Raw genomic sequence first — 57,671 nt, forward strand, 5'->3', positions numbered from 1 at the left:
TGGCTTACCTGACCGAAGCGCATCTCCGGCCTGCTTGGCGAAAGCCTTGAAATCAAACTCTTCTTTGTCTTCTTTCATAGTCAAAATTTAATGGTTTAAATTTTGACACAGTTATTTGAACAGTCTCAAATAGAAATAGCTTTAGCCTTTCCCTTCTCTAGAGCCTTTGCTGCTAAAACAACAACATACCTTCTAGCAGTCTGAAGACTGCATACAAAAAGGTTCAAGTCTGAAGACTTGAACCAATTAGGTCAGAGGCTTTCCGGTTACAAATCTGTAAAAGCCGGAAATACTAGTTTCAACCAAAAGCAATCTGAAGACTGCCTAGTGGGTCTAATCACCCAATCACTTCTTGCAGCAGCAATGCTGTGCTGATATTGGCCATCAGAAATCGAACCTCAGGATCTAAATTTCTTGCAAAATGGACTTGGCCTCTTTCGGAGATGTTTACAGCTGCCAAGGGTCGTCCCGAGGAATTTCTAATTTCAAAACCAATCGACCCAAAGGGCATGGACATGATTTTTCCTTCGGAATTCTGTAGGGTTGAAACCGGGAAAATCGTGTAGTATTCCCCCGAACTTTTGGCTATCGTTCCTGCGCATTCCTTCGGAAACCGCTGCGCACGATCATTATTAAGAACAAGCTGCCAAGGTTCTTCCGAGTCCGGATTGTAGATCTGAGCAAAAAATAAGTTCGAGAAATTTCCGCTTTTATATTCCAAAAGATCGATTCCAATGGAAAGGAGTCCACGATTATTGCCCAGAAGGAGATTGGAGGCCTGAAATTGGGAAACGGCAAAAACTGTAGAACCTCTGTTACCTCCATCCGATAAATCAAATCGAATGGTTTGTTTTCGGTCAATGTATTCTCTACCGATAAGGTTAACGTACTGACCTGTCCCGAATGTGCCAAATCCAAGTCCTGAATACCCATTACTTCCTCTGGTCCAAGACCGCTTGACAACCATGGTCTCGTACTCTGCAAACCTTATTTTTTGTTTGATCAGGAGGCCCATGCGTCCAGTCACATCATGGGTTTCATGACCCAACCAAGCATTGCCTAGGAGACCAAGTTGGAAAGGACTACAAGAAACCAAACTTGCCAAAAGGATAACAGCCAAAAGAGTCACAGGAACTCTTGTCATTGTTTTATTCATGAGGTCTTGGATAATGTGATTTTTGGACATGATGCCAGTCGAAGGGGCATTGTCAGAGCGTGATGTCTAGTTGTTTGAATCGGATATCTCTGGGGATGATTTCTCCTTTTGCCTCAGACCAAACCGTATTGTCTCGGTCTCGGAATTGGAGGCTTTGGGAGATCCGAAGCACCTCGTTCGGGTTGACATTTCTCTTAATATCTTTTTGAAAAACCAAAGGGGTATTCGGGGCGGGAAACTCCCGGATGGAGCGCATGCTGAAGGTGGTGTCCCAGATGACAGTATTCCTTCCATTGCCAAGATCTTCGAGGGAAAGGGTTAAAGTCAGGGAGGCCCGCGTTTGATCATAAATGGGCTCGCTATATTCCTTGGCTCTGGCTATTCGGTAGTTGATGGAGTGCTCGATTCGATGTTGAACGGTTGCTGAGAAAGCGTCTCCTCCCAAGTTGCAACCCGACAATAGGGCAAAGGACAACAGGGAGACTAATTGCAATCCAAGCGTTCTAATTCTTGGTGAGTTGAAAAGGGTGGTGGGGTGAAGTACGCCTAGATGTTGAATCGAAAAAGCAGGTTTCATAAACTTGATCTTATTTCTTTTTAGAATCTGAGTTTAAAAACGGATTTTTTTCTGGAGTTGCTACAAAATTTACTTTATGCTGAAATTCAGCGCATTATTTTTTTTACCCCAGAAGAGCTTGTTCAGATTTGGACAAAAAAACAAGTCCTCCGGTCAGAGGACTTGAAAGAGTACACTAAATTTTGAAAGAGTTGGAAGGATCCGATTACTTCAGATTCGCTTTGAAAAACGCGATCGTCTTTTCCCAAGCGGCCTTTGCAGCAGCTTCGTCGTAGCGAGGCGTCGTATTGTTGTGGAAACCGTGATTTACCCCCGGATAGTTGATCATTTCATACTTCTTGCCATGGGCTTTTAGTGCTTCTTCGTAGGCTGGCCAACCTGCGTTCACACGCTCGTCGAGTTCGGCGTAGATGACCAATAGTGGAGCTTTGATTTTCGGCACATCTTCTACTGCGGGCTGTCCGCCATAAAAAGGTACCGCGGCTTTCAGGTCGGGAATTCTTACCGCCATGGCATTGGAGATCCAGCCTCCGAAGCAGAAACCCACCACTCCCACTTTGCCATTGCAATCCGGGTGATTTTTCAGGTATTCATAGGCAGCGATAAAGTCCTCGAGCATTTCATCACGATTTCGCTTGGCCTGCATGGTACGGCCTTCATCATCATTTCCAGGATAGCCCCCAAGCGGGGTCAATGCATCTGGAGCGATGGAAATAAAGCCATCCACTGCACATCTTCTTCCTACGTCTTCGATGTAAGGATTGAGCCCACGGTTTTCATGAACGACCACGATTCCCGGGAATTTTCCCTTACCGGCAGGCTTGGAGAGCAAGCCTTTGATCTGTCCTCCGCCTTTGGGTGAGTCGTACATCACGTAGTCCGAACTCTGCATGCGTTCGTCGGTAGGTTCGATGGTGCGGGTATTGACATAGTCGGGCATCATGCTGCTCATGAGCGCCGTGACGGTGATGCCTCCGACGGCATAGGCTGATAATTTTTCCACAAAAGTCCTGCGGTCGAGCTTGTTGTGGCAGTAGTAGTCGTAGAGGTCAAAAGCTTCCTGAGGAATATCCTCTTTGCGTAGTTTTTCCATGATGTGGTTTTGGTTAAGTGTCTATAAGTTATTCAAAATCAAGGAAGCGGAAAGCCAAAAATCAAATATTGGTCAAAAAACTAGGAGAGTGGATTGAATTGCTTTATCAAAACCGGAGATAACCTTTTCCAAAGTATCAAACTTTGGAAAAGGTGGGCTAGAGAATTCGTTTTCGTTTAAACCACAGGTAGATAATCAGCGAAATGGCAGCCATGATGCCAAGTGTGAAAAAATAACCCATCTCCCATTTGAGTTCGGGCATGTGCTCAAAGTTCATCCCGTAGATCCCTACCACAAAGGTCAAGGGCAAAAAGAAGGCTGAAAATATGGTCAGCAGCTTCATGACGTCATTGCTCTTTTGGGAGTTGACCGAGAGGTAGGTGTGGAGCAAGTTGTTGGCGTTTTCCAAGACTTCGTCGTAATTCAAAATCAAGCTTACCAGCTGGTCTTTGATGTCCTGCAAGGCTGTTTTGGATGGCTCGCTTACTTCGATTTGCTGGATTACCTGTTGGAAAAGGTGGAGGAGTTTTTTGGTGATTCGTGCCTGTGATTTCAAAAAGTAGAGGTCCTTCAGGGATACTCTCGTGTAGTCTTTCAGGAAAATGGTTTTCTCTATTTCGGTAATTTTCTCGTCCAAGACTTGTTGCGGCTGTTCATAGGTCTGCACCATTTTATGAATCAGATGCAGCAGGATCTCCTCCGGGTTTTGGTACGCTTTGTTGATCGCTTCTAAAAAGTCGAATTGCTTTCGATGGATGGTGATCAGCTTCTGGTCGTTATAAAAGAAAGCAATCTTGTTGGACAGCTCATTGATGGTGGTGGCTCCTTGATGAATGGTGGATGTAAATGCCCTTAAAATAAGGAAGTTGTAGGTAGGTTGCTTTTCAAACTTGGGCAAGTGTCCAGGCTCCAAACTGTCCTTGATTTGGAAGAAGTCCAGTTGATTTTCGGCTGCGATTTGATCTAGGCTGGCCTTGCTCGGGTGGCAGATGTCGATCCAGACAAAGCTGTCGTACTGAACTTTATGCTGATGGCTAGTGGTCATTTTTAGTGTTTAGTAATCTCTCGGTTTGGAGCTCCACCAAATTTAACTTTTCCAAAGTTCTAAACTTTGGAAAAGTTGGCTTGAAACACTAATGGTAAGTAATTGCAGTCTACAGCCCGCCTCCCGGAGGACAGGAATGCATACAGGTTAGTCCAAGCCTGCCTGTTGCCGGCAGGTCTTAAGACTTGAACCAATCGGTTCGGATAGGCGCGTGGGCCGACACAGCAGCGGGCCAGCGTCCGGCCTTGTGCGGCTGGAGCTTTGCTGTGTCTTGACCTTTTGGTTCTTTTGGGTCAAGCCAAAAGAATGAAGAAAAAAATACTTCCAAGGCAGTTGTTGAAATTGAATTTTCAAATTCCCGGATAGGGCTTCCCGATTGCAAATCGGGAAGAGCATGGGAAATACTAGTTTCAAATACAAGCAGTCTGAAGACTGCATACAGGTGGTCCAAGTCTGAAGACTTGAACCATTCGGTGACTTACCGTCTTGGCGAGAGATCAATTTCATCTAAAGTTGAATTACTAATCCCCAGGATAGGGCTTCCCGATTGCAAATCGGGAAGAGCGGGATAATCTTGGTCGGGATAGAGTTGCCAGTGAGAAAAAACATGGCAGCTCAAATCAAAGAGAAATCCAAGGTGAATTTGATTCTAATCACGCTATTTGGAAAAGGAAAAGAGGGGAAACGCGCCTGCCTCAATGATCATCCCTCCAAATATGAGCGGCTAAACTTGCTTGATTAAGGAAAAATCAGTTGCACCAGTGAAACCTTAACGTCCCGATCAGTCGGTATTGTCGGTAAACAAGTCATTGAAAGCCTTTCTAAATTCATCCATATCATGGTTGAATTCGCGGCTGAAGGCTTGGTTTTTCTTGTAGACATTGGAGTCAAAGTGATGCATGTCATCCTCAAATTCCTGGGATCTTTTATTGAGTTTTTCTTTAAGTACAGCAATGTCAATTTTAGCTTTGGCATAGTCGGCCTGCAGCAGCTGTTTGGTTTTACCTTCTTTTTTACTCCTGGCCTCGAGTCGGATCAAGTCCTCTTCCATAACGGCTAGGGTGCTGTCAGCTTCATGTTTAAACGCCCTCCATTCAGCCAGATTTTTGGCTTTGGCGGCTTCATTTTCTTTTTCCTGCGCTATTTTAAGGTCGCTTTCCGCTTCGGCCAGAGTTTTCTCGGCGTTCTTTACTTCTTTGGTGGGAGAGGGAGTACACCCGGATAGAATAGCTGTCACGAGGAGAGCTACTAGAATGGGATTTTTCATGTTAAAGTTGTTTAGTTCGTGTAAGTGTTGAACTGTCAAATCCCATGGTTTCTACCCGGGAAATGAGTTTTTGATAAAGTAAATCGTCCAGTTCCGGTGTTCTGGAAAGGATCCAGAGGTACTTTCTGTTGGGATGCCCTACTACCGCATAGCTGTAATCGTCAGCCAAATCAAGTATCCAGTATTTTCCTCTGAAGGGCCAAAAAAATTGTATGCGGAGTTTTGCGTTTCCGCTGTTTTTCACAACAAATGCTTTGCCTTTGATGTAGGATTGTTTTCCGGTGGGACCATCCTTTTGGCATCTGTTTTCGACCAGAAGGTAACCCTTCTTGGTCATTGTATATTCCGCCGTGGTGCACTCGCAGCCTTTTTGAAATCGCTGTGGAAATGAGGCAATTTCATACCATTTTCCTGCGTATCGGTCTAGGTCTACATAGGGGACGGATTGTACAGTTTGCCCCATGCTGAGGGTAGGGCATAGTGGGAAAATCAAACTTAAAAGCACTGAATTTCTCAGCGCTTTTAAGTAGTTCCTGTTCAGCTTAAAGTTGCGGAGCATGCTGCTTCATATCCTCTTTTTGTGCCTTATAAGCGAGACCGGAGTATTCATTCGCTTTTTTAGCACTTTCCCCTGCTTTATCATGATGTCCATTTTCATGGTGTTTTGCAGCCTCATGATGATGCTTGGCTGCAGCTTCATAGTGTCTGGCTGCTAGTTTGTGGTTTTCGATCCCTTTTTGGATTTCTTCCTTGGGAGTACCTACGATTTGATTTTTGGGATTGGTTTCTGACGTATTCATAATCATTGTGTTTAAGTGGTAAATAATATGTAATGGAATAGTTGGATTCTTCAATTAAGTGAAGGCGTATTCATTGTCTACAGCCAATTCATTTTTCACCTGCCAAATACCCGGCATAGTTGATGCAATGCGGCCGGCTTCTTCTTTTTGATACCAGGAGTTGACTGTACCGGTCAAGGTAACGGTGGTGCCTGATACGGTTACGATAATGTCGCTAGTGTCTATGGACAAGCTTCTGCCAAGTGCTGCCTCTATGTCCCTTCTTTTGTCGGCATTCTCCAATCGCAATTTTATTTTGAGGGCTTTGGTGACACCTTTTCGACCAGATAGATAGTGTGGCCGCTGTTTGGCAGATTCTTTTTGATAAATCACGCGAAATTCGCCTTTCAGGGAGCCCCAAACTTTTTCTGCTTTAACAGTCACTTCGTCTTTTGAGACTGATGAGTTGTTTTTCGAGGTTTTTAGGCCTTGATTGGCAATCTCTGCATCCGTTTTTCTCAACAAGCTGTGAAACTTCACCTCAGTTTTTTCGACCAAATCGTTCTCCCCAATTGCTTTTTGGGCCGCATGTTCAGTTGGCGGCCTCCTTGCATAGGAGTCCTCCACACCGGTCAGTGAAACGTTACCGTCTTTAGCTGTGAAACCAATTTCAGAAGCAGGCAGCAGCTGCTCAGTTTGGATGGCGTTTTTCCCGGCTCTCTGCAATTTTTGATTGGTTTTCATGGGGAAGTTATCCTTGCTGTGAAGGAGGTTTCACAACGACATAAAGTTGAAAAACATTGATTTCTAATGTGTTATACAATTCGAACGAATTGTTGTATAATTAGAGAAGATGCTCACCAAAAAAAATTACAAATCCTCGAGGTTCTTCCGCTTTTTGATGGCTAGTGATTTGAAATAGGAGGGAGTCAGCCCGGTGACCTGTTTAAATTGGCGGGAAAGATGGGCTACACTCGTGTAGTGCATTTTATTGGATATCTCCGTCAGATTGAGGTTGCCATAGATGATGAATTCCTTGATTTTTTCCACTTTATGCAGGATGATAAAATGCTCGATTGTAATGCCTTTGGTCTTGGAAAATACCTTGGCCAGTTTGTGATAGTCTTGACCGATTTTGTCACTGAGGTAAAGGGAAAAATTGACGTGCGGCACATCTTCCTTGTAATGGATCATTTCTACAATGATGTTGGTGATCTTTTCGATCAACATTGTCTTTTCGTCCACCATCAGTTCCAAGCCCCACTCGTGCAACTCAGCCTGGAGCAAGCTTCTGTTGGATTCGGACAGCGGAGTGGTCAGCTGTACCTCGCCAAGCTCGATGGAGTTGAAACCTATACCTAATTTTTCCAACTGAGCCTTGACTACCATTTTGCACCGCTGACTTACCATATTTTGAATAAGTAGTTTCATCTTTTCAGTCTGAGCGTGGTGTCCCGGGATTGGGATTTATACAATTTACCTAAAAAGGCGGGGAAATGTGTCAATTCTCAGGATTTTTGACGCTGCAGGGGCTTCGAAGCTTGGTTGGGGTTATTTATGTAAGCACTCGTTGACCAACCGAGCAGAATTAGCAGCGCTTAAGGGTGGAATTACAAATTCCCAGCTAGGGCTTCCCGATTGCAAAATGGGAAGAACACGGGAAAAACTAGTTTCAATTAAAAGCAGTCGGAAGCCCGCCTCCCGGAGGGCAGGACTGCATTCAAGTGGTCCAAGCCTGCCTGCTGCAGGCAGGTCTGAAGACTTGAACCATTCGGTTTTATCCGCGTCCCTGCGGTGAATTTTAGACCTAAACCACCTCAGTTCTTTTGAAAAAGTTTGGGCAGATTTTCAAACTTTTTGCCTCGGGGATTGTCCTTAGGACATGGAAAAAAATTATCCCGATTGGATGGCAACCTGCCTCCGACTGGCAGCAGTTTACAATATACTTTGGGGTGCATGGGTGGTGATTTGGCCCCATACGTTTTTCGAATGGACAGGAATGGCTCCACTCCAGCATCCCACCATTTGGCAAGGCACCGGAATGATCGTAGGCGTGTACGGTCTCGGCTACTGGTGGGCAAGCTATAATCCGCTGAAGCACTGGCCAATCGTAGCGGTCGGTTTTCTGGGAAAAATCTTCGGTCCAATTGGTTTCTTATTCAATTACCTGGTCCTGCAGGAAATCCCCTTTCAGTTCAGCTATACCCTCTATACCAACGACCTGATTTGGTGGGTTCCTTTTTTCCTGATCCTCAAGCGAGTGCATACCGAGACCCAGTGGCAGCTCCGGTAATATATTCCTTTGTTTAGGCTATTCTGTCTGCAAACTTCTGTTTCTCTAAAATTGGGCAGGATGCTTCGACTTACTTCGACAAGTTCAGTACTAGTTGCTCAGCACAGGCGACCGATGACCGAAGACCGAAGATTTCCAAAAGCAGGGCCTTTAATTGCTCTTTTAACCATTTGAAATGCTAGCAGCTGGATACTTTAACCCCTGATTTGAGGAAATTGATGGAAGCAAGTTTCAAAGTTTGGGCAAGGAGCGAGGAATTTCTAACTAAAAAATAGAACTATGGATGCAATTCGTCTTTCGGTGGATACCGGGCTGTTTATTTTGGTGTGGTTGGTGCAGGTGATTATCTATCCTTCTTTTGCCCAGATCGCCGAGGAAAAACTCAAATCTTGGCACCGACTGTACACCCAAAAGATCCTCTACTTCGTGGGGCCAATGATGTTTTTACAGACGGGCCTGATCGCTTGGCAGATTCTGGGTGATCCGCTCGCTTACCTTACGGACGGATTGCTGCTGGCAGGGATTTGGGTCAATACGTTTTTGATTGCGATTCCCATCCACGAGAAGATCGATCGGGAGGGAATCCTGGCCGGCCATCTCCCCAACCTCCTTCGAGTCAACCGCTGGCGCAGCTGGTTGTGGACGGGGTTGTTTTTGATTTCGGTGGGGAGGGTGATAGTACTTTAGGAAAGAGGATTAAATTTTTACTGACTTTTCGTTCGCTTCAAATTCTTTGAGCGTTTTTCCATCTTTTGTTTTCCACTCGGTCAGCCCGTTTGCACTTCTTCCCATAACCATGATTGCTGCGGTAGATGGACTGCCGAAAATGTAATCATCCACAAATTCAAGGTATTCGCGTTTATCAGCAAGAACTCCTTCATCGATAAGCTTCTGTCTCAATTTCATGAAACTTGGACTCATGGAGTTAACTACAGTTGCGGCGGCTTTTGAGCCTTTGAATACTACAAATCCATCTGAACTTTGCTCTCCTTGGCCGTCTGCACCTCGCGCAGCTTTTATGAAAAATGTAGCCTGTTTTTGCTTTGCTTTAAACTCTCTTTTCTCATCAAATACTTTGTGGCCCAGAGTGTTTACCAGAAGCTTGATGTATTCAATGAATTCTTCCATTTCTGCTCGGTCAGATTCGGAAATGGAGGATTGGGTTGGAACAATCGAGTTGTCGATCTTGTAGCGATTAGCTGCTTTCGCAATGTCGTGTAGCCTGTTTTCAAGGTATTTGATGTGTGCCTTATTCAGGTTTTCATCTTTACTGATGAAAACAATGGCTTCATTCCAAAAGTCTTTGGATGTCAATTGTTGATTAAGTCTTTTGAGGATTGATTCTGCTTCACCTATGTAAACCTGATCTTTCCCATCATCATCCTTTCCAAACAAAAGGTAAACTCCTGTACTGGTTAAATCTTCTCGGTCTGAACAATCTTTTATTTTAATTCTAGGGATTTTGTATGCCTTTCCAGACCAGTTGGAAAGCTCACAACTCATCCGCCCATTTGGCTCACCATCAATTAGAAATATCTTAATTGTCTTTCCGAATTTCATGATTTGGTTTTTGGATAATCGGGTAGTTTGTTGATGGTGAAGATACTATTCTTAGCCTAATGGCGAATTACAAATTCGTTAGAATAGGAGGGTGAAGTTACAAACTTCACCCAGCACTTATCTGAACTTCAATGTTTGAGAGGAGAAACTACGCTCAGTGGGGGCACCCAGCACTTATCTAAACTTCAATAATTGAGAGGATAAACTACGCTCAGTGGGGAGTAGTTATCTCTTTTCTTCATCAATATTTTTTATGTTTCTTGGTGGTAGTACATTATTAGGAACTTTAGAAACGGTGTTTATACCGGGTCTTGGACTTCCTTCTTTATGTTTAATCCAGCAAGCTTTTATTAAATACTCTGTGTCTTTTAACTCTGAGGAAGTTAGAAAGCCTGTCGAATAATTTGCTCTAAGATTAGTATATAAATTACCGAGATAGAAAGAATTCTTTCCAATACCTTCAATGTAATTTAAAATTGATTCTTTCCATCCTACTGGTCTAGCATAACACTCCATTAATGCCAAAATGTGCTTAACAGTTAGGTCAGTCTCTTTTGACCTAAACTCACGGAAAAGTATTCTTAGTTTATCGGAAAACAAATCATCCTTAAACCAAAAATGTAAATTAAATGGCATCGCAAATATTATACTTTTCAAACATTCATTAAACTCTTTCGGGAAATCTTCAGTTAATTGAAACCTTGCACCACCTACACCACCAAAGCCATTTTTTGCAAGTACAGGGGAAATTAGATAAAGTGCACGCATTAAGGCTTTCCAAGCAATTGAAATGTTCTTTAACAATTCCTCTCTTAAGTTGGGATTTACAAATTCACTATTTCTTAATGCTCTTGAAGATGATTTAATCAAATCTATTAAGTTTTTTACATCATACTCTTCGAAGTAGTTTGAAATAGTTTGTGTATAAGGCTTTACGCTATCATAGTTTTTATCAGCAACAATATCTTTAATTTCCACAGGAACCCCAGAATCCTTAATATTTTGCTCTAATTGCTCCTGAGTCATTCCTTTAACGGTTTCATTTAATGCCCACTTAATGTCTTTATATGGGTTTATGTCTCCTGATACATTTAGTTTAGAATATACTTTGTTTGAAAGAGCATCAAGGTCAACAATTAACATTTTTACTATGTCCTCAGCTCTTCCATCTATACCAGTATAAAATTCTATAATCTCAGGGTAATATAGCGAATGTTTGTCTTTGAGCATGTAAGATTTAAAATCCTCTGAATCTTTCATTCTCAATGCTGCGAAATAATAAATCCAATAGGAGAATCGAAAACGTAGATATCCGTTGAAGTTTACAACTATTTGGTTATTCTTTAGGATTTGTAATAAGTCATTTACATTAGTAGTATTGTGATGTTTTTCACAGAAAAAATGAGTTTTACTCAAAAAATCAGATTCTGTAAATGTTTCTTCATTTCTACCAAGAAGAAGTTCGCAATAATAACCAACAATAAAACCACAGTTTTCTTCATCAATTGTATCTCCGTAGAATAGGTTTCCTGGATTATCGAAAATTACTTTCAAAATATTTTTAAATACTTTTGAACGATTTATTGGCCTGTCTTCAAAATCATTTATAAATGCAATTAATAACTGAATACAATTAATCGGAGTACGATGAATGTTTAAATCAATTAAATCAACATCAAGCCGATGTAAGACAAGATTCTCTTCCGCTATTTGATGAATGCTATTAAAATTTTGAACAATATTCCTTAATCCTTTTCTATTTAATTCGCATAAGTATATTTGACTAAAACCTTCATGACTCTCTTCTGAGTCTAATCCTTCAAGAACTATATTGTCATGATAGTTTGAAAATATGAAAATTGGAACCTTGGGAAAATTTTTACGAATGTTTTCAATTATCTTCTTAGAATCTTTAGCATTGTTTCTCCAATGATCAAGCAAAATTCCACTAACCGAATTTTGTTGAATGTTTAAATCAGCTATTGCTTCTTCTAAGTCTGTATGGTACTTTCCAAAAGTCCAATTATGTGCATCCAAGTATATCCAACACTCTTTTTTAATTTCCCAGGCTTTAAGAGCCAAATAATGAGCATAACTGGTTAATCCGAATTGTGGAGCTGCTATTATATGATAGTTTTTAGGATCATTAATAAGATTTATGTAATCTATTTTTTTTATATCTGTTTTCTTAGGGTTATTTGGTGAATTAGTCGTAAAATATCTTTCAACCCAATTAGGAGTTTGTGAATATGACTTCATTGCTTTATTAAAGTTAGATTTTAATTTCATGGAAATAAAATCATCACTTGTAATTTCGTTTCTTTTAAAACTCCAAATTCCATCCTCAGTTCCAGAAAAATTTTGTCCTTTCATGAATTTTCTTTGCCTTGGAATCCATTCTCTATAGTTTATTGTATCAATTTTTTTATCAATAAATGTCAAAATGGAATAGCCATTGAGGTCAGGTTTGTTTGAAAATAATTGAGGTGAACCTAGTTTAATGATTCCTCCATTATCCGAAACATAGGAATGGCTTATTTCTTGGTCATGAATATGACCAGAAATGAGTATATCAATTCCATTTTTAAGCATGGAATTAAGTTCTCTTTTGGCATAAGAAGTTAAATATTCAATTGGATGGTGCATAACTAAGATTTTTAATCTGCCTTGGTTGTTATTTATCCATTCATTTATTCCTGATGTCTCAATTCTTAGCCTACCCTTATCGTCAATGCCATTTAAGCCCCCATAGCTCATTAAGGAACAGTTAAGAAAATAGAGCGTAATTTCAGGAACAATCACTTCAGAAAATCCATTTAGGTTAAAATTTGAAGATTGAAGTTTTTCAGTATAAAAAAGTTTGTAAAATTTAAATTTCTTATGCAAAATGTTATCCTTTTCTCTAAGGAAATCGTTAAACTCAGTTTCTTTATATATTTGGTTAAAAATCTTTTCATGTTCCTGAAGGTTACTTTCGATTTCATTTCTATTTAGGTCGTGATTACCAGGAGTACAAAAAATATTTTGAATAGGTACTCTTTTTACTAGTTTTACAATAAAGTTGTCATAAAAATCTTTGTAAATTTTTTCCGAGTTACCTTTGTTAACAAGGTCTCCAGATATAATACAATATGTATTTTCTTTGTTTGTTTGGTCAAGTTGAGACTCTAAATCTTTGAAAAAAGAACTTAGTATTAACCCTTGATTTTCAGGTTCATTATATTCATAGTGAATATCTGAAATGTGTAGAATAGTTATTTTATCCATCTGTCTCTATTAAATTTGTCATATTGAACTTTTGTGGTGTAATTTTCTCCAATTGCTTCATCATTGAAACTATCGGACCCATACACCCCCAATCCTAGCCCCCTTCGTGCACCTAGTGGCTTTTTAAGATTTTGGTATTCTAATTAAATTTCCTGTGTTGGTTTTGAAAAATCTCCGGATTTACCGGTTGTGGCCTTTGGGCAGGTTGAGCAAGTTGGCTCGGTAGTTTTCGATGCATCGTTTGATAAAAGTTAGAAGGAAAAATTGTCGCAGGGTTCGTTCCCTGACTGCGATTTGAAAATAAAAAGTAATTTTTAGATAATTAAATGTTAGGTGGATTTTGGGTGAAAAATTTAGGGATTTTTTTGATTGCACCGCAGAGACGCAGAGAACGCGGAGGAAATGGAGTTTTTAAGGCTCACCGCAGACCTGCCTGCAGTAGGCAAGGGCGCCAAGAACGCGGAGGGAAAAGAAAGTTCCAATTGAAATATTCACTAAATCGGTCCTAAGAAAGATCTTCTCTGCGTCCTCTGCGACTCCGCGGTGATTTTTTTGATTGCACCGCAGAGACGCAGAGAACGCGGAGGAAATGGATTTTTTAAGGCTCACCGCAGACCTTCCTGTAGTAGGCAGAGGCGCAAAGAACGCGTAGGGTAAAGAATGTTCCTATTGAAATAGTCACTAAATCGGTCCTAAGAAAGATCTTCTCTGCGTCCTCTGCGACTCCGCGGTGATTTTTTTGTTTGCACCGCAGTGACGCAGAGAACGCTGAGGAAATGGAGTTTTTAAGGCTCACCGCAGACCTGCCTGCAGTAGGCAGGGGCGCCAAGAACGCGGAGGGAAAAGAAAGTTCCTATTGAAATATTCACTAAATCGGTCCTAAGAAAGATCTTCTCTGCGTCCTCTGCGACTCCGCGGTGATTTTTTTGATTGCACCGCAGAGACGCAGAGAACGCGGAGGAATTGGAGTTTTTAATGAGCAGTCTGAAGACTGTATACAGGTAAGTCCAAGCCTGCCTGCTGCAGGCAGGTCTGAAGACTTGAACTATCTAAGTTGACTTCTCTGCGCCCTCTGCGTCTTTGCGGTGAAAAATTAGTCTGCGGTGAATTTAGATTATACTACCCACGGGATTGGCGTTCGACGGCTACTGCTTTTTGGCCGAGCTTTTCTACCAGGGAAGGAGACATTCTACCGATCAGCCAAGCCACCCGTGCACGGCCCGGTAGGACGATGGTACCCTTGTTTTTTTCTACGGCATCCAGTGCCTCGCTGGCGCATTGGTCCACGGGGTAGGGAGGACCGGCCAGAGCAGTCAGGAAGCGACGGAGGTTGGGTGACCACTTGATTCTGAATTGACTGGGGTTTTCACTGTCCAAGATGGGAGTTTCGATGGCGGCAGGACATAGGGCACTGACCTTTACCCCACGCGGGGCGGCTTCCATCCGCAGGCTGGTACTCAGTCCTACCACGGCATGCTTGGTCAGGGCATAGGGCGCCAAGAGTGGGGCAGGCCCCAATCCGGCGAGGGAGGCGACGTTGACGATGTGCCCGAAGCCCTGCTTGACCATGATGGGATAGGCTGCCAGTACGCCATGGAGTACGCCGTAGACATTGATGTCCACGATGTGTTGCCAGGCGGCGAGCGGGATCTCATCCGTCTCACCCCCGATGCCGATGCCGGCATTGTTGAAGAGGTAGTCGAGCCGGCCCATTTCCCAGGTAAAGGAATCGATGCAATCCTTCACGGCTGCGGCATCCCTTACGTCCAGTTTTATGGCGCGGGCCTTGGGTCCGCAGGCTTCGGCGACTTGTTGCGCTGCTTCCAGGTGGAGGTCTGCCACACAGACTTTGGCTCCTCTCGAGGCCAGCTCGATCGCCAAGGCTCTTCCGATCCCTGACCCACCGCCGGTCACTACTGCCGTTTTGTTGGAAAATGTGCTCATTAGGTTCGATTTATCACGGGTTAAGTACTTGAATAGATGTGTTTTAATGGGTTTCTGCTGATTATTTCTTACTGAAAAACAGCCCTAAGGTCAGTGTGGACAGGCCTTGCACGGGGATCAGGATGCTGTCGTAGCTTTTGAAGGATTTGATCAGGGGGATTTGCTCGGTCACGATGAGATTGGCATTGGACTGCAGGTGCATGAAGGGTACCAGAAAAGCGGACAGAAAGATCAGCGCTAGAAAGAAATAGGACATGCCCAAGGCGAGGCGGAAGAAAAAGGCATCGATCTCCTGGGTGGCAGGTGGCTGGGTCACAGTGACGATCAGCACGCCGATCATCAGGGACAGGGGAGGCAGGATAAACTGAAACAGCCAAGACCAGACTTCCCCCTCGCTGGGGCCGAAGCGTCCCATGCGCGCTACCACAAAGTAGGTCACAAAAATGACCAGGGAGGCCACGATCCAGTGGGTGAGGAGTTTCTTTCTTGACTGGTAAAAATCTACTTTTTTCATGCTCAGTTGGCGGTTAGGTTGCGAAGGCTAGGGGTTTTTTCGAGGTGTTGGTTCACGGTGAGTCGCTTGCTTTGATCGAGAACAGGGACCTGTCCAATGTCACTTTGGAAAAAATGGTAGACGAGGATGGTGAGGGTTTTGTCTTTCAGTTTCATGTTTCGCAGGTCTTTGGGCAGGGTAGAGTAGCTGTTTTCCAGTAGTCTGGTGAAAAAGCCAAAGGAACCTTGCTCACTTCCCGTGCGGGCTTCTGCGGCGGAGACCAGGCAGGCAATGATGCGGAAGTCGCTCTCAGTAGCGAAGAATATCGAGCGAAACACTTGGTAGAGGGAGAAGCTGCCGCTGGGATTGCCTCTCAGGTCCCATCGGGTGTCTTCGGGACTTACCGGGGAACCGTCTTTTTGGATGCGTTCGATGGCTGTGGTGACGGCAAAGCCGGGTTCGTGCAGGTAGAAGTAGTGCAGCCTACCCTGATAGCCGGCGGCTTCAAAGCTTTTGCGGATATGGGTGTCTACATCACCGAGTCGCTCAGTGGCAGGTAGGAAATCGGGGATGGCGATTTTGGAGGAGGGAAAAGGAGCGACTTTGGGGAAGTAGAATTTTTCAACAGCGGGTTTGGGTTCAAGACCCATGCCTGCATTTTGAGATAAATCCAAGCGTAGGGTCTCTCCCGGTCTGAGTGGAAACTTTTTATTCAGCTTTTTACTCAGGTCATCGATATTTTTGGCTGAAAATTCGGTCCTGAAAAATTCATCTTTTGGAATATCCTGTCTATATAATCCAAACAGGTCGTTGAAGTTTAAAGAATCTTCAGGGTTGAATTGTACTCTCAATTTCGCCATTGAATTATGTAATTCTGGCCTCGAATCAACATGTTTAGCTTTTTTGGCGATGTAATCCAGCTGAAGATATTGGTTGATAAGGGCAATCCCTTGGGCCAATTCGTATCGCAATGTTCCTTTGGGATTATTCTTAGATGGGATTTTTTCTCTAGGAAAGTCGCTGTTTTCCAGTATTTCAAAATTGAGAGACATCCCATAAATCCCCACTAAATATTGAAGCGAGTCGAATTGGTAGTCTCCTTGGTTTTTGGCTTTGAAGTAAAGGCGCTTAAAATCCGGGTAGAGGTCCAGATTGACTTGCTTATTGAGGGAATCTTTCAACGAGGAAATGCCTTTCGTGAGCAGTTCGAAGTTCTCTTTGGTGACCCCAATGAGTTGGTAATATTCATTCCCCTTCCAATCCGAGGGATGGGAGGATTTCCAAATTTCATTCACAAGAGAATTCGCCGAATCCAACTGTGCTTTCCAATGGAGAAGTTGGGTGCGGGTGAGGGATTTTCGATTGACGAAGGAGTGTTTCGTTTCCAAAAATTGGAGTTGGGCCTCGCTGAGGAGGAGTAGGACCTCATTTTCTTGCCGAAATTGCTGGTTACTGATTCCCTTCAGTTCGCCCTCGAGGAAGGGCAAGATGCGAGCTACCCGTTCCGAACTCAGCGAGTCGAAGTATTCGACAGTCAGCGACAGGTTGATGTAAGACTGTGCCAGCGTGAGGGAGTCGTTGGCCTGGACACGCACTAGGCAAGAGAAAAAGAGAAGCAGGGAAAAAGCGATTTTTTGCATGAGCTGGATGAGCTAAAAGTGGATGAAGGACACCTGAATTCTAATCTATTGAGAATTTTCAAAATTCAGAATGGGGTGAAGGTGCTTGAAATGCCTGTACTTCAGGTGTTTTTGGAGAATAAAAGCCGTTTTTGAGGCGATTTAGGTGGATTTTTGGCTTTTGTAAGGCAAAAAATTGAATGACATTTTATTTTGAAAAAAATGCTTTTTGTTTCTATTGAGAATTGTGCTGGATTTTTGAATTCACCGCAGAGGCGCAGAGAACGCGGAGGAAATGGAGTTTTTAAGGCTCACCGCAGACCTGCCTGCAGTAGGCAGGGGCGCCAAGAACGCGGAGGGAAAAGAAAGTTCCTATTGAAATATTCACTAAATCGGTCCTAAGAAAGATCTTCTCTGCGTCCTCTGCGACTCCTCGGTGATTTTTTTGGAGCTGGCTGAAGACTGCATACAGAAAAGTCAAAGTCTGAAGACTTGAACTATCTAGGGACTTTTATTTCACCGCAGAGGCGCAGAGAACGCGGAGATTTTTAACTTTTCCAAAGTTCCAAACTTTGGAAAAGTTTGAAAGTCTACCTTAAACCTCTAAAAATGGGATTTAATACACTCCTTTTCCTCCGCGTCTTTGCGGTGAATAATTTATATGAAACACTAGCCGATTTTGACCGAGGTCATCGTCAGTGAACCCGCCAGGGCATGGTCATTAAACAGGCTCACCGATTCATCCCCTTCTTTTAGCGCCAAGGAATACAGCAAGGGCAGGTAATGCTCGGGTGTGGGAATTGCCAAGTCCCAAGCTCTTCCCTGAGCCCTGAAATTGATCAGGGTCCGATGGTCGCCGTTGAGGATGCTTGCGTTCATCTGTTCACGCGCCTCCAGTGCCCAGTCAAATCCGAAGGTCTCGTGGAGCCGACTCCATTCCACCATGCGCAGGTTGTGGACCATATTGCCGCTGCCGATGATCAGCACGCCTTTTTCCCGCAGGGACTTGATCTCTCTCGCCAGCTCATAGTGGTACTGGGCTGGCTTGCTGTAGTCGATGCTCAGTTGGATCACGGGGATGTTGGCCGCCGGATACAAGTGTTTGATCACACTCCAGGCGCCATGGTCGAGGCCCCACTTGTCATCCAAGTGTACCTCCGTCTGGGTGATCATTGCTTGGGTTTCTCGTGCCAGTTCGGGGCTGCCGGGTGCAGGGTATTGCACGTCAAAGAGCGCCTTGGGAAAACCTCCAAAGTCGTGGATTGTAGGCGGATGGGCCATGGCGGTAACGAAAGTCCCCTTAGTCTCCCAATGCGCCGAAATGCAGAGGATTGCCTGAGGGGTAGGGATGTCCTGGGCTACCTTTCTGAATCCTGCCACAAATTCATTTTCCTCGATGGCATTCATCGGGCTGCCATGTCCCAGAAAAAGGACCGGCATCTTTTGGGTTTTTCCCAAAGGAGCAGTCAGGTTAGATAGCTCTTGAAGTTTCATACCGGCTAAAGTTTAAAAGGGAGAGTGTCCTTGGCTAGAAAGTAAATCAAAACCGAGTGAAAAATGGTTCAAAAACACCGGTTTGGTTTTGAAGGTGAATTTTTTAGTGCACCGCAAACCTGCCAATCGGAGTGCAGGACTGCATTCAGATCAGTCCAAGCCTGCTTGAAGCAGGCAGGTCTGAAGACTTGAACTACCTGATACGATTGGCCTGCCCTGATTTCCATTCTTCTTTGGATAAGGAAAAGTGATATTCCTTTCCCCATTTTCCCTTAAAGAAAACCTCTTGTTCTACAATTCCTCCCCGTGGAAAACCTACGCGGGTAAGCATTGAAACGGATGCTACGTTTTCAGCGTCAGCCACTGCGATGACCTGCTGAACCCCGTACTCTTCAAAAAGAAAGTTCAAAATCCCAAGAAGGGCTTCTTTAGCGTATCCTTTTCTTTGGTGTAAAGTAGAAATAGTAATACCAAGTTCAGCCAATTTCGAATCTTCCAGATCCAGTTTTAGGGCAAAGTCACCGATCAAGGAATTGGTTTCTCGGACTTCGATTCCGTATTGAACCCATTCTCCGGGCATACCAAAATGGTAATTCGAATTTTCGAGGATAAATGCTTGAGCTTCCTCCTTAGTCATAGCTTCAAAACTCTGATAAAGTGCCACTTCGGGCATCTTTCGATACCTGAAAAAGTCATCGAAATCAGAAGTAGATAGCGAGCGGAGATGCAATCGGTGGGTTTCGATCGAAAGCTGATTCATGGGGTTTTATCGACTGTTGAACTAGCACTCAGTGTTGGATAATCAACCTTCGTCTTTTGGACGGAATTTTTGCTGCAAACCCATCAGGAAATTGCGGAGTACTTGGTCTTTACATTCCCGGTATTGGGGCTGGGTCGGGTTGCGGAAAAAGGCGCTGAGCTCGTGCTTGCTGAGTCGGAATCCTCGCAGGGCAAAGATGGCAAGCATGTCCTCGTCCTTGTAGTTGAGCGCGATGCGGAGTTTACGGAGGATCAGGTTGTTGTTGAGGGTCTTTTCGGGGACAGGCACTTCCTCACCTTTCAGTCCGCGATTCAGGATGATGAATCCGTTGAGAAAAGCCGCCAGGTCCTTGTCGTAGAGCTTTTTGAATTCTGGATCGTCTTCCTTTTTGAGCCACAGGGCGACTTCCTCTGCGAAGAGATTCACCCCGCCAAATCCGAAAATCTCGGACATCTTGTGGTCGTGAAAATGAAAGGTATATCTCAGGGTCCGGAGGATGTCGTTATTGCTCATAGGGCAAAGATATCATTCGCCTTTAAACTCACCGCAGAGGCGCAGAGGTCGCAGAGGATATTTAAAGATTATTGGCAATTCGTTTTACCCCATCGATAAGCCTCGTGGAATTAAAATTTATTAGTAAGCCAAGCCGTAATTGTGTTAGTTTTAAATAAGTAAGAAGCTGTGCGGTATGAATGCCTTCTAGTTTTTCCACAGATTTGATCTCAATAATTACTTTGTTTTCAACCAGCAAGTCGATCCGATATCCAGTCTCTAGATTAATCCCTTTGTAATACACAGGAAGAGGAATTTGTGATTTTATCTGAAAACCCTGGTCTCGTAATTCGTGAATCAGACAAGCTTCATAGCTACTTTCCAATAATCCAGGGCCGAGATGTTTGTGCACTTCAATGGCTGCCCCGATTACCTGAGATGAAATTTCATTTTCTAGCATAAAAGATAGGTTTAAATAAAAAACAGTTTAAATGAATATTTCTAAGTTAGTTAATATTCTTATGCCCGATAAGTCCTGAAAAATTGAATCTCAAAAATTTCTCTGCGTTCTCTGCGTCTCTGCGGTGATTTTTACTTTGCGGTGAATTCCCCGATCTTTGAAGCCAATAAATCCCGTACCCTTGTCCACCAAAGTTCTTCTCATCACCCCGCCTTTTACCCAACTCAACACGCCTTACCCGGCGACGGCCTACATCAAGGGGTTTTTGAATACACTCAGCGTGTCTTCCCGACAGGCGGACTTGGGCATCGAGGTGATCCTGAAGCTTTTCTCCAAAAAGGGACTTACCCAAGTATTTGACATCGCCTCTCAAAAAGCAGGCGAACTCTCGGACAATTCCGCCCGCATTCTCCGCATGAAGGCGAGCTACCTGCAGACCATCGGTCCGGTGATCGACTTTCTGCAGGATAAAAACCCAACTTTGGCTTACCATATTTCCGAAGGGAATTTTCTGCCCGAGGCCAGCCGTTTTGAGCAGTTGGATGACCTGGAGTGGGCTTTTGGGACCTTGGGTGTCCGGGACAAGGCGCGCTACTTTGCCACGCTGTACCTCGAGGATATCGGCGATCTGATCATGGAGGCAGTGGATCCGCACTTTGGCTTTAGCCGCTATGCGGAGCGATTGGGCATGTCGGCCAAGTCCTTTGACGAGATGGATGAGGCGCTCAAGCAGCCGATGAGCCTGATCGATGGGTTTCTTTTGGAACTCCTGGAAGAAAAAATCCAAGCCTACCAACCCGAGTCCGTCGCCTTTTCAGTCCCTTTTCCCGGCAACCTCTATGGCGCACTCAAGTGCGGACAATACCTGAAAAAGCACCATCCCCAGATCAAAGTTTGGATGGGAGGGGGCTTTCCCAATACCGAACTCCGCTCCCTGAAAGAGCCACGTGTTTTTGACTACGTGGACTTCATCACGCTGGATGATGGAGAGGCTCCGATTCAGTTGCTGCTCGATTATTTGGAGGGGAAAAGGCCTATCACGGAGTTGAAACGAACCTTTGTCCGCATCGATGGCCAGGTGAAGTTTATGAATAATTCAGCGGTGAAAGACCTGCCGCAACGGGAAGTGGGCACGCCGGACTACAGCGATCTGCCGCTGCGGGATTACCTCTCGGTGATCGAAGTGGCCAATCCCATGCACCGACTCTGGAGTGACGGGCGCTGGAACAAGTTGACCTTGGCACACGGCTGCTATTGGGGGAAGTGTACGTTCTGTGATATTTCCCTGGACTATATCGGTCGCTACGAACCCATCAATGCCTCCATCCTTTGTGACCGGATCGAGGAAATCATGGCTCAGACGGGTACCAATGGATTTCACTTTGTGGATGAAGCCGCTCCGCCCGCTCTGATGCGAGACTTGGCCATCGAGATCCTGAGAAGAGGCTTCGTGGTCGTGTGGTGGACGAATATCCGCTTCGAAAGCAGCTTTACCGCAGACCTCTGTCGATTGCTTCGGGCTTCGGGTTGCATTGCGGTATCCGGTGGTTTGGAAGTGGCTTCGGATCGGCTGTTGGCCTTGATCAAAAAAGGAGTGACAGTGGCTCAAGTGGCACAAGTGACGAACCATTTCACGGCTGCAGGCATCATGGTGCATGCCTACCTGATGTATGGCTATCCGACGCAGACGGCACAGGAAACCATCGATTCCATGGAGATGGTGAGGCAATTGTTTGAGATTGGGGTGTTGCAATCGGGTTTTTGGCATCGATTTGCGATGACCGAGCACAGTCCGGTTGGGCTCGATCCCAAGTCTTTTGGCGTGAAGCGAACCGACCTTACCTTGGGTTCATTTGCCAACAATGAGGTGGATTTTGTCGATCCTGTTGGGGTGGATCATGGATTTTTTTCCGAAGGACTGCGCAAGTCGCTTTTCAATTACATGCACGGCGTGGGCTTTGACATCCCGCTGAAAAACTGGTTTGACTTCAAGGTTCCTGCTACGACCATTTCCAAAAAATACATCCAACAGCAGATCGAAAATGCTGCTCCTCCAGCCTATAAAGATCAAAACCGCATTCTTTGGATAGGGTCACAGCCAGAATTGATGGAGGCGGAGGAAGGATATTGTGAGTTGATTTTCTCAGGAAAAAAGGAGGATTTCGCTGTCGAGCTCCCCCTCGAACTAGGCGAGTGGGTATGTTGGTTGCTGGCAACCGTGAGCTATACTGAGGACCTGAATACCCTCAAACCTATCCGTGAGCATTACGAGGCAGAGTTGGGAGACTTCGAAGAACTCGTAGAATCCGAGGTTTGGGAGATTCTTCGGGAACACGGGTTGTTGGTTTTTTAAAAGGGTTCGGGGTTACTGAGTTCGGTGTTCAGTAAGCGTCATCGCGAGGAGAAGATTACTGGCCTTTGGTTTTTTTCGGAATTTACCTTCGACGAAGCGATCTCCTTGAGTAACGCCAAATGATCGCTTCGAAACAGTAGTTTTTCTAATTGAAATTTAGCTTTCATTATGTTTTAATAAATATAAATTTGGTTTATTTTCTAATCATTTAATTTTCGAAACAAAAAATTGGAATCAGATGAGACAACTACTTGCATGATTAGATTCATTGAGACCTGATTTGGAAGCATTTTTTCTATTCGTTCTTTTGGCTTGACCCAAAAGAACCAAAAGGTCAAGACACAGCAAAGCTCCCACCGCACAGGGCCGGACGCTGGCTCGCTGCTGTGTCAACCCGCCCGCCCATCCTAACTGTGTTTAGTAATCAAAATGTGTCTAAATGAAAATGTAAAAAATCAGGTTTGAGTCCCATAATCCCGTCATGTATCTTTTATAGGTTCCAATTTTTCTAACTCGCGATGACGGTCGCACGGCATCACAAAGAGAAAGAGGGATACACATTGGTTATCCGGGGAATATGCCTTCACTTAAGCGATTTCAACGCTATTCACCCTTTAGTGATTATTTGAAATTTCAAAACACGTCCCTGCTTAAAACTCAGCATTCCTTGAATCAACCTGATTGGAAAATTCAGCTTTTGTGTAGATTCATGGAAGACGTGGGATAATTCTGTAATTTCCCATGATAAAACCCCAGCCCATGGAAGAACCTATTTTTGAGAGTAAGAAAGAAAAAGACAAGACCGAACGGGAAAGGCAGACCTTTTACCGCGTTGCTTTTCAAAATTACAGCAACCTGCTTCAGATCGCAGACAACAAAGCCAACATCATTATCAGCATCAATGCCTTGGTGATTTCTTCCTTGATTGCTTTGGTCAGCTACGGGTCAATTTCCAATCAGGTGCAGATGAACCAGCCGGTGATCTTTGTGCCGATTTTGATTTTTTTGGGATTGATTCTAACCTCTACTTATTTGGCAGTTCAGGTGGCCAAACCCAAAATCATGGGTAAATCCAAGGATAAAACTGAAAAAAACCAGTTTAGCATGCTCTTTTTCGGCGCAACTGATTTTTATTCCTACGAAGAATACCTTCAAGAAACACATCGGATGCTTCATTCCAGGCAGGAAATCCAGGATCAAATGACCCTTTCACTTTACTACCAAGGAAGGGTGCTTAGCCACAAGTATAAAGTGCTTCGGGATGCCTACACCGTTTTTACCTTGGCCTTGGCTTTTGGGGTGGTGGTCTTGCTGGCTAATCTGATTTTGGCTTAAACAAAAAGACCTGACAGGTTTCAAAAACCTGTCAGGTCTTGCTATTTTTTATTCATTTAGGTAGGGATAAACTGAACTTTGCCAGTCGCTTTCTACTAATTTAAATAATCCTGTATAGCGCTATTCCTTTGATTTCTTCGGTCTTCCATGCTTAAATCAAGAGAATATTCGTCTCCTTTCAGAATAGTGTATAATCTTTTTTAATAGGTATACTTCACAAACACCCGCTTGGTGATCGTCTCCTCGTCGGTTTGAATCAACATATTCGAAGATTCATCCATAGAAGCTTTGGCGCTCATCAGATACATGGGCTGTGGTCTAAATTGAGGTTCCACCGATACGTGAAACACCCGCAGTCCTTTCAGATTTAAGGTACTACCTATCAAGGTAGCTCTTGCTTCTGCATCTTTGAGCGCTTCGGTCAGCAGGGTGGTCTCCAGTGATTTGCGGGTGGCCTCGGCTACACCGAATTGCAGGTTGTAGCTCATGTCTCCGGCTTTTTGGATAGCATCCACGATTTTTTGAAGGTCTTCATTGGTAGCAGAAGTAACGATTCGTAGGTTTTGCCGAGCCACATAGCCACTGTCCTTCACGGTTCCATTTTGGTAGATTCGGTTGACATCCACGGAATAGTTATCAGCCACGAGTTTGTAATCCCTGATTTTCTCCTTTTTGAGAAGGTCAGCGAGGGCTTGTGTTTTTTTATTCAGAGTCGAGACAGCATCGTTTACTTTCAGCTTTTTTTCTTCCAGAGCAATGGAAAATACAGCTTCATCGGGTGCGACTTTTCGCTCCGCATAGCCCTCTACTTCTATGAGGGGGATTTGCTGTATCTGCTGAGCGGCAAGTGGGAGACTGAGTAAAAGCCCGGCGAGTAATCCAAAAATAGTCTTCATGTTTACATCAGTTGGTTTGGGTATAAGTAGTCAAAAGGTGAACCAAACTAGGTTTGGGTGTTGGAATTTATTCCGCTTAAGTTTTTTTAACAGGGAAGAAGCGACTGCGAACCCATTTTTCCACTTCCACCGCATGGAATACCACCAAGGCAATCGCGCCTGAAAACAGCAATTCCTCCAAGTCTAAAGGCTCGGTGCGGAAGATCGGATTCATAAAGGGCAGGTAAATTACGCCCAGTTGAAGCATAAAGGTAGCTCCGACTGCCAGGAGTAGGGGTTTGTTGCTAAGGAATCCCTGCTGGAAAAGAAAGGTTCGGTCACTTCTCACGGCTAGTACATGCCCAAGTTGGGAAAAGGCCAGAACTGAAAACACCATGGTCTGCCAGTGCCAACCGTTTTTGATCGCCCAATACTGGGTGAAAAGCGTCACCCCAGCCATCAGCATACCCACCCAGATGATGTGATAGCCTACCCCGTTGGCAAATAGGCTTTGCTTAGGAGGTCGTGGGGGTCGTTTCATTGCGTCTTTTTCAGCCCGTTCACTGGCCAAGGCAAGGGCAGGCAGCCCGTCGGTGACCAAGTTAATCCAGAGAATGTGGATGGGTAGGAGGGGATTTGGGAAACCCAAAAACGGAGCGAGACCGATCGTCCAGATCTCAGCCCCATTACAGGTCATGATGTACTTGACGAATTTGACGATGTTGTCATAGATGCGTCGGCCTTCTTTGACTGCTCTGACGATGGTGGAGAAATTATCATCCAACAAAATCAGGTGTGCCGCTTCTTTGCTCACATCGGTGCCTGCAATTCCCATGGCCACGCCAATGTTTGCCGCTTTGAGGGAAGGTGCGTCATTGACCCCGTCGCCGGTCATCGCTGCAAAATGCCCTTTTTGCTGAAGGGCCTGAACGATTCGGAGCTTTTGCTCGGGCGCTACTCGGGCGTACACCGTGACTTGTTCGACCTGCTGCGAAAATGCTTCGTCGGAAAGATTTCCCAATTCTGCTCCAGTGAGCACCAAGTCCCCTTTTTTCCAGATTCCTACCGCTTCGGCGATCGCTCGGGCCGTAGCAGGATGGTCACCTGTGATCATGACAGGATGGATGCCGGCTGTTTTACACTCCGAAATGGCCAATTTGACTTCTTCACGCGGAGGATCGATCATTCCGACTTTTCCATAAAAGTCCAAATCTGACTCCAATCCTAACCAGTCCGCTTCAGGAGGGAGATTGGATAGGATTTTTCCTGCGAAAGCCAACACCCGCTCGCCTCGATTCGCCCAATCTTCGGCACTTTGGTGAAGCTGTCTGGCTTGATCTTTATCCTTCAGAATGGAGGAAATGGCTTCAGGTGCACCTTTGCAAAGCATCAGGAATTGGTTTCCTACTTGATGGAAGGTGCTCATCCTTTTTCTGCTGGAATCAAAAGGGACTTCTCCCACTCTGGGGTAGTTTTCTGCCAAGTTTTGGTATTGTGTCGAGGTAAGTTCTTGCAAGATGCGTTCGACCAATGCCACTTCGGTGGATTCTCCCTCCGGTCTTCCTTTTTTGTCCAAGTGCACATCGTGACAAAGCCCAAGCCCGAGTTGGAGGTTGGAAAACTCGGAGGAAATGGGAGCCTGGTGAAAGGCTTCCGTCTCCGTGACGGTCATTTTATTTTGGGTCAGCGTACCGGTCTTATCGGTACAGATGTAGGTGACCGAACCGAGGCTCTCCACGGCGGGAAGCTTGCGAACCAGTGCTTTCTTTTTGGCCAACCGACCGGCACCTAGTGAAAGGGCAATGGTAATCAAAGCGGGCAAGGCCTCCGGAATGGCTGCTACAGCCAAACTCACTGATAGCAACAACACAGGCAAAATCTCCTCTCCTCGGGCAATCCCCGAAGCGAAAAGTACCGCACAGATGCCCAGAATGATGACCGAGATCACTTTTCCAAAGCGCTGCATACGCTGCTGCAAGGGAGTCACGGGTGGGTTTTCCTGCAGGAGACTGGCAATTTTTCCGATTTCGGTGCTCATACCTGTGGCTACGACTAGCCCATTAGCTCGGCCATTGGTGACGAGTGTGCCCTTGAAGGCCATGTTGAGCTGATCTCCTGGATTGAGATTTTCTCCTTCCAAAACACCATTTTGCTTGTCAATGGGAACTGATTCTCCTGTGAGAGAAGACTCGTCAATTTTTAGGGAAAAAGTGTCGATCAACCGCAGATCGGCGGGGACCATGTTTCCGGCTTCCAGGGTCACCACATCTCCGGGAACCAGATCTCTGGAAGGAACTGTGATAAGCTGACCGTCTCGGAAGACCTTGGTTTGCGTTTCGGTGAGTTTTTTGAGCGAGTCCATGGCCTTTTCGGCGCGGTATTCCTGAACGAACCCCAAGACGGCATTGAGTACAAGAATGACCAAAATGATGATCGTATCCGTCAGGTCTCCGACAATTCCTGAAATGACAGCAGCTGCCGCCAAAATCAGGATCATGAAATCCTTGAATTGAGCCAAAAAAAGTACCCAAGCCGGTTTTTTCTTTTTCTCTTGCAGGGCGTTTGGGCCGAATTTTTTCAGTCTTTCTTGGGCTTCAGATTGAGTTAAACCGTTTTTGGAGGTTTCAAATTTCGCAAACAGGTCTTCAGGAAGCTGTTGGTAAAAAGCCATTTGGAGGAAGTGATTTTTCTAAAAATACAAGTTATCAGGCAGGAAACCCTGACTTTCTGATGAAAATAAAATACAGTAAAAAGATTGATTCCTGAAGAGAATCAACTCGAATCTCCTTCAATTCCGCTCCACCAATTCTTGCTGGTAAGCCAGGTTAAGCAAACTCAATACTTCTCCAAAGGCTTCAGCGGCTTTGAGTTGGTCATCACTTACTTTTTTACCGAGCAGACGGCAGAGGAGCAGTCCATAGATTCCGTTGAGACAGATTTGAATTTCGTTTCCGGGATTTTCTCCGTTGGCTGTCAAGATCGATTCCAGGATATGCGGTTTGGCTTGGTGATAGGTTTCAAAGTAAGACTTGTCCGTTTTAAGTAATCGGTAGTGGAGTTGAAGCAGGTGTTCTACCAGATCATTGAGTTCCTGCAGATGTCCTTTTTCCAAGATTCCTTCGCTATTCATTTTGCCAAGCAGTCCTTCAAACCATGCTGTAATCTGTTCCTTTTCAGCCTCATTCACAGGGTAATGTGCAATCACATACTGTCGGATTTCCTCCATATTTCCCTGAAAGGATCGAATCAAATCTTCCATTTGATACAGGTAAATGAGGTATTCTCCGATGTTTTGGGATTTTTTCTTTTCGGCAACAGATTGCATGGGAAATGGGTTGATGAGGGAGCAAAGGTAGGAAATGATGGAAATAAGGTAGAATTATAGGTGAAATACACTAGAAATACAGTAGAAAAACAGTGGAAATAAACCTCGCTGCGCGAGGTGAAATAAGCTTCGCAAGCTACCATAGATAAGCTTATTGAGTTGCTTTATTTCGCCGCAGGTTTATTTCATTTTGCGAAGCAAAAGGTATTTCTATTGTATTTCGTTTGTATTCATTTCGCCTTAGGGGTATTTCTCTTTGCGTAGCAAAAGGTATTTCCAGTGTATTTCTGTTAAAATCACTTCGCCTTAGGCCTATTTCATTTTGCGAAGCAAAATGTATTTCTAGGGTATTTCTACAGTATTTCCATGGTATTTCACAAAGTGTAAACCCGATCCAAGCCTATTTCAAATTCCCTATCAATCAAACCCTCTTTTTTCCTACTTTTGCGCCACGATAGCTTATGAAAAACATTAGAAATTTCTGTATCATCGCCCATATCGATCATGGGAAGAGTACATTGGCGGATAGGTTACTGCAGTTTACCAACACGATCTCAGACCGTGAAATGCAGAACCAAGTGTTGGACGATATGGATTTGGAGCGTGAGCGGGGCATTACCATCAAGTCCCACGCCATCCAGATGAAGTACACTTACAAGGGAGAGGAATACACCCTCAACCTGATCGATACTCCGGGACACGTCGACTTTTCATATGAAGTTTCCCGTTCCATTGCCGCTTGCGAAGGGGCATTGTTGATCGTGGATGCTTCGCAGGGGATCGAAGCCCAAACCATTTCCAACCTTTATTTGGCATTGGGTCATGACTTGGAAATCATTCCGGTTTTGAACAAAATCGACCTTCCCGGTGCTGATCCGGAAGGACGTGCCGATGAAGTGATTGACCTGATCGGTTGCGACCGGGAGGATATCATTTTGGCTTCTGGCAAGGAAGGAATCGGAATCGAAGACATCCTCAATGCTGTCGTGGAACGTATCCCTGCGCCAAAAGGTGACGAGCAGGCGCCGCTTCAGGCGATGATTTTTGATTCCCAGTTCAACTCCTTCCGTGGGGTGGAAGTAATCTTCCGAATCTTCAACGGAACCATCAACAAAGGCGACAAGATCAAATTTGTCAATACAGGCCGCGAATATTACGCCGACGAAATCGGCATTCTCGGTATCAATCAGATCCCTCAGCAAACCATGAGTGCCGGTAATGTAGGTTACCTCATTTCCGGGATTAAGGTGGCCAAAGAAGTGGCCGTAGGGGATACGATTACCCATGTGAAAAATCCATGCAAGGAAGCCATCAAAGGGTTTGAAAACGTAAAACCGATGGTTTTTGCGGGGATTTATCCGGTAGACACCACCGAATTTGAAGAGCTACGTGCTTCCATGGAAAAGCTTCAGTTGAATGATGCTTCCTTGGTGTGGGAACCTGAGACTTCTGCCGCTTTGGGCTTCGGATTCCGTTGCGGATTCTTGGGCATGCTCCACATGGAGATCGTGCAGGAGCGTTTGGAGCGTGAATTTGACATGACGGTGATCACCACGGTGCCTTCGGTGCAGTTTCAGGCCTTAATGACCAACGGGACGGTTCAGATCATCAATGCGCCGAGTGATATGCCTGATCCTACCAAAATGGATCACATTGAAGAGCCATTTGTAAAGGCCTCGATCATTACAGCCTCCGATTATGTGGGACCTGTGATTCAGCTTTGTATGGAAAAGCGAGGACAGATCAAAAATCAGGTTTACCTGACCGCTGATCGTGTCGAGTTGCAGTTTGATATGCCGTTGGCGGAGATCGTGTTTGATTTCTTCGATAAGTTGAAGACCATTTCCAGAGGCTATGCTTCATTGGATTACGAACTGAAAGGATTCCAGCCATCTCACATGGTGCGATTGGACATCATGCTCAACGGCGAACCAGTCGATGCCCTTTCGGCGATTGTGCACCGTGACAAAGCTTACGAGTGGGGCAAGAGACTGTGTGAAAAACTCCGTGAGTTGGTCCCAAGACAGATGTTTGAAATCGCGATTCAGGCTGCCATCGGTCAGAAGATCATTGCCAGAGAAACCATCAAGGCACTTCGTAAGAACGTGTTAGCGAAGTGTTACGGTGGTGATATTTCCCGTAAGCGAAAACTCCTCGAGAAACAGAAGAAAGGCAAGAAGCGCATGAGACAAGTCGGCAACGTCGAGGTTCCTCAGGAGGCATTTATGGCGGTGTTGAAGTTGGATTAAGAGAATTTGGGATTTTTGATTTAAGATTTACGACATCATTAGGACTTCAAGCGGAATAGGAATATGGATAAGTTTATGATGCAAAGAAGGACTAAGAAGTTTGCCATTGATGTCTGGTATCTTTGTTCAAAGCTCCCTCATTCTAGGGAATTTAACGGCTTTGTTAATCAGTTGATTCGATCTTCAAGTTCTGTTGGAGCCAACTATAGAGCTGCCACCCGCGCAAAATCCACAGCGTATTTTATTAATAAATTGAAAATCGTAGAAGAAGAAGCTGATGAGAGTCAATATTTCTTAGAATTGATTGAGGAGGTTCAGAAGGATCCGACTTTGGTAGGAGAGATTGAGGACCTAAAGAAAGAAGCAAATCAGATTGTGGCCATTGTTGTTTCAAGTATAAAAACCGTGAAGCTCAGCTAAGCTTTGTTTTATCCAAGACGTCGTAAATCGTAAATCGTAAATCAAAAATAACATGATACTGATTGATGGTAAGAAAACATCAGCTGACATAAAAAATGAAATCGCTGCCCGAGTAGCAGAGATCAAAGCGGAAGGCGGAAAAACGCCTCACTTGGCTGCAGTCCTGGTTGGAAGTGATGGCGCAAGCCAAACCTATGTGGGTGCTAAAGTAAAGGCCTGCGAGGAAGTGGGGTTTCAGTCTACGCTGGTTCGTTTGGACTCGGATATTTCTGAGGCTGAGTTGCTGAAAGTAGTAGAAGATATCAACAACAATCCCGACATCGACGGACTGATTGTGCAACTTCCTTTGCCTAAGCATATCTCAGTGGATAAGGTGACTAACAAGATCAAGCCGGAAAAAGACGTGGATGGGTTTACGCCTGCCAACGTGGGGCGCATGACCCTCAACTGGCCTGCTTACGTGGCTGCGACTCCTTATGGGATCGTGGAGTTGCTGAAGCGATACAACATTGAAACTTCAGGAAAACACTGTGTGGTCATCGGAAGAAGCCATATCGTAGGAAGCCCAATGAGCATCTTGATGGCAAGAAACGGCTATCCCGGAAATGCCACCGTGACCCTTACACATAGCAAAACTCAAAACTTGGCTGAAATCTGCCGAACTGCCGATATCCTGATCGTTGCGATCGGTAAACCGGAATTTGTCACTGCAGACATGGTGAAGCCGGGGGCCGTGGTGATCGACGTGGGAATCCATCGAATCGATGATCCGAGCAAAAAGTCAGGATTTAGACTGATTGGAGATGTGAAGTTTGACGAAGTAGCACCTTTGGCTTCTGCAATTACCCCTGTTCCGGGTGGAGTGGGACCGATGACCATTGCTGCTCTGCTTTACAATACGCTTCAATCCGCAGAAAAGAAGGTTTTTGGATAAAACTGAAAAAAAGTAAAGAAATCCCTGAATCAGGTTTGCTTCAATTGGCTTGGATTTCTACTTTTGCAGACCCTAAGACGCGCATGTGGTGAAACTGGTAGACACGCCACTTTGAGGGGGTGGTGCCCGTTCGGGTGTGGAAGTTCGAATCTTCTCATGCGCACAAAGCCCAACTGAGACATCGGTTGGGCTTTTTTCTTTAAATGGCCTTTTTTGTGGTGGAAAAATTTTTACCTTTTCAATCTATTCCCCAACCCTATGAAAAACTTACGAATTACTGCTTTTCTGTTCTTTTTGAGCCTTACTGCTTTTGCACAAACACCCCAATTTCCTATCGTCAAAGGATTTGGAGGGATCTATGAAATTCCCGATGCCACAGAGCGACCTGACGGTACTTTGGAATACAAGATCTTGGTGGATTTGACTTCGCCTTCAGAAGATAATAAGCAGATCTCCCGTTTTGTGGACAATGTGGCCCGAATGATGAATCTACATGGCCTTGCCGGAGTGACCAAAGATCGAATCAAAGTTAAAGTGATCGTTCACGGTGGTGGTATTTTCACCTTGTTGAATGACGAGAATTATAAGAAAAGATTCGAAGTAGAAAATCCCAATTTGAAAGTTTTCCAAGCTCTCGAAGAAGCAGGGGCTGAGATCATGGTCTGTGGCCAATCTTTGATCGCCAGAAATCTGAAAACGGCTGATCTCTGGCCGGGGGTGACCATCGCACATTCTGCCTTGACCACCATTACCACCTATGTGCCCAAGGGATACATTCAGCTGAAATTCTAACGGATTACAAGTTGGATTTTGCTAAAAAGCTCATTTCGAAAGGGATGAGCTTTTTTGATGGTTTCAGGTTAAGCATGTCGAATTTGGAAAATTTTTGTAAACAATTGACCCATAGATAATTCTTCCGACTCGAACTTTTTAACCCGAATAAATCTTTTGAAATCACTTACCTTTGAAATCTCAAAAGAACCTTCGTCTTTCTCCATGAGTGATGCTATCAAACACGAGTGTGGTATTGCCTTAATCAGGCTCCGAAAACCCACTCAATATTACATCGATAAGTACGGAACAGCCTCCTTTGCAGCCAATCGACTCTACGTCCTGATGCAAAAGCAGATCAACCGGGGTCAAGATGGAGCCGGAGTCGCCAACATCAAGATCAACACCAAGCCCGGAACCCGATACATCAGCCGATACCGATCCATTGAACCCTCAGCGGTCAATGACATCTTCGACAAAATCAACAAGAAGTACAAAAAGGCCAAAAAAATCGGCGGTCACGATGCCCTCAGCGATGGGGAATGGCTCAAAGAAAATATCGCCTTTTCGGGGGAAGTTTGGCTAGGTCACCTACGCTACGGAACCCACGGAGAAAACAGCATCGAAACGTGCCACCCTTTTCTCAAACAGAATAACTGGAGAAGCCGAAACCTCGTCATGGCCGGCAACTTCAATATGACCAACAACGAAGAACTTTTTGGAAAACTCGTCCAACTCGGACAGCACCCTAAGGAAAAAACCGACACCGTCACCGTGATGGAAAAAGTCGGACACTTTTTGGACGAAGAGAATCAGCGCATTTTCGACAAATACAAACATAACCATACCAACGAGCAGCTCACCCATATCATCGAAAATGAAATGGATGTGGCCCGTATCCTCAGAAGATCCTGCAGGGACTTTGACGGTGGCTATGCCATGGCAGGGATGATCGGCAATGGTTCTGCTTTCGTAGTAAGAGATCCGTCAGGTATCCGTCCGGCATTTTACTATGCCGATGATGAGGTGATTGTGATTGCCTCCGAAAAGCCGGCCATCAAGTCTGCTTTCAATATCGATTTCAACGCGATCAAGGAAATCAAGCCCGGTCATGCGATTGTGATTAACAAGGATGGTTCCTACTCCGAAGATGAGATTTTGCCTGCCCGAGAAAAGAAGTCCTGTTCTTTTGAGCGGATCTATTTCTCCAGAGGTACAGATCCGGGGATCTATCAGGAGCGAAAAAATCTGGGCAAGGCCTTGATCCCACAGATCCTCAAAGCGATTGATTTTGATCTGAAAAACACCGTCTTTTCCTACATCCCCAATACGGCTGAAACAGCCTTTTTGGGCATGATCGAGGGTTTGGATGAATACTTGGTTGCCAAAAGAAAAGAGGTTCTGCTTGACGGGAAACCTCATGTAGGTGACTTGGATGAATTGCTGAGTTTTCGACCACGAGTGGAAAAGTTGGTGAGCAAGGACGTCAAACTGCGAACCTTCATCACCAGCGACGAAGACCGGGACTCGATGGTGGCGAGTGTCTATGATACCACCTATGAGGTAATTCGTCCTGGAATTGATACCGTAGTCGTGATCGACGACAGTATCGTGAGAGGGACGACGTTGGAAAAAAGCATCCTGACCACACTCGATAAGCTTAATCCCAAGCGAATTGTGATTGTGTCCTCTGCTCCTCAGATTCGCTATCCGGATTGCTATGGCATTGATATGTCCCGAATGAAGGAATTTATTGCCTTCCGTGCGGCCATTGCTTTGATCAAAGAGCGCAAAATGGATAACCTGTTGGATCAAGTCTATGAATCCTGTGTGTCTCAGCCACACAATTCAGAAAACTTTGTGAAGCAAGTCTATGCACCATTTACTGACCAAGAGATTTCTGATAAAGTAGCCGAAATCGTGACCACTCCGGAGATCCATGCTGAGGTGAAAGTGATTTTCCAGACCGTTGATAATTTGCACAAGTGTATTCCGGATCATTTGGGTGACTGGTATTTCACCGGTGACTATCCTACTACCGGAGGCACCCGAGTCGTCAACCGTGCTTTTGCCAACTATATGGAAGGCAAAGCGGTGAGAGCTTATTGATTGGAGATTTCTAAGTTGAAATTTGGAAGGCGTAGGGGTAATCTTTACGCCTTTTTTATGTGGTTGGGGATTAGATTCGATTTCTAAAGTTTATTTTCAGGTTCAGAAAAATGAAAGTAAACTTTATGGAAATAAACGTCCCCCTTCTCAAGCAACTCTGTGAAATAGCCGGTGCGCCTGGTTTCGAAAAGCGTGTCCGCGACTTGGTGATCGACCTCGTCAAGCCCCACGCTGATGAGGTCAGTACCGATAATCTGGGCAATGTCGTGGCGATCAAGCGGGGCAAACGTAATCCTGACGGAAAGCGTGTCATGGTCGCGGCTCACTTGGATGAAATCGGCTTTATCGTCACCCACATCGACGAGCAGGGATTTTTGAGATTTCATACGCTAGGAGGATTTGACCCCAAAACCTTGACAGCCCAACGGGTGATCGTCCATGGTAAAAAGGACCTCATTGGGGTGATGGGCAGCAAACCAATCCATGTAATGTCAGTGGAAGAGCGAGCCAAACTTCCGAAGACTACCGATTTTTTTATCGATTTGGGGATGTCAAAAGAGGAAGTGGAAAAGTACATTTCTATCGGTGATCCCGTCACTCGGGACCGCGAACTCATCGAGATGGGGGACTGTGTCAACTGCAAGTCGATTGACAATCGGGTGGCAGTCTTCATTTTGATTGAAGCCTTGAAAAAGCTGGAAAACCCTGCCTACGATGTCTATGCCACCTTTACTGTGCAGGAAGAAGTGGGAATCCGCGGTGCCAATGTGGCCGCACACAGCATCAATCCGGATTTCGGAATCGCGCTTGATACTACCATAGCTTTTGATGTGCCCGGAGCAGCAGCCTATGAAAAAGTAACCGAATTAGGCAAAGGAACCGCGATCAAGATTATGGATGCCATGACGATCTGTGACTACCGCATGGTGGAATTCATGAAGCAGACAGCAATCAAAGAAGCAATCTCTTGGCAACCTGAAATCCTGACTGCCGGAGGTACAGATACGGCTGGGGTGCAGCGCATGGGCAAGCAGGGTTCGATCGCCGGAGCCATATCCATCCCAACCCGCCACCTGCATCAGGTTATCGAGATGGCGCATAAAAAGGATATTGCTGACTCCATTTCCTTACTCGTCGCCTGCCTGGAGCAGATCGATGGATATGATTGGAAGCATTAATAATCCTAAACTTCGACATTCATCATTCAGTGTTTGGTATTAAACCGTTGTCGGGTTGTCAGCTGAACTTGTTATCACGTTATCCGCTAAAGCTGTTGTCGAGTTATCACGTTGTCCGCCGACGCTTTTGTCGGATTTCTTTGGGATATAAATAAACTTGACAACCCTATAACCCTGATAACCTTGACAACCTCGACAACCCGACAACCTTGACAATTAGACAACCAGACAACCTTGACAACCCGACAACCCCTCCCCAAACACTATGAAATCTACCCTCTTTCTTTTCTCCATCCTCCTTTTCTTTTCCTGCCAAAAAGCCGAAAAAGTAGCAGCTGTCCCTGAAACCACAGAGCCCGAATGGCAAGTCCTTTTCAACGGAAAAGACCTGACCGGCTGGACTCCCAAGATTCACCATCATGAAGTGGGAGATAATTATGCGAACACGTTTCGCGTGGTGGATGGTGCGATTGTCGTAGATTATGACGGGTATGGGAAGTTTGAAGATCGCTTTGGGCACTTGTTTTTCGAAAAGCCTTTTTCCAGCTATCACCTCAGTTGGGAGTATCGCTTTACGGACCAGTTTATGGAAGATGCTCCAAGCTACACGTTCCGCAATTCAGGCGTGATGTTTCATTCCCAGGCTCCGGAGACGATATTGAAAGAGCAGGATTGGCCGATTTCGGTGGAATACCAGATGTATGCAGAAGAGAAGGAAGGCGAACCACGGCCAACAGGTAACATGTGCAGTCCGGGTACAGACATAGTTTTTGAAGGAAAAATTGATGAGCGTCATTGCATTAATTCCTCCGGACCTACCTTCAAATGGGATCAATGGGTGAGAGCGGAACTGATCGTTTACGGAGATTCGATCGTCCATCACCTTGTCAATGGCGATACAGTCTTGACTTACTCCAAACCTCAAATCGGCGGGGGAGTAGCCAATCGATTTGACCCGGCAATCAAAGTAGATGGGACTCCTCTCAAGTCAGGTTACATCGGCTTGCAAAGTGAGGGACAGGGTGTGATGTTTCGTGATATTCGAATCAAAACTCTTTGATAATCCTCTCGTAACCGCTTATAAAAACTACTGACATTTTATTATCAATTCAGGTGGTTTGATTCAAGGTGTTTAAGAAAGGAACAAAATTAATCCTACCTTTTCAATCAAAATTGTTAGTTTTCAAGTGCAGGCCATTTGCATGAAAAGACTACGCAACTGGAGTCGATTTGTATTAGCTTACATTACTTTATAATCCATGTGGAAGGTAGCATTAGTGCTTAATTTACTTTTTCAAACTCCCAATCCGGTGGGAGATAGTCTGATTTCAGAGCTGAAAAAGACCGGAGATCCAGCCGCAAAGGCCTCGATCTATTACAACTTGGCCAAGACTTATTATGGGGCTGATCAGGATTTAGCGATCGCCTATGCCGATTCTTCTCTGAGCTTTAGCAGTCAGGTAGAAGTGCCGAAAATGAAAGCTAACGCACTCAATATTAAAGCGGTGGCCTACCTGATCAAATCGGATTTTGAAACCTCGATGAAACTCAATCTCGAGGCTTTAAAAATCCGAGAAACGATCCGGGATACGATCGGGTTGGTAGAGTCACACCTCAATATTGGGAACATTCTTTATCGAACAAACAAAAGCAATGAGGCAGTGGAGCGCTACAAAAAAGCCTTGATTTACGCCAAAATTGCCAATAGTCAGCGGGGGCTGAGTTTACTTTTTAACAATATTGGAAGCTATTACCGAGACCGATGGAAAGTAACCAATGAGTCCTCAGACTTGGATTCCGCCAAAGTCTATTTATCGCAATCTTTAGAGATCAAAAGGGTGTTGAATGACTCCAGAGGCTTGATTCATACTTACAATCAGCTTTCCGAGTTGGCCTTAAGTGAAAAGAAATACATGCTTGCCGAGAACTACCTTAACCGGGCGTTAGAGGTTTCTAATGGGATCGACGATGCAGAACTCCAAATTTCAGTTTTGACACAGTTGACCGAGTTTAATCTTGAGGTGGGGGATAAGTCACAGGCTTTGGGCTATGCAAAAAATGCATTTGAGATAGCCGAAAAGATGGAGTCTAACTACATGATTTCCAATACTTCCGGATACGTCGCAGATGCTTATGAAGCATTGGGAGATTACCGGAATGCATTCCTTTTCAATAAGAGAAAAATGGAAGCAGACCGGATTCTCAATGATGAAAACAAACAAAAGGTCCAGGAAGACCTCCTGATTCAATATGAGTCAGAGAAAAAGGAGCTCGAAAATCAGCGCCTGCTGGAAGAACAGCGGTTTTTGGATTTGAGCCTGAGAAGAAAAAATGAGTTGCTGATCGGTTCGGTAATTATCCTCATTGGATTAATAGGATTGGGATTTTTGCAGCGGAAGAAAAATGCTGAATTGGCAGCAGCTGAGCAGGACTTGAAAGGAGCACTTCAGGAACTTACCTTAAAAAACTCAGAGGTAGAAAAGCAGTCAGTTTTATTGAGCGAAGCAAATACTGCGTTAAGGGAATCCAACTCGGTAAGAGAAAGACTTTTGTCGGTAGTTTCTCACGATCTGAAAACTCCTTTGACTTCACTTCAGACCTTACTGGATTATTGGGATAAAAAGCTCCTTTCCGAACAGGAACTGAATGAACTTTTGCCCAGAATTGCCAAACAAACCGAAACGGTAAATCAGCTCCTTGAGAACCTGCTGGAATGGGCACAGACCCAAATTCAATACAGTCAGCTTCAGTTTACAGAAGTAAATCTCAGAGGACTCGTAGAGGAGTCGATCAAACTTGCAGGTATCTCTGCGGAAGGAAAAAGGTTAAGAATCCTCAATGAGATTCCTGAAGATTTGGTCATTTACACGGATAAAGATCGGCTCAATTTTATCGTTCGAAATCTTGTTTCGAATGCCTTGAAGTTTACCAAAGCTGAAGGTTTGATCAAGTTGACTTTTGACCCTGTTGGAAAAGGTAAAATTCAGATTGCTGACAATGGGGTGGGAATGAGTCAAGCTCGCGTAGAATCTCTTTTTTCCAGAAAAATGGGAGCCTCCAAGGGCACCGAAGGTGAAAAAGGATCCGGAGTAGGCCTTTTGCTTTGCAAAGAATTTGCGGAAAGCATTGGTGCATCTCTGGAAGTAACTAGCAAGTTGAATGAAGGGTCTACTTTTACAATCCACCTTGGCTAACTTTCTTCAAAATCAAAATATGAGTAAATAAAAAAATCCAGAGTTGCGAAGCTCTGGATTTTATTTTATCCCCGGAATTCTGCGACTATCTCAGCGATGATCAGCGGGAAACTACTATTCAACAATAAACCTTCGAGGTATCTCAGACCTCAAAGGTTTTCATATTTTAACCCAACTTCGCCAGGCTTTCTTCCAAGGTCTTGATTTTCGCCTCGGCATCTGCCTGCTTTTTGCGCTCCATTTCGAGAACGTTGGCAGGAGCGCCAGCCACAAATCGCTCGTTGCTTAGCTTTTTCATGACTGAAGCCAAGAAGCCTTGAGCGTATTCCAGTTCTTTCTTCAGGTTCGCTTTCTCTTCCTCGATATTGATTGAGGCACCCATCGGAATAAAGCATTCATCAGCCTTCACTACAAAGCTCATCGCGTTATCTACCTTTTCCGCAAAGTTTAAGGAAGATAAGTTTGCCAATTTGGTCAACACTGCCGCAAATCGGCTGTAAAGCTCAGGGTTCTTCGCGTTGATGCTCAGGTCAAGCGCTTCTTTGGGAGACATGCCTTTGGAAGCACGCAGGTTTCTCACTTGAGACACCACTTCAAAAACCTGTGCAGCCTCTTCGATGATTTTGGGATCAAAAGGTTTTGCCTCAGGCCAAGCCGCCAAAATCAGAGATTCTTCTACTGATCTTTCGGTGATCTGATGCCAAAGTTCCTCGGTGATGAATGGCATGAATGGATGCAGGATCTTCAAAATACCTTCGAAAATCTCAATCGTCTTGTCGTAGGTCACCTGATCGATCGGATGCTGATAGGCGGGCTTGATCATCTCGAGATACCAAGAGCAGAAGTCATCCCAAACCAATTTATAAGTAGCCATCAAGGCATCAGAGATTCTGAATTTCTCGAAATGCTCGTTGATCTCCGTCAAGGCTTGGTTGAATCGGCTTTCAAACCAAAGGATGCTAGCTGCATTAGAAGAACCGTCCAAACTTGGATCGATCTCCCAACCCTTCACCAATCGGAAGGCATTCCAGATTTTATTGGCAAAGTTTCGACCTTGCTCTACCAGTTTATCATCGTAAGGCAGGTCATTTCCCGCGGGAGAGGAGAAAAGCATTCCGGTTCGAACGCCATCCGCGCCATACTGAGCAATCAATTCGAGTGGATCAGGTGAGTTTCCGAGAGATTTGGACATTTTTCGGCCCAATTTATCTCTCACGATACCCGTGAGGTACACGTTTTTGAAAGGCTTTTCCCCCGTGTATTCATAGCCTGCTATGATCATTCGAGCTACCCAGAAGAACAAGATCTCCGGCGCAGTCACCAAGTCATTGGTAGGGTAATAGTACTTTAGTTCTTCATTTTGCTTTCCTGTGGAAAAGACTTCGGTGTCAAATACCGAAATCGGCCATAGCCAAGAGCTAAACCAGGTGTCCAACACGTCTTCATCCTGCTTGAGGTCAGCAAGTGTGTAGGCGGTGTTGAATTCCGCATTTGCCTGCGCCAACGCTTCTTCAGCTGTTTTGGCTACCACAAATTCCCCGTTAGGAAGGTAGAATGCCGGAATTCGATGGCCCCACCAAAGTTGACGGGAGATGCACCAGTCACGGACATTTTCCATCCACACCCGGTACATATTTTTGAACTTGGGCGGGTGGAGTTGGATCACATCCTCCATCACGGAAGTGAAGGCTGGCTTGGTGATTTCATCCATTTTCAAGAACCACTGCAAGGAAAGCTTGGGTTCGATTACGGCATCCGTACGCTCGGAATGCCCTACGTTGGACTTGTAGTCTTCGATCTTTTCGAGTTGACCCGCTTCATCCAGTAACTTGCCGATTTTCTTTCGAGCGATAAAGCGATCTTCTCCAACTAGAATTTGCGCTTTTTCATTCAGTGTACCATTGTCATTCAGGATGTCGATGACTTCCAGTTTATGCTTGATGCCGAGTTCGTAGTCATTGATGTCGTGAGCAGGGGTTACTTTGAGGCAACCCGTACCGAATTCCATATCCACATACTCATCTTCGATGATTGGGATAGCCCGATTGATCAATGGGATAATGGCTTTTTTCCCCTTCAAATGTGTGAATCTTGGATCATTCGGATTGATGCAGATCGCCACGTCGGCCATGATGGTTTCCGGACGTGTGGTGGCGATGGTCAAGAATTGATCTTCACTTCCCTCAATCTTGTATTTGATGTAGTACAGTTTTGAGGAGATTTCCTTCATGATCACCTCATCATCCGAGAGGGCAGTTTGACCTTTCGGGTCCCAGTTGACCATGCGGATGCCTCGGTAGATTTTTCCTTTTTTATAAAGATCCACAAACACCGAAATCACGGCATCGCTGAGTCCGGGATCCATGGTGAAAGCTGTACGGTCCCAGTCGCAGGAAGCACCGAGCTTTTTAAGTTGTTCCAGGATGATGCCTCCGTATTTTTCTTTCCATTCCCAGGCATGGGTTAGGAATTCTTCACGGGAAATATCCTTTTTGTCGATTCCTCTTTCTTTGAGGAGCTGAACTACTTTGGTCTCCGTAGCGATGGAAGCGTGGTCGGTTCCGGGTACCCAGCAGGCGTTTTTGCCTTGCATTCGGGCACGACGGATGAGTACGTCTTGGATGGTATTGTTCAGCATGTGGCCCATGTGGAGCACGCCAGTGACGTTAGGCGGAGGAATGACGATGGTGTACGGTTCCTTGCTGTGGTCGATTTGGGAGGAAAAGAGCTTGTGCTCCATCCAGTAGGCGTACCATTTGGCCTCGGCGGCTGCCGGTTCGTATTTGCTGGCAATAGACATACTTGGTGTGTTTTTTCGAAGGGGCAAAAATAGGGGAAAAAGCCCAAAAGGCCTTGTATGAATCAAAATGGGAAAATAAAAAGGTTTTTAACCATTAAGGCCTTAAGAAAATTAAGGAAGGCTGCTATGCAGCATTTCCGAAGATCACACTTCCCTATTCTATATTCATTATTCGGTGTTCGGGGTTTTTTAGCACCGACTATCCACCGACTAGCGCAAGTCTATTGACTTGTGCTTTCCTGTATGCAGGCTTCAGACTGCCTTTTCCCACCCGAAAATGAATTTTAAAAACCACAATAGGCACATAGAAAACATAGAAAAAAACCGAATCCTAAAACGATTTGCGGCGAGAAAAGTCCTTTTGGAAATGCTACTTTTCCGAAAGCAGCACGGATGCTACCTGAAAAGATTCAGCTTCTGGAAGGTGCACGATTACTTGATTTGGTTCTCGCTAAGGCGAATGATACGCAAAGGGGGTTGAAATCTTTGCGACTTACAGCCTTTGTGCGGACCTCATTTGAACTGTAAGCAAAAAAAGACCGACATCGCTGCCGGTCTTTTTCCATAATGAAAAACTGACTCTTACTTTTTGATCATCGGAAGCAAAATTCTGCTTTGGAATTTGCCTCCGTGGTGGATGTTGTTGGTGGCGATTTTTCCTTCGGTTTCGTCGTAGTTATTTCCACCTGTATTCATGTTTCGGTCAAAACGAGGGAAGTTGGAAGAACTGATCTCAATTCGGATTCGGTGCCCTTTTTCGAAGTAATTGGATGTACTCATCGGCGTCATTTTGATCTCGTAGACCTTGCCTTTTTCCATGAAAACATCTTTGTCGTAGCCTTCGCGATAACGAACCCGCTGGATCGTTTCGTCCAGATTGTAGGCTTTTCCATCAGGATAGACATCGATTACCTTGATGGTCACATCGGTGTCTAACACATCAGATGACAAGTAAAGATAGCTTTCGATGAATCCAGATACTTCCACTCCCTCGGCTAAAGGCTCAGACGTATAGACTAAAATATCGTCTCGAAGTTCCATTTCACTCTGATCCATGGCACCGCCTTGAACCGCATTTCCGGTACAGCAAACATTGCCTCCATAGGAATTGACCGGATTCATGGGATCGTAGGTGAAGGTATCTTTGGCTTCTGTTTTGGGTGCTTTGGCTACCAGCTTGCCATCACCGTTTCGGGTATTGGCTTTTCCCTGAGAATCCAGGTAAAAAGAAGTCATCACCGCTTCTTTGGGAGGCCACACATCAGAGGATTGCCACTTGTTCATTCCCATGGTGTAATAGGTCACTTTTGGAAGTTTGGCGATGGTGCCGCTTTCGTCTTTGCCCTTCAGCCATAGGTCAAACCAGGCTGTGATTACCTCATCATAGTTCCATCGGGCATCACCCACATTACGCTCACCCACCATCGTATTTTCAGTTGCTCGGGTAAATGAACAGTGAAGTACCGGGGCGATGATCAGGTACTGATTGTCGCGAGACATTTGACTGATGGCGTTTTGGCGGGCGTGATTGTAGAGGGCGATATTGGGTGAAGAAGACACGTCGTACCAAGAGACAAACCACATGGAAGGCTTATCAAAAGGCATGTTGTCATGGAAAAGCCCTCCCTGATACCAGCGCGGGTCATTCGGCTTGCGGGTGATCATTTCTTCGTAGATGCCCATCGGGCCACTCACGTTTTTGATGATGTCCTTCACCGGAAGATGTGCCAGTCCTTCTTTCCAGTCTACTCGAGGATATTCAGGCGCCATGTCATAAAAGCGCTGCAATCTCAACAGGTCCTTTTGCTCGATTCCGGGCTGTAACCTTGGCGCCATTGGATCATGCTGAGTGCTGTAAAGCCAAGCCGTGAAGAGCATCTGCCCGGCACCCCCTCGGTACCAGTTGCCTTGCTCGTAAAACTCGCCGATTCTTCCCACACCAGCTCCATAAGCTTGAGGTACCAAGGCTGCCAATGCAGGATGGTTGAGCGAAGCTGCCGCCATCTGCCACTCTGCTGTGGATGAACAACCGAGCAAGCCGATTTTGCCATTGCTCCAGGCCTGCTTGGACATCCAATCAAAGGCGTCATAGCCATCGGTAAGTGGTGTGCCCAAAATGTCCCAGTTGCCTTCGGAAAAGAACCTTCCACGCTCATTTTGCACCACATAAGCGTATCCTTTTTTTACCCACTCCAGGGCTGATTGGAGTGTTCGGGTATTCATTTCCCCGTTTCCGTAGGTGTTGAAGTTGTAGGGAGTACGGGAGAAGACGATTGGTACTTTGGCGTCCCCTTTCGGGCGGTAGATGTCGGTCGCGAGTCGGGTGCCGTCGCGCATAGGCATCATCACTTTTTGATCGATGATGGCGATTTCATCCAGCTGGACGAGGATGGGTTTCTCCTGTGCAAAGGCAATTGGAGAATAGCCCAAAAAGATAATAAATGCTAAAATTCGTAGGATTGATCTCATTGACTTGGGATTTACTCCGTCAAATTACAATGCAAAAAAGATATGGGAGCTAAATTTTTATAAAAGGTTGGAGACCAGTGATTCCAGGTTTTGAAGCGCTTAAGCTCATGGGAAAGATTTTTCATTTCATGGGATAAGGCTAACTTTGCCGCCTCAACAATTTTTGAACATGAGCGACAGTTCGACCCCTATTCTGAGTACCTGGGTAGAAATACCAAAAAATTCCGATTTCTCGATTTACAACCTTCCTTTCGGAGTATTTAAAAACAAAAAGCTGAGTCCCAGAATCGGGATTGCTATAGGGGATAAAATCGTCGATCTCAGTGTCCTCGATCAAGAGGGTTTTTTCTCGTCGCTCTTCTTACCTGAAGGGATATTCCTGAAGGAATCATTGAATGATTTGATTTCTCTAGGGAAGGTACAAACCAAGAAAATCCGCGAACGGGTTCAGCAATTGCTGTTGGCGGAAAATGGAGAATTGCGAGATCACTCTGCCCGAGGCAAAATCATGGTCAATCGCAAGGAGGCGGAAATGCTCATGCCGGTGAAAATTGGGGATTACACCGACTTTTACTCCAGCATCGAGCATGCGACCAATGTCGGAAAGATGTTTCGTGATCCTGAAAACGCATTGCTGCCAAACTGGAGACATCTGCCGGTAGGTTACCATGGACGAGCCTCCTCGATTGTGGTTTCGGGTACGCCGATCCATCGTCCAAAAGGACAGTTTAAAGATCCAGATATGGAGAAGCCTGCTTTTGGACCCAGCCGAAGATTAGATTTTGAATTGGAACTTGCCTTCATCACAGGTAAGTCAACCAAACTAGGTGATAGTGTAGAAGTAGAGGAGGCTGAGGAATATATTTTTGGTTTTGTCTTGTTTAATGACTGGTCTGCCCGTGATATTCAAGCTTGGGAATATGTGCCTTTGGGTCCCTTTTTGGGGAAAAACTTTGGTTCGTCTATTTCCCCTTGGGTGGTAACACTGGAGGCCTTGGAGCCTTTCCGTTTAGCGGGGCCTGTGCAAGAACCCGAGGTATTGGACTACCTAAAGGTGAAAAAGGATCACAGTTTTGACATTCAATTGGAAGTGATGATTCAGCCTGAGGGCAAAAAAGCATCCAAGGTCTGCACCTCCAATTTCAAATACATGTATTGGAACATCGCCCAACAGTTGGCGCATCACACCGTCAACGGTTGCAATATCAATGTCGGCGATATGATGGCTTCGGGTACTATTTCCGGTTCCACGGAAGATTCCTTTGGATCCATGCTCGAACTTAGTTGGAAAGGCACCAGGCCAGTCAAGTTGGAAGATGGGGATGAACGCCGATTTATTGAAGATGGCGATACGGTCATCATGAAAGGATACGCTGAAAAAGAAGGAATCCGGGTGGGATTTGGGGAGGTTGCTTCTCAAATCCTTCCAGCCAAATAAAAATCAAAAAGCCCCGACCAGTCGATCGGGGCTTTTTGCTTATTGTGTGTCTTTGATGACAATGAATAGTAGCTCTGGTTCGTCAGTGGTGATGAAGTTGACTTTTTGCTCTAGCAACCATGCCATGTCTTCTAGCAGATTGACTGTCCATGCATTGGTGGTCAGACCCAATGCATATGCTTCCTTAATCCATTGGGGTTTGTTTTTGAGTACTCTGATATTATAGTCAAATCCAAAGAAGCCGGCCTCCTTAAGTTCAGCAGGAGACTTGTCCCCATTCAGGTAAGCCACATTTGCTTTAGGATCAGTTTCAATGGCTTTTTTGCCGCCCTCATAGCTGAAGGTGATGTAATCCACCCATTTTTCTGCGCCAAGTTTTTGAACGGTTTTTACTGACAATTCTCCCACTCGCTCGCTGCGAGCTACACTGATTCGGGAAGGTTTGAATTCCAAAATGAGTTTGGTTCCTGTCTGCTTCATGCCTTCGGTGAGGTATTCTTCTAGGGTAGGAATCTTTTCCCCGTTGGGAAGTTTCTTGGTTAAAAGCTGCTCATAAGTGGAGGTTTCGATGTCTATTCCCTGAAAATCATGATCGTGATTCACTACCAAAACCTCATCAGCGGTCATCCACACATCAAACTCCGAACCTTCGCATTGAAGTCGGATAGCTTCGCGAAGGGAAGCCAAGGAATTTTGAGGATGGCCTTGGGCTTTCCAAGCGCCCCGATGCGCAATCACTTTATTCACATGAAAGCTGCTTTGGGCAAAAGACAAGGAAGTGACAAGTACCATGGCTAGAAGGAGGGTGATGTTTTTCATTTTTGGGTTGACTGGAAAAGGTAAAACTGGTCCAAATTAAGGAAAGTGATTCAGGCTTTTTTGCAGAAGGAGATAAGTTTACACAAACTTCACGAAGGGGTTGATTCTTCCCGCTGTTCAGGCTTTTCAGGTGGTTTTGCTCCCAAGATTTTATAAATAAGTAAGCCCACGCCAATCACAAAGTGAAGTGCGATGTTGGCGATCACGATCCAAAGGGTGGTATTTTCTTTCATTCGGTAGAGTTGGCAAGAGGTTAATTTGTGCTTACTTGATTTTTCCAAGCTTGGAATAACTTGTCCATTTCAGTCACCAGTTGAGGTAATTTCTCCGCCAAGTTTTCTGTTTCAAAGGGATCAGAGGCTAGGTCATAGAGCTCCCAAGGACTGTTTTTACCATGAGCGACCAGTTTCCAATCCCCTTTCCTAATAGCTCTTCCGACTGACCATTCCCAGAAAATTGGCTGCTGTCGTGCAGTTTTTTCCATTCTCAGGGCAGGTAACAAACTTTCTCCAGCTGCGGGTAAAACAGCTTTGCCCTTTACCATTTTCGGATAGGTTGCCCCTGCTAGTTCGGCTAGGGTTGGCATGATATCAATGAGGTGAGCTGGGAAAGGATTAATCTCATTTCGATGGCCTAATCCGGAAGGCCAGGAGATAATCAAGGGGGTTTTGATGCCTCCTTCATAGGAGTAATTTTTAAAAAATCGGAGAGGGGTGTTCCCCACATTGGCCCAGTCTTCCCCAAGGGAAGTCCATTGGCCTACAGAACCTATTTTTCCATTTCCCGGCAGGGTAACCACTTCTCCCGAGGCACCATTGTCCGCCAAAAAGATGAAAACCGTTTGTTCTAATTTTCCTTGCTCTCGAAGCTTTTGAATAATTTCTCCTATTTTTTGATCCATCCGATCGATCATGGCGGCATAGACTTCCATTTTTTGAGCTTCGATTTTCTTTAGAGAATCCGAAAGAGAGACCCAAGGAACGTGGGTAGGTTTGGTTAGGATAGCATTTTCAGGGATCAACTTTAGCGATTTTTGTTTCTCAAATCGACGCTGTCGGATGACTTCATAGCCTTCGGAATACTTGCCTTTGTATTTGGCGATGTCTTCCGGCCAAGCCATCAAGGGGTCGTGGGGAGCGGTGTAGGCCAGGTATAGGAAAAAGGGATTTTTTTCCTCCTGATACTCGTCTAGCCACTTCAGTGCATACTTGGTAAAATAGTCTGTGGAGTAATAATCTGAGGGTGGACTATAGGGCTGCATTAGAGTTCGGTCATCGTAGAAGGGCCTGTCTGGTCGTTTTTGGGCAGGCTGAGGTTCGTTTTCCCGTTTCGGGCCTGGATTGAAGTGATTGGAAGCTCCTTCCATAAGACCGTAGTAACGGTCAAAGCCACGATCCATAGGATGATCGGCACCGTGGTGCTTTCCTGCCCAAAGGGTGCGATAACCTGCCGATTTCAATACTTCGCCCAGGGTAGCGGCATTTTTCAGAGGTTGCTGATACGTGGCTTCGTAGCCCACCTGCTGGGCATAGAGCCCTGTCATCAGGGCTGCTCGGGAAGGATTGCATTTGGAGGTATTGTACATCTGGGTAAATCGAACTCCGTTTGTGGCCAACCAATCGAGGTTAGGTGTTTCCACTTCACTTCCATACGCACCGATATCGGACCAGCCTAGGTCATCGGCAAAAATCAGGACAATGTTTGGCCTGGAAGGAGGGTCTTTTTCTTGGGGTGAAAATGAAAAAGCATTCATCAAAAGCGCTAGGAGATACAGAGCCATGGAGCAAGTGGTTTTGTCAAAAGTTAAGAATTTGACTTCAATGCGCTGTCCTTTACTGAATTGAATGTCTTTAAAAAAGGAAGTTAGTCCTTCAGAAATAAAAAAAGCGGGAAAAAATCCCGCCTTCAGTCCAATGGATACTTTTTATTTAAATGTCTTTGTAGTCATAAACTGGATCTTTCCCGGCTTTCTTTTGTGCTTGGTAATCTTTGAGTGCTTTTAAGGCCGGCTTACGGAGCAATAGAATCGCTATCACATTGAGCCAAGCCATCAAGCCAACGCCAATATCACCTAGTGTCCAAGCGAGCTCGGCGGTGCGGCTAGACCCATAAAATGTCGCACCCAAAATCAAAAACCTCAGCAAATACACACTCCATTTTCTTGTTCCTGATTTTTGGAGAAAGCTTAAGTTGGTCTCTGCGATATAGTAGTATGCCATGATCGTAGTAAAGGCAAAAAACATCAAGGCAAAAGCCACAAATCCAGCACCGATCGAAGGGAAATGGGTAGAAATAGCCATTTGGGTGAACTCAGGGCCGATGCTCACACCAGGAATATTTTCCACAATAAATCCACCTTCGGGATTGACCACGTTGTATTGTCCTGTAAAAAGAATCATAAATGCAGTGGCTGTGCAGACAAATAAGGTGTCGATGTAAACGGAAAAAGCCTGTACCAATCCTTGCTTGGCGGGATGACTTACCTCAGCTGCTGCTGCTGCATGCGGTGCGGTACCCTGACCTGCTTCATTGGAGTAGATTCCTCTTTTGATTCCCCAAGAAATAGCCAAACCAAAGACTCCGGAATAAGCAGCTTCCAAATTGAAGGCTGAAGTGACGATCAGAGAAATTACCTCTGGGATTTTTTCATAATTCAAAATCATGATGATCTGTGCCAAGAGAATATAGCCGAGTGCCATGAATGGAACTACAAACTCCGCCACTTTACCGATGCGCTTGACCCCTCCAAAAATGATCATCGCCAGGAATACGATGACCACCCCTCCAGTGACCTCCACTGGCACTTGAAACGCGCTTTTCATACTCAAAGCGATGCTATTGCTCTGTACGCCGGGTAGTAAAACCGCCATACTCAAGATCGTTACTACTGCAAAAAGGGAAGCATACCATTTGATCCCCAGTCCTTTTTCAATGTAAAAAGCAGGCCCACCTCGGTATTGGCCATCTTTTACTTCCTTGTAGATCTGTCCCAAGGTGGCCTCGATGTAAGCTGAGGCAGAACCAAGAAACGCAATCGCCCACATCCAAAAAACTGATCCGGGGCCTCCCATGGCAATAGCTGTAGCTACTCCGGCAATATTTCCCGTGCCAATTCGTCCCGAAAGTGCCAAGGCAAAAGCCTGAAAAGAAGATACGCCTTGCTCGGATGATTTGCCTTTGAAGAGAAGCTTGACCATATCTCCGAAGTATCGGACTTGGACAAATTTGGTAACAAATGAAAAGTAAATTCCTGCTCCTAGGCAGAGCAAAATCAACGCATTGCTCCAAATGAGCCCGTTGAGTGAGTTAATAATTTCTTCCATGAATTAAGGAAAGGATAGCTGATAGTTGTTTCAAAATTAGGTGGCTAAAGATAGGGGCTTCTTTTGAAGTATTTGGACGAATTGCGGTTTTTTAGGGTCCTTGGAAAAGCACTGGATGGAAAAAATGAGTTCAAAGCCTTGAATCGTGTTCCAATTACTTGTTTCCTGCCTGCTTAGTGGTCTTCACGATGGCAAGAATGGGCTTAGGATAAGAATTTAAACAGGGGATTTGTCTCTCAAATATTGTGGGATTTATTTCCTCGGCTGTGACCCCTTTGTTTTTTTAATAAGTTTTTATGCAACATTGTTTCAGTATTAATTTTTTGATATTCTTGCAACAAAATTGCGCAAGTATGTTGCATAAATAAATGAAAAAATGGCGGTTTATTTATTCCATTTCTTAGCCAAGGTCAAAAATCTGTTTTCCAGTAATCCCACCAAACAATCCAACCACTCTATGAAAACAATCCGATTATTTTTCAATCTTTCCTATTATAAGAATCTGATTTTCTTGATGTTTATTCTCTGTTTCACAGGAAATGTTTTTGGGCAAAATCAATTTTCAGGTTACCTCAAAGACTCCAAAGGTCTCCCTGTCATCAACATGAATGTTCGGCTGGTTTCAGATGCCGAATCGCGGATCGAAATCACGGATTTAGATGGGAAGTTTACCTTTTCAAATCTTCTTTCTGAAAGGTACAAGCTGGTGATTTCATCTATGAGCTACCAGACGTATGAGCAAGAAGTAAATGTCGGTACATTGGAGAAGCCACTGAATATTCTACTGACTTCTTCTGCGCTCAACCTCCAAGAAGTCGAAGTAGTCGGTCGTGCCAGACAAGATTACACCAGTGAGTACAGTTTTTCAGCAACCAAAATTGCTATTCCAAATAAGGAACTTCCTCAATCTATGGGGACAGTTACCAAGGAATTGATCCGTGACAGGCAGGCATTCCAACTGGCCGATGCGGTAAAAATCGTCAGTGGCGTGACTCCTTCCAGTTTTTACAACCAATATGCCATCCGAGGTATCAGCCAAAATGAAGAAGGACAAATCATCAATGGGTTACGAACTCGTCAGTTTTATTTTCTTCAGCCCTTGACGACTCACATAGAGCGAGTGGAGGTATTAAAAGGCCCGGCATCGGTCACTTTTGCCAGTACAGATCCGGGAGGAAGCATCAATATGGTGACCAAAAAGCCGCTTTCGGAAGATCGCAAAGAAATCAGCCTCAGTGCAGGTAGTTTCCGTACGATGAGAGGTACGCTTGATTTTACAGGTCCGCTTAATTCCTCCAAAACCCTTCTTTACCGATTGAATGCTGCTTACCAAGAGGCGGGTTCTTTCAGAGATTATGTGAGGAATAATTCGGTGTTGGTCGCCCCTTCGTTTACCTACCTGCCAACAGACAAAACTTCGATCAATACCGAATTGATTTACAGTTCAATGAATGGCAACCTGGATAGAGGACAGCCCATTTTTGGGGCTGTGCCGGGACAAACCAACCTCAACAGCACCCCAATCAGCTTGAATCTTGTAGCGGCAAATGATTTTTTCAAGTCCAATGAACTGATCTGGACTGCCAATCTCAATCATAAATTCTCGCAGAAAGTCAGCTTTAATGCGGTGTACATGAAGCAAACCTGGCAGGAAGATCTGCAGGAGCATCGTACGACCAACGCTTTTGCAAGGGATATTACCGGTCAGCCGGTCAATAGCTTGGTGATGATGCAGTTTGTCCAAAGACAGCAGCTTTGGAACATTGACAACCTAAATGCGTACTTCAACTTCAATTTTGACTTGGGAGAGACTTCTCACAAACTGGTGGTCGGCTATGACTTGCACTCTTGGAACAAGCTGAAGGGTGGAGGACAAAATGCAGCCAGAGGTTTTCTCCTGCGCGATGGAAGCGTGTCCAATACCTTCAATCCAGCCAACGCGGCTAATTTTCAGACCATCACCATCGATGGTAAAGTACTCCCTCGGCCAAATGTCAATTACTTCAATCTGACGAATCCAAGCACTACTTTGCCTACCATCCAGGATTACCGATTCAACTCCAGAGTTGCTGTTCCCTCGGCTTTGACCACTTCTTCCGCGATTTACCTTCAGGAGCAGCTTAAGTGGGGAAAGTTTTCTGCCTTGGTCAGCTTAAGAAATGAATGGTTTGAGGATATCACCAACTATGATACGCCAAATGAGAAATCATTTACCAATGTGGTCCTTCTGCCGAGACTGGGTCTGACCTATGAGGTGAGTAAATCAGTCAATGTGTATGCTACTTACCTTGAAGGAATGCAGCCACAGTCCAACACCGTGACCTTGATGCCAAGCACGGGAGCCTTCTTCTGGGCAGCTGAATCGGCCGCCCGATTCAAGCCGTTGATCAGCGATCTGAAGGAGGTCGGGATGAAAGCTGAATTGTTTGAAGGTAAAATTTTGATCAACTCCGCTATCTATGAAATCAATCAGGAAAACATTCTGATGAATGCCAACCTACCTGCTTTCCCGGATTCATTGGTTCAGCGAGGTGCTGACCGAAGTCGCGGATTTGAGGTGGATGCAACGGGTTATTTACTACCAAACTGGCAGATTACAGCATCCTATAGCTTCATAGACGCGAAGATCGTCTCTGATTTTAACGAAGACCTGATAGGTCAGCGAAAAGAAAACACACCAAGAAACAGCGGGAATGTTTGGACGAGATACAATTTTGGGGAAGTGTCCAAGCTGAGAAATCTAGGTGTCGGACTTGGTGTTCAGGCACAAAGGAGCCGGATTCCATGGTTTACTCGTGATTTTGAAGTTCCTGGTTTCGTGTTAGTAGATGCGGCAGTGTATTATGCCCCAACTAAAAGCAATCTGCAATTGGCGCTTAACGTGAATAATCTGGCCAATAAAACCTACTGGCTTGGAGCTCAAAACTTCACTCGTTTGTTCCCTGGTGCGCCGCGAAACTTCATGTTAACTGCGACATATAAATTCTGAGGTAGGCATGAGCAGAAGAGAGAAAATAGTCCTACTTGCCGCACAGGTCTTGAAAAATACTTTGGCACAGCCCAGTGCCAAGGTATTGATCTTGGCAACCAATGTTTTGTTGATTACGGTTCTTTTGGTGGGGTTTTTTAATCTCACGGAGCATTTCGATCAAACCCATGCATTGGGAAGTGAGGTACGTGAACAATGGGAAAACAGTCCCGATAAGCATCCCCACCGGATGGCTCATTATGGGTACCTAGTGTTTCGTGAAAAATTTCCCCTTGCCTTCTTCGATTATGGGCTGGATAGTTATTTGGGCAATGTCATCTTTCTGGAGGCCCACAAGCAGAATACGGTAAATTTTTCAGAAGCCAACCTTTCCAATGGGCTGTTGAGGTTTGGAGAGCTTTCTGCAGGGATGGTATTGCAGGTGCTTGTCCCTTTGTTGATCTTTTTTTGGGGATATGATCTGATTTCGAGAGATCGGGAACAGGGTACCTTGAAAATCCTATTTACCCAGGGCGTTACGGGTTTGGAACTGGTTTGGGGAAGGGTATTGGGGCTGTTTCTAGTCAGTCTTTCTCTGATTGGAATTCCGGTACTTTTGGGTTTTGCTTTGCTTTTTTTTCATCCTGAGACCGAACTGATCGGGCAGTCTTTTTTGCAGTATTTTGTGTTGATTTTTGGGTATCTGATCTATTTTCTGATTCTCTGCCTAATCGCGGCAGGGGTATCTTCCAAGAGCCAATCTTCAAAAGCTTCCCTGATTTCACTCATTGGATGTTGGCTCATGTTCACCTTAATCATCCCCAAGGTTGCCCAGGTAGTAGGTCAGGCTGTCTATCCGACACCTTCCAAAATCGAGTTTGATACAGCAGTGGAAGAAGAGTTGATCCGACAAGGAGACAGTCATAATCCCAATGATCCGCATTATGCCGCTCTGAAAGATTCCCTCCTGAGAGCCTATGGGGTCGATTCTACCAAGCAATTGCCTTTCAATTACAGTGGGTACGTGATGAGAGAGGGAGAAAGGCTAAGTACCCAGACCTTTTTAAATCATCAAAAAAATCTGGTTGATCAGTATAAAAGCCAACACCAAGTCATAGGGCTTGCTTCTTGGTTAGATCCTTTTTTGGCGATCAAAAAGCTATCCATGGGGTTTTCAGGCACCGATTACGAAATGTATTTGAGTTTTCAGGATCAAGCAGAGGCGTACAGGTATCAGTTGGCTCAAACCATGAATGAACTACAGATCGAGCTCATCAGCAACCGGGTTAATAATTCCTCAGATCCGGCGGCCAGGTTGAGCAGTGACTATTGGGAGCAGTTTCCTGATTTTCATCCCCGGTTTCTTTCAGCCGATGAAGTCAGTGCCAATCAACTTGACACATTGCTAGTGCTGGTGCTTTGGATGGCTTTGCTGGCCGTCTTTATTTCCTATTTATCCAATCGAATCAACGTTTTTTGAAATGATCAGGTACCTTTTGAAAAATTTCATCAGATCAAAAATCCATCCTATTGGCTTGATCCTACTGCTGATCTCAGGGTTAATCAGTCTGGAGATCGGAGCTAGATTTTTGAATCGAACAGCCCAAGTTTCTGAAAAAACCGCCATTCATCAGCAGGAAAACATCCAGAGAAATGTCTCTTATTTCTCCAGTGGAATGGGTGATTTGATGTATTACCTCAAGTTTGGATTGGAAAATGAAGCTCCGAGACTTGCAGGTCTTTCTATCGGACAGCGGGATGTCTATCCTTCGTTACAAAGCCTGACAGTCCGAAATTTGGAAGAGCAGCGTTATGCGACGGATTTGATGAATCCTTTGTTTCAGCTATTGGGAAATATGGATTTTAGCTTCGTGTTGATTTACCTCTTTCCACTGGTGATCGTTGCCTTTGGGTTTAATCTCATTTCTGAGGAAAAGGAAGGAGGAACCTGGAGCCTTATCCGAAGCCAAGCCTCTTCACCTATCCACTTTTTAAGGCAAAAATTAGGCATCCGACTGGGAAGTATCCTGCTGGTTTTGTTTATTCTTTTGGGGGTAGGGAAGATTTATCTGGATATACCCGTAGACCTGCCTTTCTTGGTCTTTGGGGTGGTCTCGGTGCTGTATGTTCTGTTTTGGTTTGCACTTACTTGGTTGGTTGTAAGTTTTCAGTTGAATTCAAGCCAAAATGCACAAGTGCTACTCAGCCTTTGGGTGTTGCTTAACTTATTGCTGCCGGCCGGAATCAATATCCTCCAGCGTTGGCTTTTTCCCGTACCCGAGGCCATGACTACGGTGATTCAAAACCGTGAAGGTTACCATACACAATGGGACAAGCCAAAAGAACCTACGCTGGAAAAATTTTATGCCAAGTACCCCGAGTACCAGACATTTGTGCATCCCAAAGAGGCAGATTTTAGTTGGCTCTGGTACTTTGCCATGCAGCAGGCGGGAGATGAGGAAGCGAAAAGTGAGGTGGAGAACCTCAAAAGTAAACTTTCCAAAAGACAAGAGCTTGCTAAACAGCTCGGTTGGATGATCCCATCTGTGCATACCCAGCTTTCCATGAATTCCCTTAGCCTTTCGGACTTGGGTAATTACTTGCATTATCTCGCAGCATTGGAAGGATTTCATGAGAAATTGAAAGGCTATTTCTTTCCTAAGATTTTCTCCAATTCTCCTGTGCTGGAAGAAAATTGGGGCAGGTTTGAATTGGAAAAATTCAGGGATGCTCCAAGTATCAATTGGATTCAAATCCTAGCCCCTTTTGCATGTACTTATTTGGTTTTACTACTTTGGGCGACCTCCAATTTTAGGAAATCAGGCCTCCTTTCATATCAAAAAAAATCATCATGATAGAAGCAAAAAAACTCACCAAGTCTTACGGAGATAATTTAGCCCTGAATAACCTCAATATCCATATTGGAAAAGGGGAGGTATTTGCCCTGTTGGGACAAAATGGAGCTGGAAAAACAACTACAATCAACTGTTTTTTGGGATTTGTGTCACCTACTTCCGGAGATGCTTTGATCGATGGGATCTCTGTCAACAGCCATCCTCATGAATCAAAAAAAGCACTTGCTTACATTCCAGAGACGGTCATGTTGTATCCCCATCTCACAGGCGTTGAAAACCTGGCCTTCTTCTCGTCTTTGGCAGGATGGAAATACCCTGAGGATGAACTGAGGGCACTTCTCTTGAAATCCGGACTGCAAGAGGCAGCACATGCTCAGCGAGTTGGGAGTTATTCAAAAGGAATGAGACAAAAAGTTGGGATAGCCATTGCTTTGGCTAAACAAGCCAAAGCACTCTTCCTCGATGAACCCACGAGCGGGCTCGATCCCAAAGCTTCCAATGAGTTTTCGGAGCTCTTAAAAGAGCTTTCAACAGAAGGAACTGCTATTCTGATGGCCACACATGATATTTTTAGAGCCAGAGAAGTAGCTCACCGAGTTGGGATTATGAAGGAAGGTCAATTGGTCAGTCAATTGTCTGCAACCGACCTTTCGGCCAACGAACTGGAAAAACTGTACCTGAAAACGATATGATCCGAGTCCTGAGTTTCCTTTTGATTTTACTTTCATCAGGAAAAGCATTCGCTCAAACTTCCAATCCGTATGGATTGCCCTTACAGCAATCCATAGAAGATTATCGGAAGTCCGTAGCCCTAGATAGCAACAAAAGGATGGTCCTGATAGCTGATTTTGTTCCAGATGTCCTATTGGACATCAAGTATGCGGGCAAAGAAAATGTGTTTTATACTCAGCTGTATCCCAGGCCTATTGCGTTGACAAGATTGCCGGCTGCTAAAGCACTTGCCAATGCGCAAAAGGAATTCAATGAAAATGGAGTCGGATTGAAGATTTATGACGGATACCGACCCTATTCGATTACCGTTCAGATGTATGAAATGTTGCCAGATACAGTTTATATGGGGCTTCCGTGGCAGGGAAGTAAGCACAACCGGGGCATCGCTTTGGATCTTACCTTGGTGGAGTTGAAAACAGGAGGGGAACTCAGAATGCCCACCCCATTTGATGCCTTGGTGTATGCCGCTCATCCCGAGTTTAAAAAACTGCCTGAGGAGGTGATCAGAAATAGGGAACTTCTCAAATCAGTGATGAAAAAGCATGGGTTTTCTGTGGATCCTGTAGAGTGGTGGCATTACAATTATGTTGACACCAGCCGAACGTTTGAACTGATGGATATTCCTATAGATTTGATGGAACGGGAGGTGTTGAATAGCAAGTCTCAAAAAAAGGAATGACAATCGATTTGCGAGCCTATCACTTTCAAATTGGAGAGCGTAGTAATAAGGAAAGCCGGCAATTGGGTTGCCGGCTTTCGTGTTTATAGTCTTTCTGATTATCCGCTTTTCTACCATTGACCAAATAAGACAAGGTTTGAAGTCCTGTTAGATGTGCGGTGGACTATCTTCCGTGGTCAGTCGAAGAATATCCGCGATCTTTAGAACCGATGACTTGGCTAGTGGTAAGATTGCGGATATTCAAAATAGTCTTTTAGATTTTACTCAAATCCAAACTTCTTCAAACCTTCGTGGCTGATTTTGATGGCTTCCATCGGATCAAGTCCAAAAGTGTTGTCCTGCTCGACGAGGTAGAGTTCCATGCCCGATTGTGCTTTGGCGGCCAGGATTTTAGCAAAATCGATCTTGCCTGTTCCTACCGGAGCAAAGTTGCCCACGGAGTCCATGTCTTTCACGTGCCAAGCTTTGAATCGACCCGGGTATTTTTCAAAGTATGCAAGTGGACTTGCTTCCGCTTTGGTCACCCAGTAGAGATCCATTTGAAAG

Annotated in this window: 47 protein-coding genes and 1 tRNA gene (1 of these 48 running past the window's edge); 20 read left to right on the plus strand and 28 right to left on the minus strand. The window is 45.0% G+C overall.

What is annotated here, in order from left to right; all coding sequences use genetic code 11:
• Positions 1-337 precede the first annotated feature (337 nt).
• From ACFPIK_RS16200 to ACFPIK_RS16215, 4 genes are all read right to left on the minus strand, one after another.
• Positions 338-1,156: a hypothetical protein gene (locus ACFPIK_RS16200; protein ID WP_377917147.1), complete on the minus strand. Its 819-nt coding sequence runs from the start codon at positions 1,154-1,156 to the stop codon at positions 338-340.
• A gap of 52 nt (positions 1,157-1,208) precedes the next feature.
• Complete coding sequence (locus ACFPIK_RS16205; RefSeq protein ID WP_377917149.1) at positions 1,209-1,733, minus strand: hypothetical protein; 525 nt, start codon at positions 1,731-1,733, stop codon at positions 1,209-1,211.
• Positions 1,734-1,938: 205 nt separating this feature from the next.
• Complete coding sequence (locus ACFPIK_RS16210) at positions 1,939-2,826, minus strand: dienelactone hydrolase family protein (RefSeq protein ID WP_377917151.1); 888 nt, start codon at positions 2,824-2,826, stop codon at positions 1,939-1,941.
• 157 nt (positions 2,827-2,983) lie between these two features.
• Positions 2,984-3,871 carry a CorA family divalent cation transporter gene (locus ACFPIK_RS16215; RefSeq protein WP_377917153.1) on the minus strand — a complete coding sequence of 296 codons (888 nt, stop codon included), beginning with the start codon at positions 3,869-3,871 and terminating at the stop codon, positions 2,984-2,986.
• Positions 3,872-4,478: 607 nt separating this feature from the next.
• Between ACFPIK_RS16215 and ACFPIK_RS16220 the strand changes: the two genes are divergently transcribed.
• Positions 4,479-4,613, plus strand: a complete 135-nt coding sequence (locus ACFPIK_RS16220) for a hypothetical protein (protein WP_377917156.1) — start codon at positions 4,479-4,481, stop codon at positions 4,611-4,613.
• 39 nt (positions 4,614-4,652) lie between these two features.
• On the opposite strand, the gene ACFPIK_RS16225 is transcribed toward ACFPIK_RS16220, so the two are convergent.
• From ACFPIK_RS16225 to ACFPIK_RS16245, 5 genes are all read right to left on the minus strand, one after another.
• Positions 4,653-5,138 carry a hypothetical protein gene (locus ACFPIK_RS16225; protein ID WP_377917159.1) on the minus strand — a complete coding sequence of 162 codons (486 nt, stop codon included), beginning with the start codon at positions 5,136-5,138 and terminating at the stop codon, positions 4,653-4,655.
• Position 5,139: 1 nt separating this feature from the next.
• Positions 5,140-5,601: a lipocalin family protein gene (locus ACFPIK_RS16230; RefSeq protein ID WP_377917161.1), complete on the minus strand. Its 462-nt coding sequence runs from the start codon at positions 5,599-5,601 to the stop codon at positions 5,140-5,142.
• 79 nt (positions 5,602-5,680) lie between these two features.
• Positions 5,681-5,938, minus strand: coding sequence for a hypothetical protein (locus tag ACFPIK_RS16235; RefSeq protein WP_377917163.1), 258 nt, complete (start codon positions 5,936-5,938; stop codon positions 5,681-5,683).
• Between the two features lie 54 nt (positions 5,939-5,992).
• Entirely contained in the window at positions 5,993-6,661 is a 669-nt protein-coding gene (locus ACFPIK_RS16240) for a BON domain-containing protein (protein ID WP_377917165.1), read from the minus strand.
• Between the two features lie 126 nt (positions 6,662-6,787).
• Positions 6,788-7,348 carry a helix-turn-helix domain-containing protein gene (locus tag ACFPIK_RS16245; RefSeq protein WP_377917167.1) on the minus strand — a complete coding sequence of 187 codons (561 nt, stop codon included), beginning with the start codon at positions 7,346-7,348 and terminating at the stop codon, positions 6,788-6,790.
• Positions 7,349-7,823: 475 nt separating this feature from the next.
• Here ACFPIK_RS16245 and ACFPIK_RS16250 point away from each other — a divergent pair, with 475 nt between their 5' ends.
• Both ACFPIK_RS16250 and ACFPIK_RS16255 read left to right on the plus strand, forming a co-directional pair.
• The gene (locus tag ACFPIK_RS16250; protein ID WP_377917169.1) at positions 7,824-8,210 is read left to right on the plus strand and encodes an alkyl hydroperoxide reductase; all 387 of its coding nucleotides are present in this window, start codon (positions 7,824-7,826) and stop codon (positions 8,208-8,210) included.
• A gap of 279 nt (positions 8,211-8,489) precedes the next feature.
• Positions 8,490-8,897 carry a hypothetical protein gene (locus ACFPIK_RS16255; RefSeq protein ID WP_377917171.1) on the plus strand — a complete coding sequence of 136 codons (408 nt, stop codon included), beginning with the start codon at positions 8,490-8,492 and terminating at the stop codon, positions 8,895-8,897.
• A 9-nt stretch (positions 8,898-8,906) separates the two neighbouring features.
• On the opposite strand, the gene ACFPIK_RS16260 is transcribed toward ACFPIK_RS16255, so the two are convergent.
• The 9 genes from ACFPIK_RS16260 to ACFPIK_RS16300 all read right to left on the minus strand — a co-directional run bounded on the left by ACFPIK_RS16260 (position 8,907) and on the right by ACFPIK_RS16300 (position 20,299).
• A complete protein-coding gene (locus ACFPIK_RS16260) occupies positions 8,907-9,770 on the minus strand; it encodes a GIY-YIG nuclease family protein (RefSeq protein ID WP_377917173.1) in 864 nt (287 codons plus the stop codon).
• Between the two features lie 225 nt (positions 9,771-9,995).
• Entirely contained in the window at positions 9,996-13,037 is a 3,042-nt protein-coding gene (locus tag ACFPIK_RS16265; protein ID WP_377917175.1) for a metallophosphoesterase, read from the minus strand.
• A gap of 1,119 nt (positions 13,038-14,156) precedes the next feature.
• The gene (locus ACFPIK_RS16270) at positions 14,157-14,981 is read right to left on the minus strand and encodes an SDR family NAD(P)-dependent oxidoreductase (RefSeq protein ID WP_377917177.1); all 825 of its coding nucleotides are present in this window, start codon (positions 14,979-14,981) and stop codon (positions 14,157-14,159) included.
• Between the two features lie 61 nt (positions 14,982-15,042).
• Positions 15,043-15,495: a hypothetical protein gene (locus ACFPIK_RS16275; RefSeq protein ID WP_377917179.1), complete on the minus strand. Its 453-nt coding sequence runs from the start codon at positions 15,493-15,495 to the stop codon at positions 15,043-15,045.
• Between the two features lie 2 nt (positions 15,496-15,497).
• Positions 15,498-17,114, minus strand: coding sequence for a hypothetical protein (locus ACFPIK_RS16280; protein ID WP_377917181.1), 1,617 nt, complete (start codon positions 17,112-17,114; stop codon positions 15,498-15,500).
• Between the two features lie 648 nt (positions 17,115-17,762).
• Positions 17,763-18,587, minus strand: coding sequence for a 4,5-DOPA-extradiol-dioxygenase (gene ygiD / locus ACFPIK_RS16285; RefSeq protein ID WP_377917183.1), 825 nt, complete (start codon positions 18,585-18,587; stop codon positions 17,763-17,765).
• A 193-nt stretch (positions 18,588-18,780) separates the two neighbouring features.
• Positions 18,781-19,347, minus strand: coding sequence for a GNAT family N-acetyltransferase (locus tag ACFPIK_RS16290; protein WP_377917185.1), 567 nt, complete (start codon positions 19,345-19,347; stop codon positions 18,781-18,783).
• Between the two features lie 42 nt (positions 19,348-19,389).
• Positions 19,390-19,860, minus strand: coding sequence for a YehS family protein (locus ACFPIK_RS16295; protein ID WP_377917187.1), 471 nt, complete (start codon positions 19,858-19,860; stop codon positions 19,390-19,392).
• A gap of 61 nt (positions 19,861-19,921) precedes the next feature.
• Positions 19,922-20,299: a GxxExxY protein gene (locus ACFPIK_RS16300; RefSeq protein ID WP_377917189.1), complete on the minus strand. Its 378-nt coding sequence runs from the start codon at positions 20,297-20,299 to the stop codon at positions 19,922-19,924.
• Positions 20,300-20,480: 181 nt separating this feature from the next.
• On the opposite strand from ACFPIK_RS16300, the gene ACFPIK_RS16305 reads away from it, so the two are divergent.
• Both ACFPIK_RS16305 and ACFPIK_RS16310 read left to right on the plus strand, forming a co-directional pair.
• Complete coding sequence (locus tag ACFPIK_RS16305) at positions 20,481-22,652, plus strand: B12-binding domain-containing radical SAM protein (protein WP_377917191.1); 2,172 nt, start codon at positions 20,481-20,483, stop codon at positions 22,650-22,652.
• Positions 22,653-23,411: 759 nt separating this feature from the next.
• Positions 23,412-23,987 (plus strand): Pycsar system effector family protein, encoded by a 576-nt coding sequence (locus ACFPIK_RS16310; protein WP_377917193.1) that lies wholly within the window; start codon positions 23,412-23,414, stop codon positions 23,985-23,987.
• Positions 23,988-24,187: 200 nt separating this feature from the next.
• Here the strand turns inward: ACFPIK_RS16310 and ACFPIK_RS16315 are convergent, their stop codons facing one another.
• The 3 genes from ACFPIK_RS16315 to ACFPIK_RS16325 form a co-directional block, all read right to left on the minus strand.
• The gene (locus tag ACFPIK_RS16315) at positions 24,188-24,883 is read right to left on the minus strand and encodes an SIMPL domain-containing protein (protein ID WP_377917195.1); all 696 of its coding nucleotides are present in this window, start codon (positions 24,881-24,883) and stop codon (positions 24,188-24,190) included.
• Positions 24,884-24,959: 76 nt separating this feature from the next.
• Entirely contained in the window at positions 24,960-27,533 is a 2,574-nt protein-coding gene (locus ACFPIK_RS16320) for a cation-translocating P-type ATPase (protein ID WP_377917197.1), read from the minus strand.
• Positions 27,534-27,650: 117 nt separating this feature from the next.
• Complete coding sequence (locus ACFPIK_RS16325; protein ID WP_377917199.1) at positions 27,651-28,187, minus strand: DUF4924 family protein; 537 nt, start codon at positions 28,185-28,187, stop codon at positions 27,651-27,653.
• 461 nt (positions 28,188-28,648) lie between these two features.
• Here ACFPIK_RS16325 and lepA point away from each other — a divergent pair, with 461 nt between their 5' ends.
• The 9 genes from lepA (at position 28,649) to ACFPIK_RS16370 (ending at position 39,042) form a co-directional block, all read left to right on the plus strand.
• Positions 28,649-30,436, plus strand: coding sequence for a translation elongation factor 4 (gene lepA / locus ACFPIK_RS16330; RefSeq protein ID WP_377917201.1), 1,788 nt, complete (start codon positions 28,649-28,651; stop codon positions 30,434-30,436).
• A 63-nt stretch (positions 30,437-30,499) separates the two neighbouring features.
• Positions 30,500-30,856: a four helix bundle protein gene (locus tag ACFPIK_RS16335; RefSeq protein ID WP_377917203.1), complete on the plus strand. Its 357-nt coding sequence runs from the start codon at positions 30,500-30,502 to the stop codon at positions 30,854-30,856.
• A 52-nt stretch (positions 30,857-30,908) separates the two neighbouring features.
• Positions 30,909-31,790 (plus strand): bifunctional methylenetetrahydrofolate dehydrogenase/methenyltetrahydrofolate cyclohydrolase FolD, encoded by an 882-nt coding sequence (folD, locus tag ACFPIK_RS16340; RefSeq protein ID WP_377917205.1) that lies wholly within the window; start codon positions 30,909-30,911, stop codon positions 31,788-31,790.
• A 79-nt stretch (positions 31,791-31,869) separates the two neighbouring features.
• Positions 31,870-31,953 (plus strand) — tRNA-Leu (locus ACFPIK_RS16345).
• 95 nt (positions 31,954-32,048) lie between these two features.
• On the plus strand, positions 32,049-32,582 hold the full coding sequence (locus ACFPIK_RS16350; protein WP_377917207.1) for a DsrE family protein: 534 nt from the start codon (positions 32,049-32,051) through the stop codon (positions 32,580-32,582).
• Positions 32,583-32,786: 204 nt separating this feature from the next.
• Positions 32,787-34,670, plus strand: a complete 1,884-nt coding sequence (locus ACFPIK_RS16355) for an amidophosphoribosyltransferase (RefSeq protein WP_377917209.1) — start codon at positions 32,787-32,789, stop codon at positions 34,668-34,670.
• 125 nt (positions 34,671-34,795) lie between these two features.
• Positions 34,796-35,848, plus strand: coding sequence for a M42 family metallopeptidase (locus tag ACFPIK_RS16360; RefSeq protein WP_377917211.1), 1,053 nt, complete (start codon positions 34,796-34,798; stop codon positions 35,846-35,848).
• A 265-nt stretch (positions 35,849-36,113) separates the two neighbouring features.
• Positions 36,114-36,908 carry a 3-keto-disaccharide hydrolase gene (locus tag ACFPIK_RS16365; protein WP_377917213.1) on the plus strand — a complete coding sequence of 265 codons (795 nt, stop codon included), beginning with the start codon at positions 36,114-36,116 and terminating at the stop codon, positions 36,906-36,908.
• A gap of 199 nt (positions 36,909-37,107) precedes the next feature.
• Positions 37,108-39,042: a tetratricopeptide repeat-containing sensor histidine kinase gene (locus ACFPIK_RS16370; protein WP_377917215.1), complete on the plus strand. Its 1,935-nt coding sequence runs from the start codon at positions 37,108-37,110 to the stop codon at positions 39,040-39,042.
• A gap of 166 nt (positions 39,043-39,208) precedes the next feature.
• Here ACFPIK_RS16370 and ACFPIK_RS16375 read toward each other — a convergent pair whose 3' ends face one another.
• Both ACFPIK_RS16375 and ACFPIK_RS16380 read right to left on the minus strand, forming a co-directional pair.
• On the minus strand, positions 39,209-41,842 hold the full coding sequence (locus tag ACFPIK_RS16375; protein WP_377917217.1) for a valine--tRNA ligase: 2,634 nt from the start codon (positions 41,840-41,842) through the stop codon (positions 39,209-39,211).
• Positions 41,843-42,424: 582 nt separating this feature from the next.
• Entirely contained in the window at positions 42,425-44,311 is a 1,887-nt protein-coding gene (locus tag ACFPIK_RS16380) for a CocE/NonD family hydrolase (RefSeq protein ID WP_377917219.1), read from the minus strand.
• A 169-nt stretch (positions 44,312-44,480) separates the two neighbouring features.
• On the opposite strand from ACFPIK_RS16380, the gene fahA reads away from it, so the two are divergent.
• Positions 44,481-45,749: a fumarylacetoacetase gene (gene fahA, locus ACFPIK_RS16385; protein WP_377917221.1), complete on the plus strand. Its 1,269-nt coding sequence runs from the start codon at positions 44,481-44,483 to the stop codon at positions 45,747-45,749.
• A gap of 39 nt (positions 45,750-45,788) precedes the next feature.
• Here fahA and ACFPIK_RS16390 read toward each other — a convergent pair whose 3' ends face one another.
• The 4 genes from ACFPIK_RS16390 to ACFPIK_RS16405 all read right to left on the minus strand — a co-directional run bounded on the left by ACFPIK_RS16390 (position 45,789) and on the right by ACFPIK_RS16405 (position 49,891).
• Positions 45,789-46,568 (minus strand): glycerophosphodiester phosphodiesterase, encoded by a 780-nt coding sequence (locus tag ACFPIK_RS16390; RefSeq protein WP_377917223.1) that lies wholly within the window; start codon positions 46,566-46,568, stop codon positions 45,789-45,791.
• 89 nt (positions 46,569-46,657) lie between these two features.
• Positions 46,658-46,801 carry a hypothetical protein gene (locus tag ACFPIK_RS16395; protein WP_377917225.1) on the minus strand — a complete coding sequence of 48 codons (144 nt, stop codon included), beginning with the start codon at positions 46,799-46,801 and terminating at the stop codon, positions 46,658-46,660.
• A gap of 20 nt (positions 46,802-46,821) precedes the next feature.
• A complete protein-coding gene (locus tag ACFPIK_RS16400; RefSeq protein WP_377917227.1) occupies positions 46,822-48,348 on the minus strand; it encodes an arylsulfatase in 1,527 nt (508 codons plus the stop codon).
• 148 nt (positions 48,349-48,496) lie between these two features.
• On the minus strand, positions 48,497-49,891 hold the full coding sequence (locus tag ACFPIK_RS16405; RefSeq protein ID WP_377917229.1) for an alanine/glycine:cation symporter family protein: 1,395 nt from the start codon (positions 49,889-49,891) through the stop codon (positions 48,497-48,499).
• Positions 49,892-50,348: 457 nt separating this feature from the next.
• On the opposite strand from ACFPIK_RS16405, the gene ACFPIK_RS16410 reads away from it, so the two are divergent.
• The 5 genes from ACFPIK_RS16410 to ACFPIK_RS16430 are packed head-to-tail and all read left to right on the plus strand — an operon-like array spanning position 50,349 to position 57,125.
• Positions 50,349-52,880, plus strand: coding sequence for a TonB-dependent siderophore receptor (locus ACFPIK_RS16410; protein ID WP_377917231.1), 2,532 nt, complete (start codon positions 50,349-50,351; stop codon positions 52,878-52,880).
• 7 nt (positions 52,881-52,887) lie between these two features.
• A complete protein-coding gene (locus ACFPIK_RS16415; protein ID WP_377917235.1) occupies positions 52,888-54,339 on the plus strand; it encodes an ABC transporter permease in 1,452 nt (483 codons plus the stop codon).
• Position 54,340: 1 nt separating this feature from the next.
• The gene (locus ACFPIK_RS16420) at positions 54,341-55,714 is read left to right on the plus strand and encodes an ABC transporter permease (RefSeq protein WP_377917237.1); all 1,374 of its coding nucleotides are present in this window, start codon (positions 54,341-54,343) and stop codon (positions 55,712-55,714) included.
• Positions 55,711-56,406 (plus strand): ABC transporter ATP-binding protein, encoded by a 696-nt coding sequence (locus ACFPIK_RS16425; protein WP_377917239.1) that lies wholly within the window; start codon positions 55,711-55,713, stop codon positions 56,404-56,406. The genes ACFPIK_RS16420 and ACFPIK_RS16425 overlap by 4 nt, the downstream gene beginning before the upstream one ends.
• Complete coding sequence (locus tag ACFPIK_RS16430; RefSeq protein WP_377917241.1) at positions 56,403-57,125, plus strand: M15 family metallopeptidase; 723 nt, start codon at positions 56,403-56,405, stop codon at positions 57,123-57,125. The genes ACFPIK_RS16425 and ACFPIK_RS16430 overlap by 4 nt, the downstream gene beginning before the upstream one ends.
• Before the next feature lie 260 nt (positions 57,126-57,385).
• Here ACFPIK_RS16430 and ACFPIK_RS16435 read toward each other — a convergent pair whose 3' ends face one another.
• Positions 57,386-57,671: the end of a sugar phosphate isomerase/epimerase family protein gene (locus tag ACFPIK_RS16435; RefSeq protein WP_377917243.1), read on the minus strand. It continues 611 nt past the right edge of the window; only the last 286 of its 897 coding nucleotides appear in the window; the start codon falls outside the window, past its right edge; the stop codon is at positions 57,386-57,388.

The organism is Algoriphagus aquatilis (assembly GCF_042657405.1).
Lineage (GTDB): Bacteria > Bacteroidota > Bacteroidia > Cytophagales > Cyclobacteriaceae > Algoriphagus > Algoriphagus aquatilis.

Coding starts and splice junctions, on each gene's coding strand:
- ACFPIK_RS16395 (WP_377917225.1), bottom strand. CDS start 46,801: ATGAAAGAAAATACCACCCTTTGGATCGTGATCGCCAACATCGCACTT.
- ACFPIK_RS16290 (WP_377917185.1), bottom strand. CDS start 19,347: ATGAATCAGCTTTCGATCGAAACCCACCGATTGCATCTCCGCTCGCTA.
- ACFPIK_RS16260 (WP_377917173.1), bottom strand. CDS start 9,770: ATGAAATTCGGAAAGACAATTAAGATATTTCTAATTGATGGTGAGCCA.
- ygiD (WP_377917183.1), bottom strand. CDS start 18,587: ATGAAACTTCAAGAGCTATCTAACCTGACTGCTCCTTTGGGAAAAACC.
- ACFPIK_RS16220 (WP_377917156.1), top strand. CDS start 4,479: ATGGCAGCTCAAATCAAAGAGAAATCCAAGGTGAATTTGATTCTAATC.
- ACFPIK_RS16315 (WP_377917195.1), bottom strand. CDS start 24,883: ATGAAGACTATTTTTGGATTACTCGCCGGGCTTTTACTCAGTCTCCCA.
- ACFPIK_RS16405 (WP_377917229.1), bottom strand. CDS start 49,891: ATGGAAGAAATTATTAACTCACTCAACGGGCTCATTTGGAGCAATGCG.
- folD (WP_377917205.1), top strand. CDS start 30,909: ATGATACTGATTGATGGTAAGAAAACATCAGCTGACATAAAAAATGAA.
- ACFPIK_RS16265 (WP_377917175.1), bottom strand. CDS start 13,037: ATGGATAAAATAACTATTCTACACATTTCAGATATTCACTATGAATAT.
- ACFPIK_RS16350 (WP_377917207.1), top strand. CDS start 32,049: ATGAAAAACTTACGAATTACTGCTTTTCTGTTCTTTTTGAGCCTTACT.
- ACFPIK_RS16415 (WP_377917235.1), top strand. CDS start 52,888: ATGAGCAGAAGAGAGAAAATAGTCCTACTTGCCGCACAGGTCTTGAAA.
- ACFPIK_RS16230 (WP_377917161.1), bottom strand. CDS start 5,601: ATGGGGCAAACTGTACAATCCGTCCCCTATGTAGACCTAGACCGATAC.
- ACFPIK_RS16225 (WP_377917159.1), bottom strand. CDS start 5,138: ATGAAAAATCCCATTCTAGTAGCTCTCCTCGTGACAGCTATTCTATCC.
- ACFPIK_RS16280 (WP_377917181.1), bottom strand. CDS start 17,114: ATGCAAAAAATCGCTTTTTCCCTGCTTCTCTTTTTCTCTTGCCTAGTG.
- ACFPIK_RS16335 (WP_377917203.1), top strand. CDS start 30,500: ATGGATAAGTTTATGATGCAAAGAAGGACTAAGAAGTTTGCCATTGAT.
- ACFPIK_RS16425 (WP_377917239.1), top strand. CDS start 55,711: ATGATAGAAGCAAAAAAACTCACCAAGTCTTACGGAGATAATTTAGCC.
- ACFPIK_RS16420 (WP_377917237.1), top strand. CDS start 54,341: ATGATCAGGTACCTTTTGAAAAATTTCATCAGATCAAAAATCCATCCT.
- ACFPIK_RS16390 (WP_377917223.1), bottom strand. CDS start 46,568: ATGAAAAACATCACCCTCCTTCTAGCCATGGTACTTGTCACTTCCTTG.
- lepA (WP_377917201.1), top strand. CDS start 28,649: ATGAAAAACATTAGAAATTTCTGTATCATCGCCCATATCGATCATGGG.
- ACFPIK_RS16215 (WP_377917153.1), bottom strand. CDS start 3,871: ATGACCACTAGCCATCAGCATAAAGTTCAGTACGACAGCTTTGTCTGG.
- ACFPIK_RS16430 (WP_377917241.1), top strand. CDS start 56,403: ATGATCCGAGTCCTGAGTTTCCTTTTGATTTTACTTTCATCAGGAAAA.
- ACFPIK_RS16360 (WP_377917211.1), top strand. CDS start 34,796: ATGGAAATAAACGTCCCCCTTCTCAAGCAACTCTGTGAAATAGCCGGT.
- ACFPIK_RS16250 (WP_377917169.1), top strand. CDS start 7,824: ATGGCAACCTGCCTCCGACTGGCAGCAGTTTACAATATACTTTGGGGT.
- ACFPIK_RS16275 (WP_377917179.1), bottom strand. CDS start 15,495: ATGAAAAAAGTAGATTTTTACCAGTCAAGAAAGAAACTCCTCACCCAC.
- ACFPIK_RS16410 (WP_377917231.1), top strand. CDS start 50,349: ATGAAAACAATCCGATTATTTTTCAATCTTTCCTATTATAAGAATCTG.
- ACFPIK_RS16355 (WP_377917209.1), top strand. CDS start 32,787: ATGAGTGATGCTATCAAACACGAGTGTGGTATTGCCTTAATCAGGCTC.
- ACFPIK_RS16245 (WP_377917167.1), bottom strand. CDS start 7,348: ATGAAACTACTTATTCAAAATATGGTAAGTCAGCGGTGCAAAATGGTA.
- ACFPIK_RS16365 (WP_377917213.1), top strand. CDS start 36,114: ATGAAATCTACCCTCTTTCTTTTCTCCATCCTCCTTTTCTTTTCCTGC.
- ACFPIK_RS16270 (WP_377917177.1), bottom strand. CDS start 14,981: ATGAGCACATTTTCCAACAAAACGGCAGTAGTGACCGGCGGTGGGTCA.
- ACFPIK_RS16320 (WP_377917197.1), bottom strand. CDS start 27,533: ATGGCTTTTTACCAACAGCTTCCTGAAGACCTGTTTGCGAAATTTGAA.
- ACFPIK_RS16210 (WP_377917151.1), bottom strand. CDS start 2,826: ATGGAAAAACTACGCAAAGAGGATATTCCTCAGGAAGCTTTTGACCTC.
- ACFPIK_RS16325 (WP_377917199.1), bottom strand. CDS start 28,187: ATGCAATCTGTTGCCGAAAAGAAAAAATCCCAAAACATCGGAGAATAC.
- ACFPIK_RS16370 (WP_377917215.1), top strand. CDS start 37,108: ATGTGGAAGGTAGCATTAGTGCTTAATTTACTTTTTCAAACTCCCAAT.
- ACFPIK_RS16240 (WP_377917165.1), bottom strand. CDS start 6,661: ATGAAAACCAATCAAAAATTGCAGAGAGCCGGGAAAAACGCCATCCAA.
- ACFPIK_RS16255 (WP_377917171.1), top strand. CDS start 8,490: ATGGATGCAATTCGTCTTTCGGTGGATACCGGGCTGTTTATTTTGGTG.
- fahA (WP_377917221.1), top strand. CDS start 44,481: ATGAGCGACAGTTCGACCCCTATTCTGAGTACCTGGGTAGAAATACCA.
- ACFPIK_RS16200 (WP_377917147.1), bottom strand. CDS start 1,156: ATGAATAAAACAATGACAAGAGTTCCTGTGACTCTTTTGGCTGTTATC.
- ACFPIK_RS16300 (WP_377917189.1), bottom strand. CDS start 20,299: ATGCTAGAAAATGAAATTTCATCTCAGGTAATCGGGGCAGCCATTGAA.
- ACFPIK_RS16375 (WP_377917217.1), bottom strand. CDS start 41,842: ATGTCTATTGCCAGCAAATACGAACCGGCAGCCGCCGAGGCCAAATGG.
- ACFPIK_RS16235 (WP_377917163.1), bottom strand. CDS start 5,938: ATGAATACGTCAGAAACCAATCCCAAAAATCAAATCGTAGGTACTCCC.
- ACFPIK_RS16380 (WP_377917219.1), bottom strand. CDS start 44,311: ATGAGATCAATCCTACGAATTTTAGCATTTATTATCTTTTTGGGCTAT.
- ACFPIK_RS16310 (WP_377917193.1), top strand. CDS start 23,412: ATGGAAGAACCTATTTTTGAGAGTAAGAAAGAAAAAGACAAGACCGAA.
- ACFPIK_RS16295 (WP_377917187.1), bottom strand. CDS start 19,860: ATGAGCAATAACGACATCCTCCGGACCCTGAGATATACCTTTCATTTT.
- ACFPIK_RS16400 (WP_377917227.1), bottom strand. CDS start 48,348: ATGGCTCTGTATCTCCTAGCGCTTTTGATGAATGCTTTTTCATTTTCA.
- ACFPIK_RS16205 (WP_377917149.1), bottom strand. CDS start 1,733: ATGAAACCTGCTTTTTCGATTCAACATCTAGGCGTACTTCACCCCACC.